This window comes from Klebsiella sp. GW_Kp181 (assembly GCF_040062315.1).
GTDB classification, from domain to species: domain Bacteria; phylum Pseudomonadota; class Gammaproteobacteria; order Enterobacterales; family Enterobacteriaceae; genus Klebsiella; species Klebsiella oxytoca.
Genome location: NZ_JBEAFR010000076.1, coordinates 1 through 56,467, shown reverse-complemented (window position 1 = coordinate 56,467; position 56,467 = coordinate 1). Strand labels below are relative to the sequence as shown.

The following is a 56,467-nucleotide window of genomic DNA, read 5'->3' as shown; positions in this document are numbered from 1 at the left end:
TCGAGGCGCGGAAGATCGTCATCTCCGGTGAGGTGGCTGGACTTCAAATCCAGTTGGGGCCGCCAGCGGTCCCGGGCAGGTTCAACTCCTGTGATCTTCCGCCAAAATTCCTCCGCAGCTATCCGAGAATATATAAAAATCCATTATTTTCAATATACATATCAAGTCACTCAATCCGTAACCGGCCGACAAGCTCCCCCTGAACCCGTGAAAAATATGTATAGTGATGTGTATAGACCTCTTATACACATTTTTGACTTATACACATGCCACTCACAGACATTCAAATTAAACGAGCAAAGCCCCAAGACAAGCCCTACACATTGAACGACGGGCAAGGCCTGTCATTACTCATCAATCCAGACGGCTCAAAGGGCTGGCGCTTCCGCTTTCGTTTTGCCGGTAAAGCGCGGCTAATGTCATTTGGCAGCTACGACCTTGTGAGCCTCGCAGAAGCACGTGAGAAACGCGATACGGCCCGTAAGCAGGTAGCAAACGGTATTGACCCAGTAGAGGAACGTAAAGCTCAAAAGCTGGCACAGCAACTCTCAACAGAAAACTCATTTGAAGCCATATGTCGAGAATGGCACGCCAGCAAAGCTGACCGCTGGACTGTGGCCTATCGTGAAGAAATCATCAAGACATTTGAGCAGGATGTGTTCCCGTTCATTGGTAAACGCCCTATCAGTGAAATCAAGCCGTTAGAACTGCTTGAAGTATTGCGACGAATAGAGAAGCGTGGGGCACTGGAGAAAACGCGTAAAGTACGCCAAAGATGCGGTGAAGTTTATCGCTACGCAATCATAACTGGCCGCGCTGAATACAATCCTGCTCCTGATTTAGCCATCGCTCTGGCTGTTCCTAAGCAAAAACATCATCCATTTCTATCTCCGAAGAATTGCCTCATTTTATTCGGGATCTAGAAGCGTATACCGGTAGCATCACCACCAAAAATGCTACGAAGATAGTCATGCTGACTGGTGTAAGAACGCAGGAGATGCACTTTGCTACATGGGATGAAGTTGATCTTGAGAAAGGGGTATGGGAGATCCTGCAGAAAGGATGAAAATGCGCAGACCGCATGTCGTACCTTTATCTACGCACGTTATTGAACTCTTTAAGCAACTCAAACCTATCACCGGCCATTATCCCTATATTTTTATCGGACGGAACAACCGTAGCAAACCAATCTCGAAGGAAAGTGTGTTACAAGTGATTGAGTTACTTGGCTACAAAGGGTGTGCTACAGGTCACGGATTTCGTCATACAATGTCGACAATCCTTCATGAACAAGGATTTGATAGTACATGGATTGAGATGCAGCTAGCGCACATAGATAAGAATAGAATCCGCGGCACTTATAATCATGCGTTATATCTCAAAGACAGAAGAATGATGTTAGAATGGTATGCAAATAAAATTTTAACGATAGTGGAAGAGAATTGATATATGGATTACATCATTGAAAATATGCAGTGGATTTTTTCTGGGATCGGTGTATTTGTGTTCACTATTATTTTTTATTTTTTATTTCAGAGAGAACGTAAAAAAAGCGGCAAATCTATTAAAATTAAAAACAAGGGTTCTAAAAACAATTTCAATATAGAGCAGAAATAATGCCTGGCAATAAGGGGGAGTTAATAAATATTAGGAATAAAGGCGATGGGAATACATTTAATATAATCCAAATTAATGGAGGAAATGCTCCTGACATATCTAAGCAATTGGGTTTTTTAGGTTTAGATATAATTGACAACACTAAAAAGTCTCTTGTTAGCGAGTTTTCTAGTGGGAATAACAATGTTTTACTTTGCTACCCCAATAAAGAAGATAAAATACTCGAGCCAATCATAGAAAAAATAAAAGCCGGGCTTTCGAATATCGGTGCAAATATCTTTGAGGGAAGTGGTAAAACACAACTTCCAGATGTACAAGGTTATCCACACATTGCTGAAATAGATTTTATTAAAAATTTGAAATGTGACAGTATAATAATATTTGTTTTAGATGAACTAACGCTTTCTCAATTAACCCTATTAAGCTATTACAAAATTGAATCAAACATTCAGCATGTTGATATAATTGCCATCCCTAGTGATAGCATTTTTAATTACGATAAGTTTTTATCGAATGGATTAATACAATACTGTGATGATAACAATTGCAAAGTAATTAAGTTATCCACTCTTGATGATGCAGAAGTTGAACGAGTAATAGCAAGAGTAAAAAACAGAAAAATGATACAGGCAAGGAGGGCATAATGCTTACTAAAGCTGATGCTTATGATTTTAATCACAAATTATTTATTTGGGCGCTTTCGGTTATTCAGCCAGCCTCACCCTATGAAGTCATTTCATATCTTTCCATTATTCTAAATGATAATGGAGTACTCCCTGCGAAAGATAAAATCAATGAGTACTTTAAGGCTCTAGCCAGTTCAGAATACATTAATCAGGTTTCGAAGAAAAACAATCTATATTCAATAAGCCTGAACGGGAATGAACAGTTAAGTCCAGAACTGAAGAAGTTGAGAGATAAATTAAGAATATATCTTCTTGACAAAACCAGAGTTGTTAGTAAAGTAAAAGTGCTGGCCTCAACTGAGTCAAAGAAAATGGGCGGTGCTTCGCCGTCTTCACAGTTAAGGTTTGTTTTAAAAGATGCTCCGCACCCAAGTGTTCCTTGGGCGCTCGGGGCCCTACCCAATCACCCAAGGAACACTTGGGTGCGGATCGCTGAGCAAATTAATTTTGGTTCGATGCTTAGTGAGGCCAGCAACACTGAAACTCATGTAAACCAAACACAACATACTATTTTCCCTCTCAATTATGGTTCATATAACTCTATAGATTATAATTTAATTGGCAATACTGGTCCGACAATCCTAGCGTCACTTATTGGAGTCAGTCCACACTTGATAGCAATCATGTCGATGAATCCAGACAAATACTATAGGTCATTTAAACTTAATAAAAAATCAGGTGGGCACAGAGAGATTCTTGCACCTAGAAAATTCATGAAAGTAATTCAATATTGGATTACTGATTACTTTCTTTTTCGCCTTAAAATACATGCTTCCTGCTATTCGTACAGAAAGGGAGTCAGCATAAAGGATAATGCAATAAATCATTTAAACAATGAATTCATTGCTAATATAGATGTCATCGACTTTTTTGGCACCATAAACAAAGATATGGTACAAAAATGTCTTATCAAAAATAAAATAGACATAAAGTTAGCTACGGCCATAACTGAGATAGTTACATTCAAGGGTTTTTTACCACAAGGCGCACCCAGCAGCCCTCAAATCTCCAATGCTATTCTATTTGATTTTGACAATAAAATATCCGAAGCGTGCTACGTAATCGGATGTGTTTACACGCGTTATGCTGATGATATAACCATTAGCGGCTCAAACAGAAATAATGTAATAAAGATGGTAAAGTCGGCCATGCAATGGTTAAACGAATCTGGATTTTCTGTCAATGATAAGAAGACAAGAATATCTTCGAAAAATAGCAGACAAATAGTGACAGGGATATTAGTCAATGACGTCATTAGACCGACCAGAAAGTACAGAAAAAGAGTTAGAGCTGCATTTGATCACGCACTTAAAGACAACGATCATAGCAAAGAGACTATTTATAAACTCAGTGGCCACCTTAATTATCTAAAGTCGTTTCAACAATACGGATATGAAGTAAACACCATTCAATATGAATTAATTTTAAAATATCTAAAGCGAAAGAACATATTAATTAAAATCTAACATATATGTTTTTTAGCACCTTAATGCTGGTTGTAGATTTTATGGGGCTGCTAATCTAGCGGTCCCTTTTCGTAGCCTAGCAATATCCACCCACAGATATGCCTTATAAAATTATTATTATAAATTGAGCGCGCAATGCTCTCCCCGCCACGCTGTATGTATCCCGCATAATCGTGCCATTCATATTTAGAGATCATCCGGCATAATCACTCTGCTGACGAAGGAGATCGCTATGCGTAAAGCCCGTTTTACTGAGCATCAGATCATCGCTGTGATTAAGTCGGTTGAAGCCGGATGAACCGTTAAAGACGTCTGCCGGGAGGCCGGTATCTCTGAAGCCACTTACTACAACTGGAAGTCCAGATACGGCGGTATGGAAGCTTCTGATATAAAAAAATCAAGGATCTTGAGGACGAGAACCGCCGTCTCAAACAGATGTTTGCCGACCTTAGCCAGGAGAACCGGGCGCTTAAAGACGTTATCGAAAAAAGCTTTAAAACCAGCCTTTAAGCGTGAGCGGGTCACTCATCTGATACGACATTTGGACTCAGTATTCGTCAGGCCTGTCGGAGTCTGAACCTGAGCAGAACGGTTTACCATTACCGTCCGGATACCACGCGTGACGAACCCGTTATTGTCGCGTTGCTGGCAGTGGCCGAGCGATACCCACGATACGGTTTTCCGAAACTTTTTCAGGTTTTGAGGCGGGAGGGACACCCGTGGAATCACAAAAGGATCCACCGTGTTTACTGTCTGCTGAAACTGAATTTTCGCCGTAAGGGCAAACAGCGGTTGCCGGTGCGTAATCCCTCTCCACTGGCCACGCCGGAAGCGCTAAACCAGAGCTGGTCTGTCGACTTTATGCATGATGCCCTGGTCTGTGGCCGTCGTTTTCGCACGTTCAATGTCGTTGATGACTTTAACCGTGAGGCGTTGTCGATTGAAATCGATCTGAATCTGCCAGCTCTGCGCGTGGTCCGTGTCCTCGACAGGATCGCGGCAAATCGCGGCTATCCGGTCATGTTACGCATGGATAATGGCCCGAAATTTATCTCACTGGCACTGGCTGAATGGGCAGAGAAACATGCAGTAAAACTGGAGTTTATCCAGCCGGGTAAGCCGACACAGAACGCTTTTATTGAGCGCTTGAACCGAACATACCGTACAGAAATACTCGATTTTTATCTGTTCAGAACGCTGAACGAAGTCCGGGAAATCACGGAGAAATGGTTATCAGAATATAACTGTGAACGCCCGCATGAGTCACTGAACAATATGACACCGGAGGAATACCGACAGCACCATTATTTGGCCGGGATCTCAAAAAATGCATGGAACTAAAATGGGTCTATTTACAACAAGAACACCCTCAGCCTGACCATGTTCGGCAAAGGGCTGTCATCGATGCTGAAAGAGTACGGACTCAATTACGCCAGGCGGCGAACAAATCAGGGGATGCAGACGAACCTTGCGCTCAAGGAAGAAAGCAACGCCGACTGGCTGCCCCGGTGCGATGAAACCACCGCGACATAACCTACCCGGAACGGCATCAGCCGGTCTTTTTTTATCTGAAATTCCGGAAAGTGAACAGTAAAGTGTTCACTGTTCACGGACTGTTTACCGTATATCACATTGAAATTAAAGATAAATAATGGTGAGTGAACAGTGTGAATAGTTTTCCGTAAAAAAAGTTTTTTTCGTAGTTTGAGCTTGTGCGAAAGATGAGTACATCCGCTCATGTGTATAGGGGTGTGTATATTATTGATGTGTTATATATTTTTAAAGCAATAAAAACATGCTGTTACGCATGTTTTTTGACTCCTGTGATCGCCAATTATCCTCCTATAGCCATTCGATACATCAAAAAATTCCGTTTAGTTCACTACCCCAGGAAAGTACCAAAATCATCCTAATTACATTAAAACAAAGCAATCCTATAAGGAATACTAACTTTTTTCACTAGAGTGTTTCTATCTCCATGATAGTCTATATGATTTAATTATAGACTTTCCCAGAGTGAATCACCCAACTCAATCAAAAAAGTAGTATATTGCGGCATGTTAGTATACCGGAAATAAAATTATCATATAATAGTCATTTTCAATTATTTTTAATACTGTGGTAATTTCCCATTATAGATATCATTAACAATGTTATTAATCTCTTTATATTTTATACCATACAATCCCGCATAATATTTACTTCCTTCTCCAGCAGGTTTAAAACTATAATCTTTAGTTTTAGCTGAAATATTCCTACTAATCACATGCATTGTTTCAACATATCCAAACCATTGTACTAATAAAACCTGTAATTGAAAAATAACTTTAACAAAGTTACTATCATGAATATATTCATTTAACCTCAAATAATGATGAGCAAGGACATTGTTAATCGATATATAGTCTGAGATTATTCTTTTTTCTTCTGAGTTAAATAATCTTTCAGATTTTATAAAGTCGTTATTAAATACAGTTATATTATCTATACCCTGAAGCCCCGGACTTTTTACTCCTTTACTCAAACCACCATTCTTAAGTATCTCAACCCAAAAATAAAACTCACTCTGTATACTATTTAAAATCAACTCACTTTTCTCAAACTGCGTTGATAAGTGGCGAATAACATTTAATTTATGTTTTTTCTCAGCTCTACAATTACTCCACCATGAGTATATAATTCCCAATAAAAAACCTGATAGAGTAAATATTGTGTTTATCAAAATATCCATAACTTCAATTACCTATAAAAACAGAAAGTAGGTTTATTAATTACTTTTACGTTCTAACCTCATCTTACAAGCCTCTTTCACCCACTTACTAAAATTCCCCTTTCCAGCAGTTTTCTCAATCTGTTCCAAAAGTTCATCTTCAAAACGGATGTTCTTTGTGGTGCTTTTGCTTCGATCGAAATTAGGTTTCTTTTTCTCTTGCATGGTAGGTACCACTCTGATTAAATGTGCATCCATATGGTACCTACCACATGAAACTTTAAAGTAAGCGACGCCCATAAGTGCGGCAACACTGATGAGCGTCTAACCACACCAACTATCAAGGAGTTGATTATGGCTGATTCGCATTCTACCCCAGACTTTGCCGTTTCCGGAACAGAGCGTCACCTGATTGTGGGATATCGCCCGCAAGGTCGGGACACCAGTACACCAAGTCCACCCTTTCCGGCAAGTGGTTACGTGCTGCGGGGTTCGATACCGGAAAGCGCTTCACGGTTAAGGTAATGGATGGCTGTATTGTCCTGCTGCCGCAGAGCGATAAGGAAGAAATGCTGAAAGCGGAGCTACTACAAATTCAGCAATCCTTTAAAAGCGTCAACAACACGCTTCATCTCGTCTGACGCCCAGAAATCTTCGCCTTCTTGATAGCCGCTCCCAAATGACGCCGGGTTAATCGACCGTCTAATGAAATTTAAGCTCTTCTGACATACTATGCGAACCAAAGCAGGTTAACCCGGAGGCTATATGGCAAATGAACACTTAACGTCGTCCCCGGCAGGTGAATTTGTTATGTTTGCCAGCGGTGATGGGAGAGTACGCGTTGAATGCCGCTTCGAGTCGGACACAATCTGGTTATCTCAAGCATCAATGGCTGATCTGTACGCTAAAGATGTGCGGACCATTAATGAGCATTTAATCAACATTTTTTCTGAGGGTGAGCTTGCTCAAAACTCAACCATCCGGAAATTCCGGATGGTTCGCCAGGAAGGAAAACGCCAAGTTTCCAGGGAGATAGAACACTATAACCTCGAAGCAATACTTGCCGTTGGCTATCGCGTTCGCTCCCCTCGCGGCACTCAGTTCCGCCAGTGGGCAACCCAGACGCTCCAGGAATATCTGATCAAAGGTTTTGTGATGGACGATGAGCGGCTGAAAAATCCGTCCGTTGGTTCATCGGCTGTACCCGATTACTTTGATGAGATGCTGGAGCGCATCCAAAATATTCGCGCCAGCGAACGCCGGGTTTATTTGCGGGTACGAGAGATATTTGCATTAGCCGCCGACTATCAACCATCGCTAAAAGAAACCGCGCAGTTTTTTCAAACCATCCAGAACAAGTTGCATTTTGCCTGTACCGGACATACCGCTGCTGAACTCATTCATCAGCGTGCTGACGCTAGCCAACCGCATATGGGACTGACCAGCTATAAAGGTGAAGAGGTGCATAAGGGGGACGTGACGGTGGCAAAAAATTATCTCTCTCAGGATGAGGTCAGCGAACTTAATCGCGTGGTTAACATGTGGCTGGATTTTGCCGAGGATCAGGCCCGTCGTCGTCGTCAGGTCTTTTTACGCGACTGGCAGGATAAGCTGGATCAGTTTCTGCAATTTAACGACCGCGAGGTTCTGCAAGGTGCAGGTAAAGTGAGTAAGCAAATGGCAGATGAAAAAGCACAGGCGGAATATAGTCAGTTTGCCGAGCAACAGCGGCGTTTAAAGGAAGCCGAGGGTGAGAAGGATATTGCTGCTTTGCTACAGTGGAAAACAGAGCCTAAAAAGTAGCACTGAGGATTCCAATTCTCACGAATAAAATCATTTGGCTAAACCTGTTTTATCTGCTGTGCTCACCTTTCTGCCGGGCGGCGCCTTGCCCGGCCTTACACGATGCGAGATTATCTTTGGGCCTGTGTAATTCCCACAGAGCTGCGCTGCATGGCGTTTAGTTATACAATCCCAACTTCTGTGATAGTTCACTCAGCTCACGCATCGCCTCCAGGCTTTTTTGTTTCCGCTGTTCCGCAGCCACCTTCTCCCGCACCAGCTCCGCCACCCTCTCCGGCTCCTCAGACGAAATCACCCGGCAATCGCATAATGCACAATATTCCCTAAAGCGCTGGCGGAACTTTATCTCTTCTTTTTCTTCGACCAGACCAAAGCCGCGCATCAGCTGGCGCGCGACCACTATGCGCGTAGCGATATCAATATCCTCTGAAGGCAATAGCAGGATGGAATACCCGGTCTGCCGCACAAGCTGTCGATTCCCGGCGACAATCTCCGGACAGACATCGGTGGCAAGAAATCCCGAGGAGAGCACCACCACTCGTTTTTCATGCGGATTCTCCGCCAGCAGGCGAGAGCATAGCGCGGCGTTATCACGCACATAACGTTCGTATCCATTACACTGAATATATTGTCGAATATTTAAAATCCGTTCGCAAAATTCGCTATCGAGATCGATAAGCTGGTAGCTCATCGCCTGCGCCAGCAGCGCTCCAACCGTGCTTTTTCCCACCCCGCCGGGGCCAATCAGAAATAGCGTATTCATCTTTATTCCTCGCGTCCGTGTGAAAGCATTATGTCAACAGAATACGCCAAATAATGCCGCGATCGCGGCCGTTTTTTGTTCACTTTCATCTCCCCAGCCAATCATTTCCATCCAATGTTTGCGTTATTCCCTTCACCTTTAAATCCTTACACTAACGGGATAACGTGGCTTAAAAAGGAGACCAATGATGACACCCGAACTCAAACACAGCTTCTCTATCACCATTCAGGTCGACAAACCGGTCATCGTTTCCCGCAGCCCGCAGAGCGGGAAACGTCAGCTGATCCCTATCCTCAGCGGAATCGTACGCGGTGAGCTCAACGGACACGTCTTACCCGGCGGCGTCGACAGCCAGATCATCGAGCCTGACGGCACCTGCCGCCTCTCCGCGCGCTATGCCTTACACGTGGAAGGAGGCACGGTATATATTGAAAACAACGGCATTCGCCGCCTACCCGAAGAGTATAAAGAACGTCTTTTTGGCGACGATATGCGCTTTTTTAGCGATATACCGCCGGAAGCGATCTATTTTCGTACCGTACCGACTTTCGAAGTGGATGCGCCGGCGCTGCGCTGGCTCACCACCTCGCTGTTTATCTGTTCCGGCGGCCGCTCCCAGGACGGCGTAACGCTCGATTTTTATCGCGTCCGCTGATTTTCACTTTTTCAATATAACTGTTATCGCCGCCGGGCCATTTTTCCCCCACGTGCCGCGGTCTATCCTCAATACATTCAAACGATGAACCTCATTCAAAACCGGAGAGTGTATGAAAGCGATCGCCATTACTCGCGCAGCGACCGAAGGCAGCAACATTCCTTTTTTAACCGACATCGAGCTGCCGCAGCCGGTTGCCGAGGGGCATGATCTGCTGGTTGAAGTGAAGGCCATTTCCGTCAACCCGGTGGATACCAAAGTCCGCGCCGGCTTTAACGCCGATACCCCGCGCGTGCTGGGCTGGGACGCGGTTGGCGTAGTTAAAGCCGTCGGCAGCGCGGTAACCCTGTTCGCCGCGGGCGATGAAGTGTGGTACGCCGGCGCGCTGGGCCGTCCGGGCAGCAACAGCGAGTTTCAGTTAGTGGACGAACGCATCGTCGCCCGCAAACCGCGTTCGTTGGATAACGCCGCCGCCGCCGCGCTGCCGCTCACCGCCATCACCGCATGGGAGCTGCTGTTCCACCGCCTTGGCGTAGAGGAAGGCGGCAACGCGGGCGACACGCTGCTGATCGTCGGCGCGGCGGGCGGCGTCGGTTCGATACTGACCCAGCTCGCCAGCAAGCTCACCGGTATGACGGTTATCGGCACCGCCTCGCGTCCGGAAAGCCAGAAATGGGTACGGGAAGCGGGCGCGCATCATGTTATCGATCACAGCAAACCGCTTGCTGAAGAGCTGGCGCGGATTGGCGTCAAAGCGGTAACCCACGTCGCCAGCCTGACCAATACCGACCAGCACTATCCGCAGCTGATCGCCGCTCTCGCACCGCAGGGCAAGCTGGCGCTAATCGACGATCCGCAAACCCTCGACGTGGTGCCGCTGAAGGCGAAAAGCATCTCCCTGCACTGGGAATTTATGTTTACCCGCTCAATGTTCGAAACGCCGGACATGATCGCCCAGTATCAGCTGCTGACCCGCGTGGCGGCGCTGATTGACGACAACACCATTAAGACCACCCTCGGCGAGCACTACGGCGCCATCACCGCCGCCAACCTGCAAAAAGCGCACGCGCAGCTGGAAACCGGGCGTTCGGTGGGCAAAATCGTGCTGGAGGGCTTTTAAGATGAGCGGCGAGGCGATTTCACTTCTCGCGGTGCTGACGGCGAAACCGGGCTACAACGACGCGCTGCGCCAGGCCCTGCGGGCGCTCCTGTTGCCCACGCGTCAGGAGCCGGGCAATCTTGATTACGCCCTGTTTCAGCTGCGCGATGCGCCGGATACGTTCTATATGCGCGAATCCTGGCGCAATCAGGAGGCTCTGGACGCGCATATCGCCCTGCCGCACTTCCAGGCTTTTATTGCGCAGATGGATAGCCTGCTTGCCGGGCCGCTGCGGCTGGATTATCTGACGCCCGTCGCGCCCTGATATTTTCTGCACTCCGTTTGCGGGGGTGAGCCCATCTTTAACCCTTTGAGCTCTCCCCCTCCCATCGCGCCTCAACCAGGCTACGCTTGATCCTGCCGCTCAAAAAACGCTCTCCCCCTCCGTTTTATTCAACGCCATTATGTAGAAGAGGTTTTGCTATGCAAATCAACGCTATTGGAACGAATTCGGCCAGCCAGCCGTTGGGGTCTATGGCCATCACCCGCCGCGAGCCGGGGCCGGATGATGTGCAGATCGCCATTGATTATTGCGGCGTCTGCCACTCGGATGTGCACCAGGCGCGCTCCGAGTGGGCAGGGACGCTCTATCCCTGCGTACCGGGTCATGAAATCGTCGGCCGGGTGACCGCCGTGGGCAGCCGCGTCTCCGGTCACGCCGTTGGCGATTTGGTGGGCGTCGGCTGTATGGTCGATAGCTGTAAAGAGTGCGAGGAGTGCCGGGACGGGCTGGAAAACTACTGTGATCATATGGTGCTCACCTATAACGGCCCGACGCAGGATGCGCCCGGCCACACGCTCGGCGGTTACTCCCAGCAGATCGTTGTTCATCAGCGCTACGTGCTGCGCATATCCCATCCCAAAGAACAGCTGGCCGCCGTCGCGCCGCTGCTGTGCGCGGGTATCACGACCTACTCGCCGCTTCGCCACTGGAACGTTGGGCCGGGCAAAAAAGTCGGCATCGTGGGCATCGGCGGGCTGGGGCATATGGGCATCAAGCTGGCCCACGCCATGGAGGCCCACGTGGTGGCCTTTACTACCTCGGAATCCAAGCGTGACGCGGCGCGAGAGCTGGGCGCGGACGAAGTGGTGGTCTCGCGCAACGAAAACGAAATGGCCGCCCATCTGAAAAGCTTCGACTTTATACTTAACACCGTGGCGGCGCCGCATAACCTCGATGCCTTCACCACCCTGCTCAAACGCGACGGCACCATGACGCTGGTGGGCGCGCCCGCTACGCCGCATCCCTCGCCGGAAGTGTTTAATCTGATCTTCCGCCGCCGGTCAATTGCCGGATCGATGATCGGCGGCATCCCGGAAACTCAGGAGATGCTCGATTTCTGCGCCGAGCACGGCATCGTCGCCGATATTGAGCTGATTCGCGGCGACCAGATTAACGAGGCCTGGGAGCGGATGATTAAAGGCGACGTGAAATACCGTTTCGTCATCGACAGCGCCACGCTCGGCGGCTAAGCCCGGCGACGAAAGGTGCGCCGCCACTCCACCGGGCTGACGCCAAAGCGCGCTTTAAACTGCTGACGCCAGGTTACGGCGGAGCGATAGCCCACTTCCTCCGCCACCTGCCCGACGGGTAAATCCCCGGCCTCCAGCAGGATCTGGCTGCGCCGCAGGCGCTCGGCGGCCAGCCAGTCGGCAATGCCCATACCGGTCGCTTTGGCGAAATGGCGGGTCAGGGTACGGCGGCTCATCGCCGCCACCTGCGCCAGCGAATCGAGATTATGCGATTCGCGGATATGCTGCTGAAGATACTCAAGCAGACCGTTTATCCGCGCGTCGCGGGTGTTTTTCGGTACCGGCTGAGCGATAAACTGCGCCTGTCCTCCCTCCCGGTGCGGCGGGACGATCATCCGCCGGGCGATCTGATTGGCGGCAAGGCTGCCGAAGCGCTGGCGAATGAGATACAGGCAGCAGTCGAGCGCCGCCGCGGTGCCCGCCGAGGTGATGATCCCCTCATCGTCAACGTACAGCGCGTTGATATCCAGCCGCACCTGCGGAAACAGGTGCTGAAAATCCTGCTCAAACTCCCAGTGGGTCGCCGCACGCCTGCCATCCAGCAGCCCGGCGTAGCCGAGCACAAACGCCCCGAGACACAGGCCGACGATCTGCGCACCGTTGTTACGCGCGCGAACCAGGCCGTCAAGCAGCGGCTGCGGTGGACGCTGATTCACCGCCCCCTAGTAAGGCACCACCACAATATCCGCCTGCTCCAGAGTGGAAAAATCGCCGCTGGCGTTCAGCGCAAAGCCGTCGCGAGCGTTCAGCAGCCCGGGGTGTTCGGCGCAAATATGCAGGTTAAAGCGTTTGGTTTCCGAGACCGTATCGCCAAACAGCATACAGGGCACCGAGTAGTGAAACGGACTAAACCCGTCCACCGCCACAATCGCCACTTCCGTCAGTTTCATCGCCCGCTCCGCTTCTAAAAGACCATACTTTCCCCATCCTGCGGGATGCTGACCGCCCCGGCAATCTGATTGTCAGCCACGTACTGGCGCAGCTCATCGCGGCTCAGCAGACAGTGGTTCACCGCTTCCATATGGCTGGCGACGATTTTGGCTTCCGGTAGGGTGAAGTGCGCCTTCAGCACATCCTCTTTGCCCATGATGATCGGCCCAAAACCGATGACGTGCGCATACCCGGCATTCAGCACCACCACCTCAGGGCGCAGCCTGAGCATGTCGGCTTCCACTTCATCGCGCCAGATAGAGTCCCCCACCAGCCACAGGGTTTTCTCCTGCGGATGGCGCAGCACCACGCCGCAGGCTTCGCCCAGGCGCTCGGCCATTGCCGGCACCGCATAGGTGCGGTCGCTGCCGTGCTGGCCCGAGGTGGTTTTTACCAGCGCAACGTCAGCAAACGCGCTGTCCTCAGAGAGCAGACGAATATCGCGAAAGCCCTGCCCGCGCAGTAGCTGTCCGTCGGCCTCATGCTGGACGTAAACCGGCAGGGTTTTGGGGATCGCGGCGATCGCCGCTTCGTCCCAGTGATCCTGATGGGTGTGGGTAACAATCACGGCATCCACGTCAACGATCGCTTCGATGGAAAAAGGCAGATCCACCAGCGGGTTACGCAATTCGCTGCGCGCGGTACCGGCAAAGCCCGCCCAGGCGCCTTTGGCAGAAAGCATCGGGTCAATGAGAAACTTTTTACCCGCATAATCAATAAGCTGGGTGGCATTACGCACATGGGTGATTTTCATGATGTTCATTCCTCTTCGCGGTCATCTGCTGAACATCGTACGTCCCACAAGCCTGGCGCAATATGGGCGTTTGGGCAATGAACGATGAAATCGGGCCAATCTGCGACGGTTGCCATCGCCGCCCGGCTATGGTGTGCTGAAGGCTCATTTTTCAGAAACAGTGGCGACGATGAAGAAGAAACTCACCTCCGACGACCTGCATGATGCCGAAGTTCTGGCGCATTGTCCGTGGTTCAGTATGCGCAAGGTTGGGATTGATATGGCGCCCGGCGATCGGCGGGATTTTTACTCTATTCACTACCCGCACCCGGCGGTAGGGATTGTGGCGATGCAGGATGACAAAGTGCTGCTGATTCGCCACTACCGTTACCTGATCGATCGGGTGGTATGGGCAATTCCTTCCGGCGGCGTCGATGAAGGCGAAGACCCGCGCGAGGCGGCCCTGCGGGAGCTGCGAGAAGAGACCGGCTGGCAGGCGCAGCACGCTGAAGAAATTATCCGCTATAACCCCTCCTACGGCAGCAGCGATCAGCTGTTTATTACCTGGCTGGCCCGCGATTTGGCCTGGGTGGGAATGGATGAAGACCAGGACGAAGTGATGGAAACGGGCTGGTTTACCCTCGAAGAGATAGGCCAGATGATCGCCCGCGGCGATATGCCGGACGGGCTATCGCTGGTGCCGCTGCTGCATCTGATGGCGCAGCGGCGTACCGGTTTAGCGTAGCGGCTTCAGCATTCGCCAGCGGAACCATAGCTGAGCGACGAGGATCAGCAGGCCGCCGATAATTTTCTGCAGCGGTAGCTGTTCGCCGTACCACAGCGCCGCGGCAATCACCGTCAGCAGCGGCTCCAGCACCATAATAATCGCCGCGCTGGCGACCGCCGCGTACTTCTGCCCCTTCATTTGCAGGCCGAAGCGCAGGCTGGTGGCGATAACGATACTGGCGAGCAGCCAGCCGAAGGTCGGCAGCGTAAACGGCTGATCCCAGCTTTCGACGGCGGCGGAGACCCCCAGTCCAACAATCCCGGTAATGCCGAGCTGCACGGTGGTCAGCGGGATTAGCGGCACCTCGCGGGCGCTTTTGCTGGTGTAGCAAAACCAGATCGACTGCACCAGCGCGGTCAGCAGAAACCAACCCTGGCTGGGGTGAAACGCAATCGGCATATGCAGGCTGAGCAAGCCGAGACCGACAACCGCTATCGGCAGGCACTCCCAGTAGGCCCGCGCCGGCCTCGCCTTCATCATCACCCAGGCGGTAAGCGGCACGAACAGCATCGACAGGCTCATGATAAACGCCCCTTCGCCCAGCGACGGGGTCGTCGATACCGAGTAGATCCACAGGCACAGGTTTAAGGCAAACCACAGACCGCTGATTATAATGCGCGGCCAGTGCTCCCTGCCGACGCGAAAGCCGCGGCAGAAAGGCAGCAGCAGCAGCGCGGCGAAGAAAAAGCGCAGACCGAGGAAAGCGAAAACCGGCATACCGGCAATCGCTTCCCGGGAAAAAATCCATCCGCAGGCGGCGATAACCGTCGCGGCTATGAGCAGCAAATCAGCCTGGCGTTGCCGGGTCATCGCCACGTCTCCTTGTGTGAGTGATTACCAGCCGGGCACCGCGCCGCCGTTAAAGATCGTCTCCGCCGCTTTCGCCACTTCCGGCGACTGGTAGGAGTGGATAAACGCTTTGACGTTTTCCGCGTCTTTGTTGTCTTCGCGGGTCACGATGATGTTCACATAGGGCGAGTTTTTATCTTCAATAAAGATACCGTCGCGCACCGGGGAAAGGCCCGTTTGCTGCAGGTAGGTGGTGCTGATGATCGCTACGTCGACCTTCGGGTCGTCGATAACGCGCGGCAGTTGCGCCCCTTCCAGCTCCATTATTTTCAGGTTATGCGGGTTGTCGGTGATATCGACCGCCGTCGGCAGCAGGCCGGTGCCCGCTTTGAGGGTAATCAGCTTTTCCTGCTGGAGCAGAAGCAGCGCGCGGCCCAGGTTGGTCGGGTCGTTCGGTATGGCAATCGTCGCGCCGTCTTTCAGCTCGGTGACGGATTTAATTTTGCGCGAGTAGCCTGCCATCGGGAAGACGAAGGTGTTGCCTACCGCTACCAGGTGATAGTTGTGGGCTTTATTATCCTGTTCGAGGAACGGGCGATGCTGGAAGACGTTGGCGTCCAGATCGCCGGCGTTGGTGGACTCATTGGGCAGCAGCGAGCCGCTAAAACCCACCAGCTCAACGTCGAGGCCATATTTCTCTTTGGCCACTTTCTTCGCCACTTCCGCCACATCCTGTTCCGCGCCGTTAATCACGCCGACTTTAATGTGTTTCGCATCGCTGCCCTTCTGGTCGCAGCCCGCCAGCAGCAGGCCCGCCAGCACCACGGCGGCGGCTGTCCGTAAACGCAATTTCATTGTTATCACCCCGTCAGTCCATAGAAGATCGTTATTATTTTTTCGTCTGAAACTATAACGACTTTGTGGGGAGGTTTTAAACGCAAAAACCGCAACCGGAAATAAAATCATCTTCCCCCTTTCTCCCGGGGGCGGCGCGATGCGCCTGCCCGGGCTACGGATTCACCGCCGGCTGCGATCGAGTAGCCCGGACAGGTGCGCAGCGCCGCCTCCGGGGATCTCTTCAACGGTGAGGCTCGTTCCGCAGAACAGCGCCTTACAGCCCCAGCTCACTCAGCCCCGGGTGATCGTCCGGACGACGGCCCTGGGGCCAGTGAAACAGACGCTCGCTTTCGGTTATCGGCAGATCGTTGATGCAGGCGTAGCGCGTCTGCATCAGGCCGTGCCGATCAAACTCCCAGTTTTCGTTGCCGTATGAACGAAACCAGTTGCCGCTGTCGTCGTGCCACTCATAGGCAAAGCGTACCGCAATACGATTATCGCTCCACGCCCACAGTTCCTTAATCAGCCGGTACTCCAGCTCTTTACGCCATTTGCGCTGCAGGAAGTCGATAATCTGCGTTCTGCCGTGAACAAATTCGCTGCGGTTACGCCATTCGCTATCGACGGTATAGGCCAGCGCGACCTTAGCGGCATCGCGGCTGTTCCAGCCATCTTCAGCGGCACGGACTTTTTGCGCAGCACTCTCGCGGGTGAACGGCGGCAGAGGCGGACGTTGTTCGGTCATCATGAATCTCCTGTATGAATACGCTGCTGCAGACGCTGATTTTCCCGCTCCAGCTCGTCAATGCGCTGTTGCAGCGTCTGGCTATACTCCGCCACCTGTCGGGCGGTGTAGCGCGGAGTAATATGCTGCGGGCAGTTCCAGTCAAAAGCCTGTAAGCGGAAACGATAAATGCGCTCAATCCGGGCCCGATAGTTCTCCGGCGCCACCCGCGCCAGCAGCTGCGGGTCGGCCTCCCCCGCCACTACCTCTACGGTGGCGTAGATTTTCAGCCTGGCACGCCGCGGGTAATCCATCAAAAACAGACAGGCTCGATTGCTGCCGCGCAGGTTGCCGGTGGTGATGTACTGGCGATTACCGGAAAAATCCGCCATCGCCAGGGTGGTTTCATCCAGCAGATGCAGAAAGCCCACCGGACCGCCGCGATGCTGAACATAGGGCCAGCCGGTTTGCGAAAGGGTGGCCAGATAGAAGCTGTCGCGGGTGACAATCATCGCCTCCTCGCTGGCGCCGAAGCGCTCACCCCGGCGCTGGCGATGCGGCGCCTGCCACAGCTCATCGCTGCCCATTTCATGCTGGACATCCATCACGTCCGGCGTCATGGCGATATCAAGAAATTCTGCTGGCATAGATCCTCCCGATGCGTTGCGGCGTAACTCATCATGGACTGTGCTGGCAGAAAAGATAATAGTGGGAATATGACAATCATCTTTCCGTAAAACGGGATAATTATGGACCGACTTAGCGCGATGGCGCTGCTGGTAAAAGTGACCGAACTCGGCAGCATGTCGGGGGCTGCGCGGGCGCTAAATATGCCCCTGACTACCGTCAGTCGCCAGATTGGCGAACTGGAAAATACCCTCGGCGTACGCCTGATGATCCGCACTACGCGCAAGCTGACGCTGACCGATGCCGGCGTCGATTATGTCGCCGCCGTGCGGCGCATTCTGGAAGAGGTAGAGCGCGCCGAGCGCCAGGCGGCGGGTGAATATCAGGAGCCAAAAGGCGAACTGGTTCTCTCAGCCCCAACCATGTTTGGACGCCTGCATGTTTTACCGATAGTCGCCCATTTTCTCGCTCGTTACCCGCAGATTCGCGTCCGTTTGCTGCTCAGCGACCGCAATGCCGACCTGGTGGGCGACCATATTGACTTAGCGGTACGTATCGGCCCGCTACCGGACAGCGGGATGGTGGCCACCCGGCTGGGCGAGATGCGCATCGTGACCTGCGCCCACCCGGCATTGTTGGAAAAATACGGCATACCACAACGCCCGCGCGAGCTGGCCGCGCTACCGATCATTGGTATTGAATCACCGATGCCTTACCGCGGCTGGCGCTTTCACGCCGAAGAGGCGGAGGACCGGCTGGTGGTGCTGCAGCCGGTGCTGTCACTGACCACGCCGGAGAGCGCCGCCGAGGCTGCCCGCCAGGGAGTCGGCGTGGCCCGACTGCTGCATTACCAGGCGATCGATGGCCTGGCCCGCGGCGAATTACGGATGATCCTGCAAGCGATGGAGCCGGAACCTGTGCCGGTGCACCTGCTGTACACCTCCCGGGATCTGGCTCCGCTCAAGCTGCGTAAATTTATCGATTTTGCCACACCGGCACTGCGCCAGGCGCTGTTACGTATTGCCGCCGCCGTCTAGCCTGCGGTGGTTTTTAACGGCGCTTCTTTCAGGAACCAGGAGAGCGCGAACGCTACCGCCATAATGCAGGCGGCCATCAGAAACGCCGCATGAATAGCGGACCCAAAGGCATCCAGGTAATCGAGGCGAATCTCCGCCGGAAGATTCTGCACCGCCGCCGGGTTCAGCGCCCTCGGCAGCTGCGCGCCTTCCGGCAGCAGGCGCTGGAGATTGCTTTGCAGCACATGCGTAAACACCGCTCCAAATAGCGCCACGCCGATGGAACCGCCAATCGATCGAAACAGCGTGACCCCGGAGGTCGCCACGCCGTACATCTGCGCGGGCATCGCGTTCTGCACCGCCAGCACCAGCACCTGCATCACCAGCCCCAGGCCCGCCCCCAGCACCCCGGTAAACAGGTACAACTGCCACATCGCGGAGTGAATAGTGATGCGCGTCAGCAGCACCATGCCGATGACCCCCAGCAGAGTGCCGATAATCGGAAAAAGGCGATACTTGCCGGTGCGGCTGATAATGCGCCCGCTGATGATTGACGTCAGCAGCAGGCCACCCATCAGCGGAATTAACTGCAGGCCCGCCTCGGTCGGCGTCGCCTCTTTGACCACCTGTAAATAGAGCGGCAGAAAGGTCACCGAGCCAAACAGCGCCATGCCGATAACAAAGCCAATCAGGCTGCACAGCAAAAAGCTGCGGTTGCGGAACAAGGAGAGCGGAATAATCGGCTCGCTGGCCAGCCGCTCTTCATGAATAAAGCCAACGATCCCGACCAGACCAAACGCCAGGATGCACCACAGCTGCGGGTCGCTCCACGCGCGGACGCTGCCGCCCTCGGAGGTAAACAGGATGATGCACAGCAGCGCCATGCTGAGATAGATCGCTCCCAGCCAGTCGATCTGATGCTGGCTGCGTTTGTTGCTGCTGTGAAAAACCGCACCGATCACCAGCAGCGCAAACAGCCCCAGCGGCAGGTTGATATAAAAAATCCACCGCCAGGAGGCGTGCTGCACCAGGAAGCCGCCAATTAACGGCCCGATGACCGTCGCCAGGCCAAAGACGCCGCCAAACAGTCCCTGATAGCGGCCGCGTCTGGCGGGAGGGATAACGTCAGCCACCGCCGCCATACTGATCACCATCAGGCCGCCGCCGCCCAGCCCCTGCAGGCTGCGCATCAGCACCAGTTGGGTCATATTTTGCGCCAGCCCGCAAAGAACGGAACCGGCAAGAAACAGTACAATCGCCACCTGCAGGACAATTTTGCGCCCGAACAGATCGCCAAATTTGCCATACAGCGGCACCGCGATGGTCGAACTCAGGATATAGGCGGTGACCACCCAGGAAAGCTTATCCAGCCCGCCAAGTTCACCGACGATGGTCGGCAGCGCGGTGGAGACGATGGTCTGATCCAGCGCCGAGAGCAGCATCACCAGCAGCAGGGCGCTGAAGAGCAGGCGGATCGAGGGTACCGCCGGTTGGGTGGCGACTTCAGATGTCATAGCATCACTCGCTTGAAATTAATTAAATGCATAATTAATATTTAGGGAAATGATGAATCTGGTCAAGGGATCGCCACAAGATGTCAGCACAAAAAGACAACGAAGCGCCGCGTCGTCCCGGTCGTCCGCGCGGGCAAAAATCCGGCTCCGCCAACCGCGAACAGCTGATGGATATTGCCCTGGCGCTGTTTGCACGCCACGGGATCGCCCGAATTTCGCTGAACGCCATTGCTAAAGAGGCGGGGGTGACGCCCGCGATGCTGCACTACTACTTCAGCTCGCGCGAAGCGCTGGTGGAAAAGCTGGTTGAAGAGCGCTTTATGCCGCTACGCAGCGAGATCGGACAGATTTTTGTCGCGCACGGCGACGATCCGGTCACCGCCTTTACGTTGCTCATTAAAACCCTGGCGACCATGGCGGAGAAAAACGCGTGGTTCGCGCCGCTGTGGATGCAAGAGATCATCGGCGAGATGCCGGTGCTGCGCCAGCATATGCACGCGCGTTTTGGCGATGAGAAGTATCATAAGATGCTGGAGACGGTGCGCCGCTGGCAGCGGGAGGGCAAGCTTAATCCGGCGCTCTCCCCGGAGCTGCTGTTTACCACTCTGATAAGCCTGGTGCTGGTGCCGTTCTCCCGCACCCACACCGATCCGCGGTTAAAATCGGTAGACCGGGAGATGATTGTCAGCCATGCCCTGGCGTTGACAGACAATGGCATCGGCGGCTAATTCCCCCCGGCTCGCGCTGCGCTTAGCCGGGCTACAGGTTTATAACCGTCTGCGGTTGAGTAGCGCGGATAAGCGCAGCCGCCATCCGGGGGATTTAACCCGGTTCACAGCCGTCTGCAATTGGGTAGCCCGGACAGGCGCACAGCGCCGCCTCCGGGATGGTCTCCTGAAGCCAGATTTACAAGACTTTCGATAAATAATGGCGCTGCATACCCGCGTGCGGAAAATCCGGCAGCGACATCTGCAGCTGATAGCCCAGCTTCTGATAAAACGGCAGCGCCTGAAAGCTGAACGTATCCACCAGCATATGGCTGCAGCCACGCGACCGCGCCTGAGATTCCGCTTCATACATCAGCTCGCTGCCCAGGCCGCTGCCGCGCGAAGCTTCGCTGACCCACAAATACTCAATGCACAGCCAGCTGCCTTTGCGTTTGGCAATCAACCCGCCGCGCATCGCGCCAGCTTCATCGCGTGAATAAACGCCCAGCTCGCCGAACTGAGCCGGGTCGAGAAAGCGCAAATTGTATTCCCGCAGGCCCGCCAGCAGCTCTTCTTGATCGGTAGGATTAATGTTCTCTGTTATTATTAATGCCATTGATTATCTCCATTTTTTATTTTTCACAGACCATTCACCACCCTACTTTCACAAAATATCCTTTTTTTCTCCATTATTTCCTGACTAAATTCCCTGCACTAAATTTTGTGTAAAAAATCTTCCCATCATTCGGTTCAGACGTATAATGGAAAAAATGAGAACGATCATTCTCATCATCTTAAACCATGGAGAAACCCGTGATAAATAGCCTGTAGCAGGCATGACTACTCGGTTCAGAGCCTGTAACCGCCGTCTGATGCCGTATTCGCCGCACAGGAAAATCTCGGAAAAACCGCGCAATCAATAGCGGTATTCACCGAGTTATTTACTGCAAACAGGAATATTTATTTCCCACTTTGTTATTTGTGCTTGCCCGGAGATGCATCATCGCCCGGCCCATCACCCCGCCAGTGAATTTGCGGGGCGGACGTCGTTCATCCTGAGAAAATATAATGAAATACACTATAGCCCCCATCGCAGCAGCATTATTTCTCCTTAGCGGGTGCGATAATGCGCAAACCTCCTCCCCGCAGCAGATGACGCCGGAAGTCGGCGTCGTCACTCTGCAGGGGCAACCTGTCCCGGTGGTAAGCAGCCTGACCGGACGCACCACCGCCTCGCTTAGCGCTGAAGTTCGCCCGCAGGTGGGCGGGATCGTGCAAAAACGCCTGTTTACCGAAGGCGATATGGTCAAAGCCGGACAGGCGCTGTACCAAATCGACCCGTCAAGCTATCGAGCAACGTTTAACGAAGCCGCCGCATCGCTGAAACAGGCCCAGGCGCTGGTGACCGCCGACTGTCAAAAAGCCCAGCGCTATGCGGTGCTGGTCAAAGATAACGGCGTCTCCCGTCAGGACGCCGATGACGCAATAGCGACCTGTAATCAGGATAAAGCCAGCGTCGAGTCGAAAAAAGCGGCGCTGGAAAGCGCGCGTATCAACCTGAACTGGACCACCGTGACCGCGCCGATTGCCGGGCGCATCGGGATCTCATCCGTCACGCCGGGGGCGCTGGTATCCGCCGATCAGGACACCGCGCTGGCGACGATCCGCGGCCTGGATACGATGTACGTCGATCTCACCCGATCCAGCGTCGATCTGCTGCGCCTGCGTAAGCAAAGCCTGGCGAGCAACAGCGATACGCTCAACGTGACCCTGACCCTTGAAGATGGCAGCACCTACAGCGAAAAAGGCCGCCTGGCGCTGACCGAAGTGGCGGTAGATGAATCGACCGGATCGGTCACGCTGCGCGCGGTCTTCCCCAATCCGCAGCATGTGCTACTGCCCGGTATGTTCGTTCGCGCCCGCATAGACGAAGGCATTATGAACGATGCGATCCTCGCCCCGCAGCAGGGCATCACCCGCGATGCCAAAGGCGATGCCACCGCGCTGGTGGTTGACGCTAATAACAAGGTTGAACAGCGCAGCGTGGAAACCGGCGAAACCTACGGCGACAAATGGCTCATCGTCAACGGCCTGAAGAGCGGCGACAGGTTGATTGTCGAAGGAACCGGCAAAGTGGCGCCGGGCCAGCAGGTCAAAGCCGCCGAAGTCAAAAATGACGGAGGCAACGCCTGATGTTCTCCCGTTTCTTCGTGCGACGCCCGGTCTTCGCCTGGGTTATCGCCATTCTGATTATGCTCGCCGGGATTCTGGCTATCCGCACCCTGCCGGTCGCCCAGTATCCTGACGTCGCGCCGCCGGCGATAAAAATCTCCGCCACCTACACCGGGGCCTCTGCGGAAACCCTGGAAAACAGCGTCACCCAGGTGATTGAGCAGCAGCTCACCGGACTGGATAACCTGCTCTACTTTACATCCACCAGCAGCTCCGACGGCTCGGTCAGCATTACCGTCACGTTCGAGCAGGGTACCGATCCGGATACCGCCCAGGTTCAAGTGCAGAACAAAGTGCAGCAGGCGGAATCCCGTCTGCCGAGCGAAGTTCAGCAGTCTGGCGTAACGGTGGAGAAATCGCAGAGCAGCTTCCTGCTGATCCTCGCGGTGTATGACAAAAACAACAAAGCCACCAGCTCCGATATCTCCGACTGGCTGGTCAGCAACATGCAGGATCCGATGGCGCGTATAGAAGGCGTCGGCAGTCTGCAGGTGTTCGGCGCCGAATACGCCATGCGCATCTGGATGGACCCGACCAAACTGGCCTCCTATTCGCTGATGCCATCCGATGTGCAATCGGCTATAGAGGCGCAGAACGTACAGGTGTCCGCCGGTAAAATCGGCGCGCTACCCGCCTCCAACGCGCAGCAGCTCACCGCCACGGTACGCGCTCAGTCGCGGCTGCAAACCGTCGCCCAGTTCAAAGAGATTATCGTCAAGAGCAAGAGCGACGGTTCGGTGGTGCGCCTGAGCGACGTCGCCCGCGTTGAAATGGGCAGCGAAGATTACACCGCTTCCGCCAATCTTAACGGCCATCCGGCTGCGGGGATCGCGGTAATGATGGCGCCGGGCGCTAACGCCCTGAATACCGCGACGCTGGTAAAAAACAAGATTGCCGAGTTCCAGCGCCAGATGCCGCAGGGCTACGATATCGCTTACCCGAAAGACAGCACCGAGTTCATCAAAATCTCGGTGGAGGATGTGATTCAGACGCTATTCGAGGCGATAATCCTCGTGGTCTGCGTGATGTATCTGTTCCTGCAAAACTTCCGCGCCACGCTGATCCCGGCGGTGGCGGTTCCGGTCGTACTGCTGGGCACCTTCGGCGTGCTGGCGCTGTTCGGCTACTCGATCAACACCCTGACGCTATTTGCGATGGTGCTGGCGATAGGCTTGCTGGTGGATGACGCCATCGTGGTGGTGGAAAACGTCGAGCGTATCATGCGCGACGAGGGGCTGCCCGCCCGCGAAGCCACCGAAAAATCGATGGGTGAAATCTCCGGCGCGCTGATCGCCATTGCCCTGGTGCTCTCGGCGGTATTTCTGCCGATGGCCTTCTTCGGCGGCTCAACCGGGGTGATTTATCGCCAGTTTTCAGTGACCATTATCTCGGCGATGATGCTCTCGGTAGTGGTCGCCTTAACCTTAACCCCGGCGCTGTGCGGCGCGCTGCTGAGCCATTCGAAACCGCATACCAAAGGTTTCTTCGGCGCCTTTAACCGCCTGTGGGGACGCACCGAGCAGGGCTATCAGCATCGTGTTGTCGGCGGCCTGCGTCGCTCGGCGATGATGATGGGCGCTTTTGCCCTGATTTGCGGCGGCATGGCGCTGGCGATGTGGAAATTGCCGGGCAGCTTCCTGCCGACGGAGGATCAGGGCGAAATCATGGTCCAGTACACGCTGCCCGCCGGAGCAACGGCGGTACGCACCGCCGAGGTTCGCCGCCAGGTCACCGACTGGTTCCTGACAAAAGAGAAAGCCAATACCGACGTGATCTTTACCGTTGACGGCTTTAGCTTTAGCGGCAGCGGACAAAACGCCGGGATGGCCTTCGTGTCGCTGAAAAACTGGTCCGAACGTAAAGGCGAAGAAAATACCGCTCAGGCCATCGCCCTGCGCGCCACCAAAGAGCTCGGCAGCATTCGCGACGCCACCCTGTTCGCCATGACCCCGCCGTCGGTAGATGGACTGGGGCAGAGTAACGGTTTCACCTTCGAACTGATGGCCAGCGGCGGCACCGATCGCGACAGTCTGATGAAAATGCGCAGCCAGCTGTTGGCCGCGGCGAATCAAAGTTCCGAGCTGCAGTCGGTACGCGCCAACGATTTGCCGCAAATGCCGCAGCTGCAGGTGGATATCGATAATAACAAAGCCGTGTCGCTCGGGCTGTCGTTAAGCGATGTCACCGATACTCTTTCCAGCGCCTGGGGGGGGACCTACGTTAACGACTTTATCGATCGCGGTCGCGTGAAGAAGGTCTATATCCAGGGCGAAAGCGACGCCCGCGCCGTGCCGTCCGACCTCGGTAAATGGTTCGTACGCGGCAGCGATGACAGCATGACGCCGTTCTCCGCCTTCGCCACCACCCGCTGGCAATACGGCCCGGAGAGCCTGGTGCGCTACAACGGCTCCGCCGCCTTTGAAATCCAGGGCGAAAACGCCAGCGGCTTCAGCTCCGGCGCGGCAATGGACAAGATGGAAGCCCTGGCCAATGACCTGCCGGCCGGTACCACCTGGGCATGGAGCGGCATGTCGCTGCAGGAAAAACTCGCCAGCGGCCAGGCGATGAGCCTCTACGCCATCTCGATTCTGGTGGTCTTCCTGTGCCTCGCGGCGCTGTATGAGAGCTGGTCGGTACCGTTCTCGGTGATCATGGTGATCCCGCTTGGGCTGCTCGGCGCGGCGCTGGCGGCATGGATGCGCGGTCTGAACAATGACGTTTACTTCCAGGTGGCGCTGTTAACCACTATCGGCCTGTCGTCGAAGAACGCCATCCTGATCGTCGAATTCGCCGAATCGGCGGTGGAAGAGGGCTATTCCCTGTCGCGTGCCGCCATGCGCGCCGCGCAGACCCGCCTACGACCTATTGTGATGACCTCGCTGGCGTTTATTGCCGGGGTGCTGCCGCTGGCGATCGCCACCGGAGCCGGGGCCAACAGCCGCGTGGCGATCGGTACCGGGATTATCGGCGGAACCCTGACCGCGACGCTGCTGGCGGTGTTCTTCGTGCCGCTGTTCTTTGTGCTGGTGAAACGCTTCTTCACCCGCCATCGTTCTTCTCAGGAGTAAGTTATGTTTCGTTTTACCTTAGTCTTTGTTGCGCTCCTGACGGCGGGCTGCGTCTCTCTCGATCCGAACTATGAGCGCCCGGCCGCGCCTGTGCCGGCGACTCTGCCGGGCAGCCACGGCGAGGCAACCGCGGTGGTCAGCGACTGGCAGCAGGTAGTGAATGACGCCCGCCTCAAAAAAGTGGTGAACATCGCGTTAACCAGCAACCGCGACGTGCAAAAAGCGCTGGCCGACATCGAAGCCGCGCGCGCCCAGTTTGGCGAAACCCGCGCCTCGCTGTTTCCGACCCTCGACGCCGAGCTGAGCCATACCCGCAGTAAAACGGTGGCCAGCGGTCTCACCTCGTCAGCGGAAGCCGACGGCGCGGTTTCCAGCTTCGAGCTGGATCTGTTTGGTAAGAACCAAAGCCTGACGCGCGCGGCGCGGGAAACCTGGCTTGCCAGCGAATTCACCGCTCAGAATACGCGTCTGACGATGATTGCCGATCTGACCACCGCGTGGATAACCCTCGCCGCGGACAACAGCAATCTGGCGCTGGCGCAGGAAACCATGGCCAGCGCGGAGAACTCGCGCAACATCGTCACCCGCCAGATGGAAGTCGGCACCGCCTCAGCTGGCGACCTGAGCGATGCGGAAAGCGTTTATCAGCAGGCGCGCGCCAGCGTCGCCAGCTACCGCACGCTGGTGGCGCAGGATAAAAACGCGCTCAACCTGCTGGCCGGAGAAACCGTGCCGGATAGCCTGCTGCCCGGCACCCTTGAAAGCCTTGGCGATCGTAGTATCACCCTGGTGCCGGCGGGCGTCTCTTCATCGGTACTGCTGCGCCGCCCGGATATCCAGGAAGCGGAGCATAATCTGAAGAGCGCTAACGCCGATATCGGCGCGGCGCGGGCCAACTTCTTCCCGTCCATCTCGTTGACCGCCAGCGCCGGGGTCGGCAGCGACTCGCTCTCGTCGCTGTTCAGCCACGGCATGCAGGTGTGGTCATTCGCGCCGTCCATCAGCCTGCCGCTGTTTACCGGCGGCAGCAACCTGGCGCAGCTGCGCTACGCTGAAGCGGAGAAAAAGGGTCTGATCGCCACCTATGAGAAGACCATTCAGAGCGCCTTTAAGGATGTCGCCGACGCGCTGGCGCGCCGGGAAACGCTCAGCGAACAGCTGGACGCGCAGAATAAATACGTCGCGGCGGAGCAGAAATCGCTGAATATTGCGATGAAGAGCTATCAGGCCGGGGTCGGAGATTATCTGTCGGTGCTGACCGCCCAGCGAACGCTGTGGTCGGCGCAGGCCACGCTGATCTCCCTCCAGCAGACCGATCTGGAAAACCGCATTACCCTCTGGCAGTCGCTGGGAGGCGGCGCCAGCTAACACTTTTGCCGGGCGGCAACGCCCGGTTTGATGACAAGGAGCCCGTTGATATGTCCCGAATTTCTCTCTCCTGGGTCGTGGTTCTCGGTTTGCTTAGCGCCATTGGGCCGCTGTGTACCGACTTCTATCTGCCCGCGCTGCCGGAAATCACCCAGCAGCTCAGCGCCACCGGCACGCAGACCCAGCTGTCGCTCACAGCGGCGCTGATTGGTCTCGGCCTTGGGCAGCTGTTTTTCGGCCCGCTGAGCGATCGCATTGGCCGTAAAAAGCCGCTGGCGCTCTCCCTGCTGCTGTTTATCTTCTCCTCGGCGATGTGCGCGATAACCTACGATATCCATATGCTGATCGCCTGGCGCTTTCTGCAGGGCTTCGCCGGCGCGGGCGGCTCGGTGCTGTCGCGCTCCATCGCCCGCGACAAGTATCAGGGCACTCTGCTGACCCAGTTTTTCGCCCTGCTGATGACCGTTAACGGCATTGCGCCGGTGCTTTCACCGGTACTCGGCGGCTGGATCATCACCGCCTTCGACTGGCGTATTCTGTTCTGGGCGATGGCGGCGATCGGCATTATTTTGCTGCTGCTCAGCCTGACGGTGCTGCACGAAACGCTGCCGGTTAAAAGCGCCGCCTCGGTTACGCAGCAGCAGGATGAGGCGCCGGTACTGAAAAACCGCCGCTTTATGCGCTACTGCCTGATTCAGGCCTTTATGATGGCCGGGCTATTTTCGTATATCGGCTCATCTTCGTTCGTTATCCAGAGCGAATATGCCATGAGCGCGATGCAGTTCAGCCTGCTGTTCGGCCTTAACGGCATCGGGCTGATTATCGCGGCGCTGATCTTTTCCCGCCTGGCACGTCGCTTCAGCGCCGAAGCCCTGCTGCGCGGCGGCCAGCTGCTGGCAGTGACATTTGCTGCCATCACCCTGCTCTTCGCCTGGCTACCGCTGCCGACGCTGGCGCTGGTCGGCCTGTTTTTTACCGTTTCTATGATGAGCGGTATCAGCACCGTCGCCGGTGCGGAAGCGATGAATGCCATTAATGCCCGTCAGTCCGGCACCGCGTCAGCCCTGATGGGCACGCTGATGTTTGTGTTCGGCGGTATTGCCGCGCCGCTGGCCGGACTCGGCGGCGAAACGATGCTCAAAATGAGTTTCGCGATGAGCCTTTGCTATCTGGCCGCGCTGCTGATTGGCCTGAAAAATCCGCGGCCCACGGTATAATCGTCTCCAGCGGTAATAAAAAATTCCAATTTTATTACCGCCATCTTTCCCGCCAGTGCTGAAATCACCTATTATTCCTTCAACCCCAATCGTGATAATCTTCACAGGAAAGGAATAATTAATTCCTTATACTGCCCGCCACTGTGAATAAAGAGGTTCCTATGAGTATCGACCTGAGCAAACTGCTAACCGAGCGCCGCAACGCCAATAGCGTCAACATTGATACCCTTTCCACCGAAGAGATGCTGTCGGTGATTAACCAGGAAGATCGGAAGGTGGCCCACGCCATTACCCCCTATCTGCCGCAAATTGCCCAGGTCGTGGATAACGTCGCGGCGGCGCTGCAGGCGGGAGGGCGCCTGATTTACATTGGCGCGGGTACTTCCGGTCGCCTGGGGATCCTTGATGCCAGCGAGTGCCCGCCGACCTTCGGTACCCGACCGGAGCAGGTGGTGGGCATTATCGCGGGGGGTCATAAAGCGATCCTGAGCGCCGTGGAAAACGTCGAAGACAACAAAGCCCAAGGGGCGATGGATTTGCAGAACCTGAACTTTAGCAGCCGCGACGTACTGGTCGGCCTGGCCGCCAGCGGACGCACGCCGTACGTCATCGGCGCGATGGAGTATGCCCATAGCCAGAGCGCTTTTGTCGCCATCATCAGCTGTAACCCGCACGGCGAAATGGCCCAACTGGCGGACGTTGCCATTACGCCGGTCGTGGGTCCGGAAGTGGTGACCGGCTCAACGCGCCTGAAGGCGGGCACCGCGCAGAAGCTGGTGCTGAATATGATTTCAACCGGGGCGATGATTCGCATCGGCAAGGTTTACAGCAATCTGATGGTGGACGTTGAAGCGACCAACGCCAAGCTTATCGAGCGCCAGGTGTCCATCGTCATGGAAGCGACCGAATGCGATCGCGCTACCGCCCAGAGCGCGCTGGAAGCCTGCGATCGCCACTGCAAAACGGCGATTGTGATGGTGCTGGCTGATTTAAGCGCCGCGGAGGCTCAGGCGCTGCTGGCAAAAAATAACGGCTATATCCGCAAGGCGCTGAGCCACTCCTGACCGCTGACTCACGGGGAATCTGCAATGGCGAAAATAAATAAAGAGATGATAGCGCGGATCCTGCAGCACGTGGGCGGAGCCGGGAACGTCGCGCAGGCGGGCAACTGTATGACCCGGCTGCGCCTGACCCTACGCGATGAATCACGGGCCGACAGCGCCGCCATCCGTCAGATTGACGGCGTGATGGGAGTGATCGTTAGCGATGAACAGTTCCAGGTCGTCCTTGGGCCCGGCAAGGCGCAAAGCGCGGCGGAAATGATGAACGCGTTACTGGAAGACGCGCCGGCGGAGGCGCCATCGCTGGCCGACGTCGCCGCCGAAAAGAAACAGGCGCTGAAGAGCAAGCAAACCAGCGGCATTCAAAAATTCCTCGCGAAATTCGCTACTATTTTCACCCCGCTCATTCCCGGTTTTATCGCCGTCGGCCTGCTGCTGGGGTTCGCCACTTTGGCGGAGCAGATATTCGTCCTTGAAAACGCGCATCCGAATGCGACGCTGCTGGCGCTGATCGGCTACATGAAGGTATTCAGCAAGGGGATGTTTACCTTCCTGAGCATCCTGATCGGCTATAACGCCCAGAAAGCCTTCGGCGGCTCCGGAGTCAACGGAGCGATCATCGCTGCGCTGTTTGTCCTCGGCTATAACCCGGAAGCCACCAGCGGCTTCTATTCCGGAATTTCGACCTTCTTCGGCCACGGTATTGACCCGCGCGGCAATATTATCGGCGTACTGATCGCCTCGATTATCGGCGCGTGGGTGGAGAAGCAGGTGCGACGCATCATGCCTGCCAACCTCGATATGATCCTCACCTCGGCGGTGACGCTGCTGATCATGGGCGCGATAACGTTTACCGTTATTATGCCGATCGGCGGCTGGCTGTTTACCGGGATGTCATGGCTGTTTTTGCACCTTAACGGTAACCCGTTCGGATCTGCGGTTTTGGCCGGCCTGTTCCTGCTGGCGGTGATGTTCGGCGTCCATCAGGGCTTCGTGCCGGTCTATTTCGCGCTGGTGGATGCGCAGGGGTTTAACTCGCTGTTTCCGATACTGGCCATGGCCGGGGCCGGACAGGTTGGCGCGGCGCTGGCGCTTTTCTGGCGGGCGAAGCACGGTTCTCTGCTGCGCACGCAGATTAAAGGGGCAATTATCCCCGGCTTCCTGGGCATCGGCGAACCGCTGATTTACGGCGTCACGCTGCCGCGTATGAAGCCGTTTATCACCGCCTGTCTCGGCGGCGCCTGCGGCGGTTTCTTTCTCGGGCTCATCGCCTGGATGGGGCTGCCGGTTGGCCTGAATACGGTGTTTGGCCCGTCGGGGCTGGTGGCGCTGCCGCTGATGACCTCCGGCAGCGGGATCTACGCCGGAATGGCGGTGTATGCCGCCGGGCTGGCGGTCTCTTATCTCTGCGGATTTGCCCTCACCTGGCTATTCGGCAGTAAAAACGTTGATTTAAGCTAAGAGGCGCGTCTGGCGCACGGCGGTGAACGTGAGTTTATCCGCCGCGTGGCGGGAGGCACTGACGCCCCATGTTGAATATTTTTTGCACGTGGCGTCGCGTTTCTGTCGGCCCGGTCAGGCGCCAGCCGCCGGGCGACGTCGGCCGGGGTACGCTTTGCTGGCCATCTGATAAAGGATCCGGCTACCATTTCCTGCCCCGCTTCCCGCGCGTGCTCATGCTATGATACTGCTTTCGCACTATTTTCACCTGAGGGAAAGATGGGCTCCAGCAAAAAAGGGATGCTGAACGTACTGATCGCCGCCGTGCTGTGGGGCAGTTCCGGCGTCTGCGCGCAATATATTATGCAGCAAAGTCAGATGTCATCGCCGTTTCTGACCATGACGCGCCTGCTGTTCGCCGGTCTGATTCTTCTGATGCTCTCGTTCGTTCACGGCGATAAAATTTTCCGCGTCCTGCAAAATCGCCAGGACGCTATCAGTTTGCTGATTTTTTCGCTGTTCGGGGCGCTCACCGTGCAGTACACCTTTCTGATGACCATCGAGAAATCAAACGCCGCCACCGCGACGGTGCTGCAGTTCCTGTCGCCGACGATTATCGTTGCGTGGTTTGCCATCGCCCGCAAAACGCGCCCCAGTCCGCTGGTGCTGGCGGCCATCGGTACCTCGCTGGCGGGCACATTTCTGCTGGTGACCCACGGCAATCCGACAACGCTGTCGATTTCTCCCGCCGCGCTGTTCTGGGGGATTGCTTCGGCATTTGCCGCCGCTTTCTATACTACTTATCCATCGACGCTGATTGCCCGCTACGGTACCCTGCCGATCGTCGGCTGGAGCATGCTGCTCGGCGGCGCGATGCTGCTGCCGTTCTACGCCGGACAGGGCAACCATTTTGTGGTGACCGGCGGCCTGCTGCTGGCCTTTTTCTACCTGGTGGTTATCGGCACCTCGCTGACGTTCAGCCTCTACCTGAACGGCGCGCAGAAGATTGGCGGCGCGAAGGCGGGGATCCTCAGCTGCGCGGAGCCGCTGAGTAGCGCCCTGCTCTCGCTGCTGCTGCTCGGCATTACCTTTAGCCTGCCGGACTGGCTGGGCACGCTGCTGATTCTCTCGTCGGTGGTGCTGATCGCCATGGATTCGCGGCGGCGGGTGAAAACAGGCTGACAATTATCTGGCCGGAGATGCTGCAACCTGAGTTTGCAGCATCTTCAGATCGTCATCCGACAGCTCACAAACCACCTGCACCAGCTCGCGCTCAAATCCCTGTTCCAGACATGAACGAGCAATACGCAACGCCTCTTCTCGTTTACCTTCCTGAAATCCTTCATAAAACTCCAGGTATAATTCCAACAGATATCCCAGTAAATACTCAGGTTGTAACTCCTGAGGTATCTCTTCCAGCGGTAGCCTCTCTACAATCTTCATTAATTTTCCCCCACCTTGAGGGATGCATCCTGGAATGCATTCAGATCGTCATCAGAGAGCCCTATAGTCATCCGTACCAGCTCGCGCTCAAACCCCTGCTCCAGAAGTGAACGGGCAATACGCAACGCTTCTTCTTGTCTACCCTCTTGTTTACCTTCTAACTTGCCTTCTTGTCTCCCTTCCTGCCGTAGCCTTTCCGCAATCGTCATGAGTACCTCCTTATGTTGAGGAACGCGCCGCTCGACCTCGTGAAGAAATTCACCAAAATGAGGCGCATCACCACACTGCAGCATGTAATTAAACAGCGCTTTCAACTGGCTGTCATTAGCGCAACCTTTAACCAACAGCTCTGCTAATCGCTCCACCAGGCCAAGTAAATCGCGCTGGCGAATATGCTTTTGAATCAGCTCCAGCAACGCTACACGCCGGTGCTGCATAATGTCGTCATCCGGCACCACCGTAATATCCACCAGTGGGAAAGCGGCGGCATAAAGTCGTCGCGCTGTCTGCGTATCGGTAAACTCATCCAGCCAGCAAAGCGAGAAGGGATAAGGGCTTTTCGCGCCGTGATAAAACAGCATCGGCACCACCAGCGGCAGCGTTTTATGCCCGGCATCCAGATGACGCTGCATCGCCGCCAGCGCGTAGCGCATCAGCCTGAATGCCATATGCGCATCCGGCGTGCTCTGGTGTTCAATCACCACGTAGATATAGCCATCACCGTCGCTGGTTTTTAGCGACCACAGCACGTCGGAGTAGCTGGCGCGTAAATTCGCTTCAATAAAGCTGCCTGACTCCAGCCTGAGCGTTTGCAGATCGCATAGCTGGCGCAGCGACGCGGGAAGATGAATGTCGATAAAATCCCTGGCGCACTCGGGATGCGATAAAAACTGCTTAAAAACCGCGTCGTGCGGCGTCGAGGAGGTTCCTTTTTTCATCATGCTCCGCCATCCCTGAAACGCAATGGCAGAAATATATCCATCAAAAGAAAGGGGGGCATCTGCGCATCAACGGCTTTGCTTGCCGGTACGGAAGATAAATTTCAGCGGCTGAAACGGATGCATTTTTGCGGAAACCGGCACGCAAAATGGTTATTTCGGGAATGTGTCTATAGTTAGAAAAACCCTTTAATAAAAATAAGGATATCCATGATGAAGAGAATGAGTATTGCGCTTTCGCTGGCAGCCAGCCTGATGCTACCCCATCTGGCCACAGCCGCGCCGCTCTCCGGCCTGAAGTTTGAACAGCAGAAGCAGCAGATCGTGAAGGATGTGAGGAAAAACTGCCCTGCCAGCAGCGCGCTGGATGATACGCAGTTTGCTAACCGCGTGCTGGAATCAGCGGAAAATAAGACCGCCGTACAAAGCGCGACGCGGGCGCTGGATAAAAACAACAGCGCCGCTTATCAGAAGGCCATTAGCGGCATTCAGTGCCCAACGCCCTGATTCCGGCGGCGGGTTGGACGCCATCAGCGGTTCGGGATGATCAAATCCCCGCGCAGCGGGCTACTGCCGAGCATTTGCGTCTTCTCGGTCAGCCAGTTGACTATCCGGCTGGCCATCGCGTCCATTGAATATTCAATCGCCGGGATAGTCGGAATACCGGGCAGCTGTAACGAGCCCGCCAGGCTGAATACCATGACTTTTTCCGGCACCGCGCGGTTAAATGCCTGGAGCTGCGGCACCACAAACTGCGCCTGCTGCTCGTTGGCAACCAATAACGCATTGAAGTTCAAGGTTGTTGCGTTATTCACCAGCTCCTGCACCGCTACGGATGGCGAATGACTGTCGAGAAAAACCAGGTTGCGATTAAACGGCAGAAAATTCTTTTCCAGCGCGTGCTTATAGCCCAGCAGGACCTGGTCTGCAAAGCCGCTGCCCTGCGGGTGGATAAGCGCAATCTGCCTGCGCCCCTGGCTTATCAGATAGTTACAGGCCGTTTCCGCCGCGAATGCGTGGTCAAAATGAATACTGTTCGCCCCTTCGCTTTCCAGACAGTCGATCAGCACCACGTCAGGACGGTCGATATTGAGCGGAAACCGGGCGCCGATAATCAGCACGTTGTCGCATAAACCGCAGGTTAACTCTTCCAGAGAGTGCAGCACCCTACCGCGGCTGTTGGCAAAACGCAGCAGCAGATGCTTCTGGTGCTGGCTGAGCTGCTTTTCCAGCGCATAGAGATAGCTGGTGGTTTGATTGATGTTGTCCTGGGCGCAGATCACGCCGATGCAGCCGGTGGTCTGACTCAGCAAAGATTGCGCTATCATGTTCGGCCGGTAGTTGAGTTCTTCCGCCGCCTGTAATACCGCCTGCCGGCTGGCTTCCTTTACGCCGCGCGAACCGCTCAACACCCGAGAGACTGTGGCTTTAGATACCCCAGCTAATCGTGATACATCGTTGATAGTAGACATTATTTTCCCCTGACAGGGCTAATCCGATCCCTGTAAATCCATAAACCTGAATCGCTTCAATAATAACCAGCGGCAGTATATCCGTTTCCTTTTTTATTTGGAAACCGATTTTCCGTTTCGCGGAAAATCGTAGCAAAAATCACGAAAATCTGTGAGCCAAATCTAATTAACACACCCTTTGACTGACGGATCTTGACGGTTATCACAGTTCTGTTTTTTATAAATGGAAACCGGTTTCCGTCTGATATCAAATCATCCACGCAATAACTTTTTACATTTTGAGGATGATCGCCGATGTACAAGATTATGCTGTGCTGCTCTGCCGGGATGTCCACCAGTCTGTTGGTCAGAAAGATGGTCGATGCCGCGAAGGAACGCGCCCTCCCGGTGCAGATCGATGCCTATGGAGTTTCCGAATTTGATATGCAGTTTCCGCAGTACCAGGTGGTGCTTCTTGGGCCCCAGGTGAAGTACATGCTGAAAACCTTATCTGAGAAAGCCGCGCCCCTGAATATTCCGGTCCAGCCAATTAACACCATGGATTACGGGATGCAGCGGGGAGACAACGTTCTGGATTATGCCCTGTCGCTGATCGAAGCGCATTAAGAGGTGTACAAATGAGTTCTCTGTATCAGTCCATGATTGCCGTGATCGAGCAATCAATTACCCCGCTGGCAGGACGCCTTGGGCAGCAGAAATACGTTATCGCGATTCGCGATGGTTTCACTGCCGCATTGCCGTTTATGATCATCGGCTCATTCATGCTGGTATTTATCTTTCCGCCCTTTTCGCCGGATACCACTAACGGTTTCGCCCGCGGCTGGCTGGACTTCTCCCAGCAGTATCGCGAACAGCTGATGCTGCCGTTTAACCTCAGCATGGGCGTGATGACGTTCTTTATTTCGGTGGGAATCGGCGCCAGCCTGGGACGCCAGTTCCAGCTCGATCCGGTGATGTCCGGTCTGCTGGCGTTTATGGCTTTCTTACTGGTTGCCGCGCCGTATGCCGACGGCAAAATCTCCACCCAGTATCTCTCTGGTCAGGGTATTTTCACCGCTTTGATCACCGCTATCTACTCTACCCGCGTTTACGCCTGGCTGAAGCAGAACAACATTACGATTCGTCTGCCGAAAGAGGTGCCGACCGGCGTCGCGCGCTCGTTCGAAATCCTTATCCCGGTACTGGTGGTGATCGCGACACTACATCCGCTGAATCTGTTTATCGAAGCGCAGACCGGTATGATTCTGCCGCAGGCGATTATGCACCTGCTGGAGCCGCTGGTTTCCGCCTCTGACTCTCTGCCAGCGATACTGCTGTCGGTGCTGATGTGTCAGATTTTCTGGTTCGCCGGGATCCACGGCTCGCTGATCGTGACCGGCATTATGAACCCCTTCTGGATGGCCAACCTGTCGGCGAACCAGGCTGCGCTGGCGGCCGGCGCGGCTCTGCCCCATGTCTATCTGCAGGGTTTCTGGGACCACTATCTGCTGATTGGCGGCGTCGGCTCCACGCTTCCGCTGGCCTTCCTGCTGCTGCGTAGCCGCGTAGCTCACCTGCGCACCATTGGCAAAATGGGTATCGTTCCGAGCTTCTTTAATATCAATGAACCGATTCTGTTCGGTGCGCCGATAATCATGAACCCGATGATGTTTATCCCGTTCGTCTTTGTCCCGATGATTAACGCCGTTCTGGCCTACGGTGCGACGCGCCTCGGCTGGCTCAGCCAGGTCGTTTCGCTGACCCCGTGGACGACCCCGGCCCCTATCGGTGCATCCTGGGCTGCAAACTGGACGCTAAGCCCGGTGGTGATGTGCTTAATTTGCATGGTGATGTCAGCGGTAATTTATCTGCCATTCCTCCGCGCCTATGAACGCTCATTAATGAAAACTGAAGTCGAAAAAGCCAAAGCTGCGGTGCCGGTTGCCGAAACGGTCAGCCAATAATTAACTCATATATTTAATAGCATATTTATCATGACGGCATAAATAATGTGGAAAAGGGATTTTCACTGCATTATTTAAATAATAAGGTTAATGACCTCAGGAACTATTATGATTGAACTAGAAGATGCGGTAATGGAAATTATCGTTAATGCGGGACAGTCACGCTCATTATGTTTTGAAGCGCTGCATTGTGCCCGTAGCGGTAATATAGATGAAGCGCGCTTGCTGCTGAATGAAGCCGATGGCTACGCCCGTCGGGCGCACCAGATGCAGACCCAGCTTATCGAGCAGGATGCGGGCCAAGCGCGCCAGCCGATGACCCTCATTATGGTGCATGCTCAGGACCATCTGATGAATTCGCTGCTCGCGCGTGAATTTTCAGAAGAGCTTATTCATTTATACCAGCGTTAATTTATATCAATATTTAGCAACTGTACCCGGAATAAATAAACCAGCTTATCCTGGCGGGATAGCTATTATCTAAATATATAAATTACTAAAAGCGAGATAATGATGAAAACTGTAAAAATACTGCCATTAACCATGGCGGTCGTCGCCGCGCTGTGCCCAGTTTCCGTATTTGCACAAGAATTTACTCAGGAACAGATCGACGCCATTGTCGCCAAAGCCGTCGATAAAGCCCTGGCCGAACGCCAGGCGAAAATCGATGCCGCCGCCGATAAAAAAGTGGACGTCATTACCAACCCGCAGACCACCGCAGCCACGCCGGATATGGCGATCCCCTTCGGCCTGAAGTTCAGCGGCTACGCCCGCTACGGCGCGCAGTTCCAGACCGGCGATCAGAAGTTTGTCGGCGTGGATGGTTCCTATAACGGCGCCTCGGCGATCGGTCGTTTAGGCAACGAAGGCAACGGCGGCGAATTTCAGATAACCAAAGCCTTTAAGAGCAGTCAAGGCGCGATCTGGGATATCAACGTCATGTTTGACCACTGGAGCGACGAAGTTAACCTGAAAAAAGCCTACGTCGGCGTTACCAACGTGCTGGAGTCTAACCCCAACGCCTATATCTGGGCCGGCCGCGACTTCCATCAGCGCCCGCAACAGGGGATTAACGACTACTTCTGGATGAACCACGACGGCCAGGGCGCCGGGGTGAAAAACTTTGATATCGGCGGCGTACAGTTTGACGTGGCGGCGGTGTCGCAGGTGGAATCCTGTAGCCCGGAAGTGATGGCCGACGAAGCTAACCCGTCGCGCATCACCTGTACAGGCGGCTCCGGAACCGGCGATGATGGCCACTATGCGCTGACCACTAAAACCCATAATCTTAAAGCCGGGCCGATCGACGTTGAGGTTTACGCCAACTACGGTTTCGATTCGAAAGCGGTAGACAGCGACGAGCGTCTCGAAGCCTGGCAGGGCGGGCTGGTGCTGAGCCACACCAACGACAGCGGCGTCAATAAAGTGATTCTGCGCTACTCCGACAACTCGGATAACAGCGTCTATAACAAGACCGACGATCTCACCGCTATCTATGCCAGCTTTGAAGGGCTGCATAAATTCACCCAGCAGGCGCAGCTCGAATATCTGCTGGCCTTCCACGACTATGACAACGGTAAAGACAATACCGACAATCGTAAAAACTACGGCGCCATTGTCCGTCCAATGTACTTCTGGAACGATGTCCACTCCACCTGGCTGGAAGCGGGCTATCAGCGCGTCGATTACGACCAGGGCGGCGATAACCACGGCTGGAAGCTGACGCTGTCGCAGAATATCGCCATCGGTATGGGGCCGGAGTTCCGCCCGATGCTGCGCTTCTACGTAACCGGCGGTCAGGTAGATAACAAGCGCACCGCAAAGGTCAACGGCACCAAAGACGAACAGCTGGATTCGCTGAACGTTGGCGGCATGTTTGAAGCGTGGTTCTAAGCTTGTGAAGCCGTCCGGATGGCGGCTGTCGCCTTATCCGGGCTACCGAACCGCAGACAACGGTGAACCTGTAGCCCGGCTAAGCGCAGCGCGAGCCGGGAAGAAGCCGCATCGATATATTTATCCCGGCGTATTCCCCGGGTGGCGGCGTAACGCCTTACCCGGGCTTCCCTACCGAGCCACGGTGAATCCGTCGCCCGATGTGATGATTACCTCTGGCTCATCCGGCGGGCAATGCGCTCAAGCTTAATCATCAGCAGCAGCGTGATGCCCACCAGCACGATGGTCAGCGCCGAACCATCGGCAATATTGCCGCGATCGGTGAGGCTGAAAATCGTCACCGGCAGCGTCGTCCAGCCCGGCGGATAGATCATCACCGTCGCGCCCAGCTCCCCCATCGACAGCGACAGGCTCAGCGCCAGCGCGGAGATCATCCACGGAGCCATGAGCGGCAGCGTGACATGGCGCAGGCGATACCACGGCGATGCCCCGAGGCTGGAGGCGACGCTTTCAATATCGGCGGAAATCCGCGTCAGACCGGTGGAGACGTTGCTGAAGGTAAACGCAGAAATCAGCACGAAGTGCGCCGCCAGCACGATCCAGAAAGTACCGTTCATTTGTAGCGGCCCCTGGCTGAAAGCCACCAGAATGCCTAAACCCACCGATACCGAAGGAATGGCGCTCGGTAAATAGAACGCCAGCCCAAGATATTTTTGCAGCTTCGCGCCGTGCTGGCGCAGAGCCAGCGCAGCCCACGTGCCGCACAGCAGAGCGAACAGGCTGGCGCAAAATCCAACCATCAGGCTGGAAAAGAGCGCATCCCACGCAGCCCCGCGAAAGGCGTTCACAAAGTGCCCAAGGGTAAAACCGGACGGCAGCAGGCCGTTCCACTGCTGGCTCAGGCTGGACATCAAAATCACCGCCAGCGGCAGGAAGAAGAATCCGGCAAACAGCGTTGCCGCCAGCGCGCCCGCCGCCACGCGGCCTTTACGCGACCAAATCAACATCGTTAGCTCCTCACGCCGGTACGCGCGGCGGCCACGCGATAGATTATAAACAGTCCCAGCGACAGCAGAATATTTATCAGGGCAATCATGCAGGCCTGGCTGTAATCCGATTCGAGAATAGCCTTGCTGTACACCATCATCGGCAGCGTATTCACGCCTTTGGCGCCGATAAACAGTACGATACCGAACTCGTTAGTCGTCAGCAGCAGGCACAGGCTACCGCCCGCCATCAGCGCTGGCAGCGCCGCCGGGAAAATCACCTGGCCGATAACCCGCAGCGGATGCGCGCCGAGAATACTCGCCGCCTCTAGCTGGCTTTTATCAATCTGCCGCAATCCGGCCATCAGCGGACGCATCACCAGAGGCGTGAAAACGGTGATTTCCGCCAGAATCACGCCCTGAATGGAATAAAGAAAATCGATCGGCGGCAGTTCGAAAGACAATAGCGACATTAGCGCGCCGTTCAGCAAACCCGCGGAGCCGTAGATAAAAGTAAACGCCAGGGTAATGAGAAAGGTCGGCAGGGCAATAAAGGTATCAATCACCCGGCTGATCAACTGGCTGCCGGGAAAGGGAATAAACACCAGAATCAGCGCCAGGACGCTGCCGAGCAGCAGGCAGCCCAGGGTGGCGAAGACCGCGATTTGCATCGTATTGAGCAACGCGTTGATAAAGCGCCGGGATCCCACGACCTGCCAGAAGGTTTCAAGGCTCAGGTGACCGCTGGCATCACGTAGCGCCTGTTCGCCGATCAGCAGCAGCGGATAGAAAAACAGGGTCGCCAGCACCAGCAGCGGCGGCAGAAGCCACAGTAAGGGCCGCAGCTGAACAGAGCGACGCGGGAGCGTTAGGATCTGCGACATTATGACACCTCAATCAGGACCGCATCGTTGGGTTCAAAATAGAGCGCCAGCCTGTCGCCGGCCCGCGGCAGCGGATCCACGTGGGTCATCACAATGCGCACCGCCTCCCCGGCCACGTCGCATAGCAGGTGGGTCAAATCGCCCTGCCAGTGCACCGACTGCAGGGTAGCGTTAAGTCGGTTGCTGGTGGCCGTTCGCGGCGCGAGGCTCATATGCTGCGGACGAATACACAGCAGCTTATTATTGCCGTGCTGACCGCCGCGGCTGAAAGCGGTAATCAATCCACCGCCGCAGCTGACGCTGACCAGGCCAGGCCCTGCGGTATCTTTCAGCGCCGTCGCCTGCAGGATATTGGCGCGTCCGAGAAACTCGGCGGTGAAACGATTAGGCGGATAGTGGTAAAGCTGATGGGTTTCGCCATGGGCAATGAGCGAGCCGTCTTTCATGATGCCAATCTTGTCCGCCAGGGTCAGGGCTTCGGTCTGATCGTGGGTAACGTAGAGAATTGTGAGTTCCGGCAGTTCGCGGTGCAGGCGGGCAATTTCCTCTACCATGTTGTGACGGATTTGCGCATCCAGCGCCGAGAGCGGCTCATCAAGCAGCAAGACCCGCGGACGTACGGCGATGGCGCGGGCAATCGCGACGCGCTGTTGCTGGCCGCCGGATAGCTGGTGCGGATAGCGGCTGGCGTAATCCGCCATGCCGACGATTTTCAGGGCGTCTTTGACGCGTGCAGCTATCTCCGTTTTCGGCTGCTTCTGCGCCCGCAGGCCGAAGGCGACGTTATCTTCTACCTTCATATGCGGAAACAGGGCGTAGTTTTGCACCACCATGCCAAGGCCGCGTTGATACGGCGGCAGGTGGGTGACATCCGTATCGCCCAGCAAAATCCGCCCGCCCGCCGGCTGTACAAATCCGGCTATCGCCCGCAGCACCGTGGTTTTTCCGGATCCGGATGGACCGATCAGCGCCAGCACTTCACCCGGTTCAATAGTTAAGGTCAGCGGCTTCAGCACCACGTTGCCGTGATAAGAAACGCGCAGCGAGTCGAGAGTGATCCCGGACGTTCCCGTCGACGACGGGGGATGAGCGACGGTTGTTTTCATTAACATCACGCTTACTCGCTGTCGGTGACTTGATGCCAGCGGGCAATATCCGCCGACAGTGAAGCCGCAACCTCGTCCCAGTTGGGTTCCCAGCTTTTCACGCCGTTAAGCGCCGCTTTCGCCGCTTTAAAGTTAGCGTCTTCCGGCGTCACGTCGCTGCGCGCCGGCAGCCCCCAGGAGAGCGCGCTAACGCTGGCCTGAGCGGGCTTATCGAGCAGGAAGTTAATCAGCTTTTTACCGTTTTCACCGTTCGGGCCGTTTTGCACCAGACCGATGGTATAGGGCAGCGCCAGCGCGCTGCGTTCGCCTTTAGCGTCTGCGGGCCAGAAGATTTGCACATGCGGATTACGCGCCATCTGCGACAGGTTCATTTGCAGATCGCCGTTAGCGACGTACAGCTCACCTTTATTGACCAGCGCGGTCAGCTTACCGGTAGAAGCCGATGGTCCGACGTTGTTGGTCTGGAGTTTACCCAGATAATCGAACCCCGCATCTTTGCTGCCCAGGCTGTGGAACGCCTGCAGCATGACCGCCGTACCGTCGCCCGCCTGTCCCGGCGTCGAGTACTGCAGCTTGTTCCTGAAACGGCTATCGAGCAGATCCTGCCAGCTGGCCGGCGCGGTTTTCAGCAGCCTGCTGTTATAGATAAAGGTCAGATAGTTGTTCACCAGCGGCGAGTAGCGGTCGTGTACGCCGGGGATCTGGTCGCTGCCCTGCGGCTTAAATTCGGCCAGTAATTGTTCTTTGGCGGCGCGCTGGATAAACGGCGGCACCGTCACCAGCACGTCCGCCTGCGGATTGGTGCGCTCTTTTGCCAGCCGTTCGACAATCGCTCCGGAACCGCCTTCCACGTACTGCACCTTGATGCCCGTTGCCTTCGTAAAAGCGGCAAACTGGTTCTGATACCAGCTGTTGTCGCCGTCGTGCAGGCCGTCGGCGGAATAAACGGTGACAACGTCAGCGGACCACACCGGGGCGCTGGCGAGTACGGTAACGGTTAACAGAGCAAGTCGGGAGAGTTTCATCGTATCAGCCTCTTCGGATGGTGATCTTTATGGTCTATACCAGATTGATGTTCACGCTACCGGGGCTTTATGACAAAACGATGAATGAAGTGTGGCGAAAGGGTTAAACGGAGGGAGATATACCGCTCCCGGAGGCGGCGCTTGACGCGCCTGTCCGGGCTACCCGTCCGCAGACGGCGGTGAATCCGTAGCCCGGGTAAGGCGCCAGCCGCAACCCGGGGAAAATGCTCGGACAGGACCCATAAAATCAATGGGTATCGACTTCGATGCGCAGGCTGTCGTGACGCCAGTACTCGATATCGTAATCGAGAATTCGCCCGTGTTGATCGTAGTTGAGCCGGCGCAGCAGCAGCGCCGGACGCCCTTCCATCACCCCCAGGGCTTCCGCGGCCTGGGGCGGCATCGAGGTGGGCCAGAACGACAGATGCATACTGGTATATATCAGGTCATAGCGGGTCTGATAAATCTCGGTCAGGCTGCCGTTTAAATCGTGGCGCAGCAGCTCGGGAACCCTGGCGGGCAGACAGTGGTTTTCACAGTAGCAAATCGCCCGCCCGTCGGCATAACGCAGACGGGTGAGCAGGTAAACCTGATCGAATGGCTGCAGCGCCAGCGGCGCCATAACGTCCAGCGGAACGGCGGTTAAACGCCCGTCCAGCAGCACCGTTTTCGGCTCCCGCCCCTGTTCCAGGCACAGCTTATGGAAGTTGGTATTTTGCGTCGGATCCAGCCAAAGCCGCTCCGGCGTGACAAACCAGCCGCGGCGGTCGGCGCGATAAATCACGCCGCTGGCCTCAAGCTGCGCCAGGCTCTCGCGCACCGTAATACGCGTGGTATTGAACAGCGCGCATAGCTCGCGCTCGGAAGGCAGTTTATCGCCGCTCTTCAACGCGCCGTTTTGAATACGCGCCTGTAGCTGCGCCTTGATCAGCAGATACTGTGGCGTCTCGCCAGAGGGTGATTTCATGTTCGCTCGCGGCCAAATTTGATGCGCTCATTATACATAACCAGATGAATTTTTTGTTGCAGCGCCACTTTCCCTTTGACCTTTTCCGCAGACGATCGCCATTATAAAAAGTATCTGGTATAGACCAAATGGTGAAATAGATGACTCCACGCAATTATCTGCTGCTGACCCCCGGCCCACTGACCACTTCCCGTACGGTAAAAGAGGCGATGCTGTTCGACAGCTGTACCTGGGACGATGACTACAATCTCGGCGTGGTTCAGGCCATCCGCCAACGGCTGGTGGAACTGGCGACGCCCGCCGACGGCTACACTTCAGTACTGCTGCAAGGCAGCGGTAGCTACGCGGTTGAGGCAGTGCTCGGCAGCGCGATCGGCGTGCAGGACAAGATTTTGATTATCAGCAATGGCGCCTACGGCGCGCGCATGATCGAGATGGCGAAACTGTTGAACATTGCGCACCACCCTTACGACTGCGGTGAAGTCGCGCGACCGGACGCTGCAGCGATCGAACGGATCCTGCAAACCGACCCGGCGATCACCCATATCGCTATGGTCCATTGCGAAACGACAACCGGTATGCTCAACCCGATCGAAGCGGTGGCGGCGCTGGCAAAACGGTACGACAAACGCTACATCGTCGATGCCATGAGCAGCTTCGGCGGCATTCCCATGGACGTCGCCGCGCTGAACATTGACTATCTGATCAGCTCCGCCAACAAATGCATTCAGGGTGTGCCCGGCTTCGCCTTCGTCATTGCCCGGGAGGCGGAACTGGCAAACTGTCAGGGCCGCTCGCGCTCGCTGTCGCTGGATCTCTACGCCCAGTGGCGCTGCATGGAGGATAACCACGGCAAGTGGCGCTTTACTTCACCGACTCATACCGTGCTGGCCTTTGCCCAGGCGTTAAAAGAACTGGCGGAGGAAGGCGGCGTGAGCGCGCGTCACCAGCGATACTGCGCTAACCAGCAGCGTCTGGTGGCCGGAATGCGCGCATTAGGCTTTCAGCCGCTGCTCAACGATAGCCTGCACTCGCCGATCATCACCGCGTTTTACTCCCCGGATGCGCCGCAGTATCGCTTTAAGGATTTCTATCAGCGGCTTAAAGAGCAGGGTTTCGTGATCTACCCGGGCAAGGTGTCGCAAAGCGACTGCTTCCGTATCGGCAACATTGGCGAAGTGTACGACGCCGACATCACCGCCCTGCTGGCGGCCATTAAAAACGCCATGTACTGGCAACGCTAAGGAACCATCATGAACCGTATTAACGCCGTTATTCTTGATTGGGCAGGCACCACCGTCGACTTTGGCTCCTTCGCGCCGACGCAGATTTTCGTTGAGGCCTTCCGTCAGGCTTTTGCTGTGGAGATTACACTCGAAGAAGCCAGGGTGCCGATGGGTCTCGGCAAATGGCAGCATATTGCAGCGCTGGGGAAACTCCCCTCCGTGGACGCCCGCTGGCAGGCGAAGTTTGGCCGCGCGATGAACGCTGCCGATATCGATGCGATCTATGCCGCGTTTATGCCGCTGCAGATTGCTAAAGTCGTCGATTTTTCTGCGCCAATCGCCGGGGTTGTCGACACCATTGCCGCGCTGCGCGCCGAAGGTATAAAAATTGGCTCCTGTTCCGGCTATCCGCGTCCGGTGATGGAAAAGCTGGCGCCGGCCGCCGCCGCGCAGGGCTATGCGCCTGACCACTGGGTAGCGACGGACGACCTCGCCGTCGGGGGACGGCCGGGACCATGGATGGCTTTGCAGAACGTCATTGTCCTCGGCATCGACTCGGTAGCCCACTGCGTCAAGGTTGATGATTCCGCTCCCGGCATTACCGAAGGATTAACCGCCGGGATGTGGAGCGTGGGTCTGGCGGTTTCCGGTAACGAATTCGGCGCCAGCTGGGAGGAATATCAGCAGATGAGCGCCGAAGAGATCGCCGCCCGCCGCGAGCACGCCGCCGGGAAGCTGTCCGCCGCCGGGGCGCATTACGTCGTGGATACGCTGGCGGATTTACCGGGCGTCATTGCCGACATCAACCGTCGCCTGGCGCAGGGCGAACGCCCGTAGATTTATTGACGGTTCGCCTGACTGCGGCCGATTACACCCGTACTTTCGTCGCCACCAGTACACCGGTGAGCAGCATTAATGTACCGGAGAGGACCAGCGGCGAGAGCAGACCAAGGTGGTCCAGCGCCACGCCGCCCACCGCTGCGCCGCAGGTATTGGCCAGCTGGATCACCGCCACCTGAATCGAACCGGCTTTTTCCGCCTGATCGGACAGGGAGCGGGTGATCCACGTTGACCAGCCAACCGGCACCAGCGCGAAGGCAAAACCCCAGATAACGGCCACCGCCGACGCCACGATTTTACTCTCCCCCCACAGCACCAGCACCGCCGCGCTGATGGCCAGCACCACCGGGGCAACCGCCAGCGCCGCTTTCACCGATCGTTTGAGCAGCATCGAAGAGAGCGAGGTGCCGACGAAGCTGGCGATACCGAAGCTCAACAGCACCAGCGTCAGGCCGTCAACGTCAAAGCCCGCCAGCGTCATATACACCGGGCGAATATAGGTAAAGAAGGCGAACTGGCCGGCGAAGGCCATAAAGATGGCGCACATCCCGGCCATTACGCCGGGGCGCTTTAACAGGCCAAACATATTTTGCTGCGCCGAGGTCGACTCGCCAGGCAAAGAGGGCAGCGCCTTCAACACCCAAATCGTACAGACCACGCCCATCACCGCGGCGGCGTTAAAGACGTTACGCCAGCCGATAATCCCGCCGAGGAAGCTGCCGAGCGGCGCGGCGATCACCAGCGCTATCGATACCGCGCCGAAAATGACCGACAGCGCTTTGGGCACCACGCGCATCGGCACCAGTCGCATGGTGAGCGACGCCGACATCGCCCAAAAACCGCCCAGCGCCAGCCCAAGGCAGGCGCGCCCCACCAGAAGCAAGGAGAAACTGTTGGCAAAGGAGACCAGCAGACAAGAGACGGTCAGCAGGACGGAAAACAGAATCACCACGTAGCGACGATCGGTACTGCGGATGATCGAGGTGATAAACAGGCTGGCAAACATCGCCACAAACGCGGTGGTGGTGACCGACTGCCCGGCAACGCCTTCTGAGATGCCCAAATCCTGCGCCATCGGCGTAAGCAGGCTTACCGGCAGGAACTCAACGGTAATCAGGCAGGCAACGCAGAAGGCCACCGCAAAAACCGCCGACCAGTTGGGTCGCGCCGCCTGATTAGCCTGCGGCGCAGAGGCATTCGAAGGAGTCATAAGTTACCTGCATGGTTGAATACGGAGGAGCCGCGCAGTGTAACATTTAAAATGTGACGAATTTAACGTTTTGACAACTTTTCAGGCTTTGCAAAGTACCTGCGTAGCTGCTCGCATAACCGGAAAATCACGTTTTTAGGTATTCCGTAACAGTAAGAGGAAGAAATAACATAGCACTTGGTGCTATATTTATGGTTACAGGATGTCAGCCAATGCGTATTTTTAAAACAAAATGGTTTACCAGGGAAGCCCGGGCTCATGCGATTGATGACGACGAACTTTGCAAAGCGATTGAAGCCACTCTCCAGGGAAAAGTAGATAACCTTGGTGGCGGCGTTTACAAAAAACGCCTTAATAAAAATCGCGATCGCGCAATCATCCTGGCAAAGGGTGCTGAGCATTGGTTTTACACATTTTTATACGCCAAACAGGATATCGCCAATATCGATAACCGAGAACTCGCGGCGTTCCGTGAGTTAGCCAGGCATTATTCCCTTCTCAGCGAGGAGAAAATGGCGGCATTGGTTAAGAGAAAAGAATTGGTGGAGATTTGTCATGACTGCAAAAACTAAATTCAAAAGCCCCGCCTTTGAAGCTATCCATAGCGCTGCCGCAGGTTTATACAGTGTTGATGCGATCGCGCAGGAGACGATGCGCAGCTTTGATGAAACATGCATCAGCCGCGTAAGCGATTTCCAACCTGGTGAAATTAAGGCTCTACGTGACCAACTCAACGTCAGTCAGCCGGTTTTTGCCCGCTATCTGAACACCAGCGTGTCCACGGTCCAAAAATGGGAAAGCGGGGCAAAACGCCCCGGTGGGCTGGCATTGAAATTACTCAATATCGTGCAAAAACATGGGTTAGAAGTGCTGGCATGATGCCACTTTGAGGTGATGACTTTTGCATAGTTGGTCTCGTCAGGATGAGTTTTAACGAAGCCAACAGTGCACAGGGAAGCGCTATCAGTGTAGCCAGTGGACCCCATCTTCGGGTAAAAACAGCGTGTTATAGCGCTCCTGTAAAGCGTGCAGCTCGCTCACTTCCGGCTCCAGCTCGCGAAGGAAACCTTGTGCGAGGCGAATTTGCGCTTCGGTAATTGGCGCCGCGAGGCGGGCCTTTTTCATCAACCGATACCAGTAATGCAGGTTCTGCTCGCTGCCGTCGACGATAGCAGTCTGCCAAATCAGCAGCACCTGAGCGGCATTTTGCAAATGCGCTTCATTCGGCCGTTCCAGGTAGCGCAGATACTCGTTACCGGCCGTTTTTCCCAGCTGATCGATCATCGATTCCAGCGGTACCGGCGTAATGCCTAACCGTTCGCTCAGACGGCGAATCGCACGGCGTGAATCAGAGGTAAGCACCCGAAATCCCACAACAAATACCACTATCAGCGTGGCCAGTCCTAACCAGATCATGCATCCTCTCATTCAATCGCAGCACCACTATCATAATGGGAAATTGCCCGCTGTCGACTGTCGGTGGTACCAGAATGTGACTTATCGCGACCTCGTCTCGCTATCATCAAACCGCCCGGCAAGAGGTATAAAAAAGCCCGGCGCAAAGGCCGGGCAAAGTGACTCACACCCAATGACTCAGGCAGTCTGCAAAGTTTGTGTCTTTTTCTGACGGCGGATTTTACGTTCTTCAAACACCGCAACGATGGCCATCAGGCAGATGCAGCCAATTGCCGCCGCATCCAGCGCCGCAAAGGTCCCCGCCCAGCCGGTGAGGCCAAAAATCGGCGTTCCGTCGGCGATCATCCCGAGGCCGAGCTTGGCGAAGCTATCGCCGATCAGATAGGCAAAGGTGCCCTTGATCCCGTCGGCTGCGCCAATCGCTTTTTTCGGCACAAAGCCTACTGCGGCAACGCCGATCAGCAGCTGCGGGCCAAAAACCAGGAAACCCAGCGCAAACAGCGATGCGAGATAAACGTACTGGTTACTGGCGTGCTGATAAACCCCAAGGGTGGCGATAATCAGCGCCAGCGCAATGCAGGCTACCAGCGCCCGACGACCGTTTGCCAGATCCGACAGCCAGCCCCATAGCAGCGTGCCGACCAGCGCGCCTACTTCAAAAAGGGTAAAGCCCTGAATCGCCACTTCTTTGGAGAGCTTCAGCTCCTGGAAAGCGTAAACGGTGGACCACTGGTCAATGCCGATGCGCACCACGTACAGAAAGATGTTGGAGAAACACAGCAGCCAGATGACTTTATTCTTCAGCACGTACTCGACAAAGATCTGCCATTTGGTCATGGCGTTCTCTTCCGTCTCTTTATCCTCTTCGCTGATCTCTTCGCCAAACAGCTCTTCGGCGTTACCGAGACCGTAAGATTCCGGGGAGTCGCTGCCGAAGCGCAGGCCGATAAAACCGACGATTAGCGCAATAATCGACGGGAAGATAAACATCCCGATGACGTGGCCGTCGAACAGGTAGTTCGCGCCAAACAGCGCCACGCCCGCCGCGCCGGCGCCGCCGAGGTTGTGAGAGATATTCCAGAAGCCGAGGAAGGTGCCGCGTTTACGGCGGGGCGTCCACTTGGTAATAGTCGAATAGCTGCACGACCCGCCAGTGCTCTGGAAAAAGCCGCTCAGGGCGTAGAAGGCGATCATCAGGAACAGGCTGGTCGACCCCGCGCCCATGCTGGCGCTGAAGCCGAGCATACAAATGGCCGAGAGGATCAGCATAAACGGCAGGAACTGCTTGGTGTTTTTACCGTCTGCGTAGTAAGAAACCAGCGTTTTACCCACGCCATAGGTGATAGAGAACCCGAGGCCGATCATCCCCAGCTGCGTCATGCTCAACCCGTAGGTGGAGATCATGTCGTTCTGCGCGATATTAAAGTTTTTGCGGATCAGGTACATGGTCAGATAGCCGATGAAAACCACCAGATACGACTGCATGAACGGTTTGAACCACATTTTGCGCCGCGCTTCGAGCGGCAGGTCCAGGGTAGGCTTGCGCACCTGGTTTAAGAAGGCCAGCATGATTGAGTGACTCCTGAGCTGATTTACTACCTGCGAATAGCAGGCATTGTAAAAATCAGCCGGAAGACCCGCCTGAGACAGCGTCCAGGCGAAACCGGGAAAATTTCTTAGTTTTACGCCATTCGGCGGAGAAAGGTGAGGCAGATCACGCTTCTCGCGGCGCCTGGGCATTTAGAAACGGCAGCAGCAGCAGAGCGGAGATGCCGGCAGCGATGGCGATGACCACGAAAAAACCGCTCCAGTGCCAGATCTCCATGACCTGCGCCAGCGGCCAGCCGGAGAGAGACGCGCCAAGATAGGCAAACAGCCCGACAAAGCCGGTTGCCGCCCCCGCCGCCTCTTTGTGCGAGCACTCCGCCGCCGCCATGCCAATCAGCATCTGCGGGCCAAAAACGAAAAAGCCGGCGGTAAAGAAACAGGCCGCCTGCATCACGTAGCTGGCGAACGGCATCAGCCACAGGCCGCCGACCGACAGCAAAATCCCGGCGGCGAAAATCAGGTTCATCGGCCCGCGATTGCCGTTAAACAGCTTATCCGAGCCCCAGCCCGCCACCAGCGCGCCGATAAAACCGCCTACCTCGAACATGGTGACCGCAGAATTCGCCGTGACCAGATCGACGCCGAGCGTTTCCGACATATAGAGATTGCCCCAGTCGTTAATCGCTGCGCGCACTACATATACCAGCACGTAGCACAGCGAGAGCAGCCAGATATAGGGATTCAACAGCACGTATTTGGTGAGGATCTCTTTGCGGGTCAGCCCTACCCCTTCCTGCTGCTGGGCAATCTCCAGTTCATCGTGACGCCAGTCGCCTACTGCGGGCAGCCCTACCGCCTGCGGCCGGTCGCGCAGCCGCCAGCAGAGAAACAGCCCGGCGAGGATCGCCAGCATGCCGGCAATCATCATTCCCGTTCGCCAGCCGTAGTGCAGCGCCGCCGCGCCAACCACCATCGGGATCAGCGCCCCGCCGACGTTATGCGCCGTGTTCCACAACGCCCACCAGCCGCCGCGTTCGGTACGCGAATACCAGGCCGTCAGCAGACGCGCGCACACCGGCGACCCCCAGCCCTGGAAGAAGGCGTTCAGGGCCCACAGCAGCGCGAAGGCCCACAGCGAAGTGGAAAAGCCAAACAGGATATTCACTACGCCGGTGGCGACCAGACCAATCCCCATAAAATAGCGAGCATCAGAGCGGTCGCTGACGATACCGGAGAAAAACTTCGATAGCCCGTAGGTGATGTAGAACAGCGTTGCCAGCAGGCCGATATCGCTACGCGTCAGTACGTTGCTGGCGAGGATTTCCGGCACGGCGGCATTAAAGCTTTTACGCGTAAAATAAAACAGCGCATAGCCCAGCCAGATGGTCAGCAGAATATGTCGACGCCAGTAGCGGTAGCGCTCGTCCAGCGCCTGTTTATCGGTAATCGGCGGAGCATCGGGCGGAGATTTCAAAAATGCAAACATCGTCGTTCCTCAGGCGTAGCGCAGCGGCAGGCTGACGCAAACGCGGGTGCCGTGGGTGCAGGAGATGGTTAAGGTGCCGCCCAGCGCGCTGACGCGTTCGCGCATGCCGGTGAGGCCAAAGCCCTGCTGACCGGAGCCCGGCGGCAGGCCGCAGCCGTCGTCCTCCAGCACCAGCATCAGCCGCTGCTCCTGCTGCCAGCCCTGCAGCGTGACGGCGCTGGCGCTGGCGTGTTTGACAATATTATTCAGCCCCTCCTGACAAACGCGGAACAGGGTGACTCGCTGGTTTTCACTCAGCAGCGACTCATCAATACGCCACTCCAGATGGCTGACCATACCGCGATCCTCCAGCTCCATTTCGCGCATCAGCGAGCGAACCGCCTGCTCAAGCGTCAGATCGTCCAGTTGGCGCGGGCGCAGGCGGCCCAGCAGGCGGCGCACCGAATCATAGACGCCGAGCGAAAGCTGTTCAATCAGCTGCCCGCTCTGCCTGACGCTGGCGCTGTTCGGCGCCAGACGCTGGACGATCCCCGCCTGGGTGCGGATGGCGGTAATGGTCTGGCCGATATCATCGTGCAGCTCGCGGGCGACCTCGCGACGTACGCTCTCTTCGGTTTCCAGCAGGCGTTCCGCCAGCCGCTGGTTACGCACCAGCTCGTTTTGCAGCGACTGGTTCAGCTCGCGCAGCCGCTGAATGCCGGCGCCCAGCAACAGGCCCGTCAGGCTTTGCGCCAGCAGCGAAAGCAATAAATCCACCGGGTGTTCGTGCCAGGTCTGGCTGGCGATCAGCGCGATAGCGTTCATCAGGGTCGCGATCAGCGCGCCCTGCCAGCCGTAATGCCAGGCCAGAGCGATAATCGGCAGCGCCAGGCAGAAGGGCGTAAATCGTGAGAGCTCGGCGGGTAGCCCCAGCTGAAGCCAGAGGCTGACGCTGAACAGCAGCAGGTACCAGATAAGATGCCGCCCGCGCCAGTTCACCGGCTGCGAGACCAGCGATGGCCCCAGCGGCCGCCAGACGGTGCTGGTGAGATAGTGCCAAATCACCAGGCAAGTGGGGGCCAGCGTCAGGCCGCCGGTCAGGGTCAGCAGCAGCGCGTTCAGCCCCTCTTTACCCTCCAGCAGCCACGGCAGCGACTGAAGCAGCGCAGCGGCGATCAGCGCGCCCCCCTGGCGCAGCAGGGTGAGCCAGTCGCGCTGCTGACGATAGCGCGAGATCAGCGCCACCGGCAGCAGGGTTAACAGGCTTCCGGTCATCAATATTATCGGGTGCGCCAGCGCAACTTCCTGCGCCAACCAGAGGATCAGCAGCCACTCCGCGCCCAGCAGAACCGGCCAGTAGCCGCGCGGGCACTGCAGCATCAGGCCAAGACGCAGCCCGAAGGGAAACAGCAGCACCGCAAGATCGGCACGCTCTACCAGGTGCAGGCTGATGCTCCACAGGCAAAACCACGCGGCGGAAAAGATAAAGCAACAGCCGATAACCGAGAGCAGCCGGGAGAGAAAGGCGTTCATTGCCAGCTATCGAACATGCGGCGCGCCAGCTCAACGTCGTTGCTGACGCCCAGCTTTTCCAGCAGATTGGCACGATGAACGTGCACGGTTTTTGGCGACAGGCCCAGCTCGGCGGCAATCTCCTTTACCGCCATCCCCTGCGCCAGCTTTTCCGCCACTTCGCGTTCGCGTTTGGTCAGCGGGTCCCGTCGTCCGGCCGCCAGCTTCATGGCGATATCCGGCGTCAGATAGCAGCCGCCGGCCGCCACGGTGCGGACAGCAGCGATCAGCTCATCCGGGCTGCAGCGCTTGGAGAGAAAACCGCGCGCGCCGGCGTTCAGCGCCTGCTCCACCAGCGCCGGACTGTCGTGCACCGACAGCATTACGATCGCCATTCCTTTCGGTAGCTGGCTTAACAGCTCAAGCCCGGAGATATCCGGCATCGAGATATCGCAGATGCAGACCTGCACGCCGCGGCCGGGCAGCCCCGCCAGCGCTTCGCGCCCGGAACCGAATTCTGCGACGACCTGAAAATCGGCTTCCAGACCCAGCAGTTGGGCAAAGCCGGAGCGGACGATAAGATGATCGTCAATAAGGGCGATTGTGGTCATGGCGATTCCTGGGAGGATAAAAAACGCGCTTACCTTAACGGTATAAACGTCATCCTTCAAGCTGCCTCTGTCCCCCAGTCGCTTACCTGAGTAAGCGCCCGGGGATGCTCATACTTGCCGCCCTGATGCGGCTTGAGTGATTTTGTCTATCGCGCGCCGCGGTTCAAGCCGCGAGCGATTATTCGAAGAACACCGCAATTTTGCTGAACATGGAGGGATCGGACTGATTGCGTACCACTTTCTCAACGTCTTCCAGCTTTTCAATCTGACTAATCATCTGCCCGAGGCGCTGATCGTCGTTGACCAGTAACCAGATGCGGCTCTGGTTGCTGTCCTGAATCGGCAGACAAAGAATGCCTTCCACGTTAAATGCGCGGCGGGCAAACAGGCCGCAAACGTGGGTCATCACGCCGGGATGGTTGCGCACGGTGAGCTGTAGAATAACGTTTTCATGAGTCGCTTGTTGCATGGCTTATTCCCCCACCATTTCAGTATTGGCCGCACCCGGCGGTACCATCGGATACACTTTTTCTTCAGCATCGATACGCACGTGGATCAGCGCCGGACCCGGGCGGTCGATAATCGCCTGCAGCGCCGCCTGCGGGTCGGCTTCGTTATTTAAATCACAGGTTTGCAGACCAAAACCGGCGGCAATCTGCATAAAGTTGACCATGCCAGGATAGGTTGCGGCGAATACGCCCTGCTTATAGAACAGGCTCTGCTGCTGATAAACCAGCCCCAGCGCTTCGTTATTCATCAGGATAATTTTCACGTCCAGCTGATTTTCCGCCGCGGTAGCCATTTCCTGAATGTTCATCATCAGGCTGCCGTCTCCGGAGAAGCAGATGACCTTGCGCTGCGGGTTAGCCAGCGCCGCGCCTACCGCGGCAGGCAGACCAAAGCCCATGGTGCCGAGGCCGCCGGAGGTCAGCCACTGGCGCGGACGGTTCAGCGGATACGCCTGCGCGACCCACATCTGGTGCTGGCCGACGTCGGTGGTCACGATTGCCTCATCGTCAACGCAGGCGGCAACGGCGTTAATCAGGCCATAGTGGGTAAGCGGGTCTTGCTCCTGCGGAATGGTGCAGGGGAACTCCCGCTGCAGATCGGCCACCAGCTGCAGCCATTCGCTGCGCGGCTGCGCCTCGACCAGCGGGAGCAGCTGCGCCAGCACTTCGCCAACATCGCCCTGAATCGCCACGTGCGGCTGTTTGATTTTACCCAGCTCAGAGCGGTCGATATCAACGTGAATAATTTTCGCATTCGGGCAGAACTGCTCGGTTTTACCAATCGCCCGGTCATCAAAACGCGCCCCTAAAACAACCAATAAATCAGCCTCTTGCAAAATAAAATTGGTGCTGCGCGCGCCGTGCATCCCCAGCATGCCCAGCGACAGCGGATGCGCTTTCGGGAGCATCCCCAGCGCCATCAGGGTCTGGGTGGTCGGCAGGTTGGCTTTTTCCGCCAGTTGGCGAATGTGCTCAGGCGCGTTGATCACCCCACCGCCCAGATAGAGCACCGGACGCTGCGCGGCGTTAATCATCGCCGCCGCTTCACGCACGCTGGCGCTATCGAACATCGGAGCCGCCGTACGGGCGCCGGGTTCCGGCAGGGCATCGAGCTCAATGGTCGCGGCCTGAACATCCTTAGGAATATCTATCCACACCGGCCCTGGTCGCCCGGACTGCGCGATGCGAAACGCGTCGCTTATCACCTGCGGCAGCTCAGCAATGTTGCGTACCAGATAGTTATGTTTCGTGATGGGGATAGAGATACCGTAGGTGTCAACTTCCTGGAAAGCGTCGGTGCCGATCATTGAGGCCGGAACCTGGCCGGTAATGCACACCAGCGGAATCGAATCCAGACGGGCATCGGCGATAGCGGTGATCAGGTTAGTGGCTCCCGGACCGCTACAGGCCATACACACCGCCGGTTTGCCCTCGGTGCGCGCCATGCCCTGGGCGATAAATCCCGCGCCCTGCTCGTGACGCGCCAGAATATGGCGGATCTGAGTGCTTTGACTTAACGCATCGTAAATCGGAAGGATGGAGCCGCCCGGAATGCCGCTGACCGTAGTGATCCCCTGACGCTCCAGTAAATGAACGACTAACTGTGCGCCAGTGAAGCGCATTTTTTGTGATGTTGTGCCCGAACTTGCCATGCTCCAGTCCTTTTATTCTGGGCCGACTTACCGGGGGGCATGAAACGAAAAACCCCGCTCGGTTTGCGCCGGCGGGGTTTGGAATTCGTGTTGTTCCGGACCCTACGGCGCGTTGCCGACGACGACCACCACAGACACGACGACCACCGCGGCAGGCGCGGTTAGTAGTAGGGTCGAAGTCAGCGTGGTAGCGTTCATTAGGGACCTGTTGTCTCAAAAAAGGGAATGAATTTATACAAACACAGCTTTTGTCATTTCACAATGGATTTATTTTCAACCAGGAAAAACTGCGTGGAAGATCACATTAATTTGCGGCGGGATAAAAGTAAAAGACCACCTTCTGAGAAGGTGGCTTTTGAGAATGCCCCCTGTAAGGGGG

The 56,467-nt window shown here is 55.9% G+C and carries 53 protein-coding genes, 1 tRNA gene and 5 pseudogenes; 31 read left to right on the top strand and 28 right to left on the bottom strand.

All coding sequences use genetic code 11. The annotated features are described in order from the left end of the window. The first annotated feature begins 9 nt into the window (after positions 1-9). The 6 genes and pseudogenes from ABLV11_RS20185 to ABLV11_RS20160 form a co-directional block, all read left to right on the top strand. Positions 10-104 (top strand) — tRNA-Sec (locus tag ABLV11_RS20185). A 162-nt stretch (positions 105-266) separates the two neighbouring features. Further along, positions 267-1,446, top strand: a pseudogene (locus tag ABLV11_RS20180) (integrase arm-type DNA-binding domain-containing protein). Between the two features lie 170 nt (positions 1,447-1,616). After that, positions 1,617-2,261 (top strand): hypothetical protein, encoded by a 645-nt coding sequence (locus tag ABLV11_RS20175; protein ID WP_126487999.1) that lies wholly within the window; start codon positions 1,617-1,619, stop codon positions 2,259-2,261. After that, positions 2,261-3,769, top strand: a complete 1,509-nt coding sequence (locus tag ABLV11_RS20170; RefSeq protein WP_126487996.1) for a retron St85 family RNA-directed DNA polymerase — start codon at positions 2,261-2,263, stop codon at positions 3,767-3,769. Before ABLV11_RS20175 ends, ABLV11_RS20170 begins: the two co-directional genes overlap by 1 nt. Positions 3,770-4,001: 232 nt before the next feature. Then, positions 4,002-5,110: pseudogene (locus ABLV11_RS20165) on the top strand (IS3 family transposase). A gap of 18 nt (positions 5,111-5,128) precedes the next feature. Further along, a pseudogene (locus tag ABLV11_RS20160) lies at positions 5,129-5,302 on the top strand (primase-like DNA-binding domain-containing protein); the annotation flags it as partial. Positions 5,303-5,879: 577 nt separating this feature from the next. Here ABLV11_RS20160 and ABLV11_RS20155 read toward each other — a convergent pair. Then, positions 5,880-6,500 (bottom strand): hypothetical protein, encoded by a 621-nt coding sequence (locus ABLV11_RS20155; RefSeq protein ID WP_126487993.1) that lies wholly within the window; start codon positions 6,498-6,500, stop codon positions 5,880-5,882. Positions 6,501-6,536: 36 nt separating this feature from the next. Continuing rightward, entirely contained in the window at positions 6,537-6,704 is a 168-nt protein-coding gene (locus tag ABLV11_RS20150) for a YlcI/YnfO family protein (RefSeq protein WP_126487991.1), read from the bottom strand. A 129-nt stretch (positions 6,705-6,833) separates the two neighbouring features. Here ABLV11_RS20150 and ABLV11_RS20145 point away from each other — a divergent pair. Continuing rightward, positions 6,834-7,120 (top strand): annotated as a pseudogene (locus ABLV11_RS20145) (SymE family type I addiction module toxin). A gap of 124 nt (positions 7,121-7,244) precedes the next feature. Continuing rightward, positions 7,245-8,282: a RhuM family protein gene (gene rhuM, locus ABLV11_RS20140; RefSeq protein ID WP_126487989.1), complete on the top strand. Its 1,038-nt coding sequence runs from the start codon at positions 7,245-7,247 to the stop codon at positions 8,280-8,282. A 157-nt stretch (positions 8,283-8,439) separates the two neighbouring features. On the opposite strand, the gene ABLV11_RS20135 is transcribed toward rhuM, so the two are convergent. After that, complete coding sequence (locus ABLV11_RS20135; protein WP_126487987.1) at positions 8,440-9,045, bottom strand: shikimate kinase; 606 nt, start codon at positions 9,043-9,045, stop codon at positions 8,440-8,442. Positions 9,046-9,232: 187 nt separating this feature from the next. On the opposite strand from ABLV11_RS20135, the gene ABLV11_RS20130 reads away from it, so the two are divergent. From ABLV11_RS20130 to ABLV11_RS20115, 4 genes are all read left to right on the top strand, one after another. Further along, entirely contained in the window at positions 9,233-9,700 is a 468-nt protein-coding gene (locus ABLV11_RS20130) for a DUF3237 domain-containing protein (RefSeq protein ID WP_004106996.1), read from the top strand. A gap of 112 nt (positions 9,701-9,812) precedes the next feature. Then, a complete protein-coding gene (locus tag ABLV11_RS20125; RefSeq protein ID WP_126487985.1) occupies positions 9,813-10,820 on the top strand; it encodes a zinc-binding alcohol dehydrogenase family protein in 1,008 nt (335 codons plus the stop codon). A 1-nt stretch (position 10,821) separates the two neighbouring features. Further along, on the top strand, positions 10,822-11,124 hold the full coding sequence (locus ABLV11_RS20120) for a putative quinol monooxygenase (protein ID WP_023321791.1): 303 nt from the start codon (positions 10,822-10,824) through the stop codon (positions 11,122-11,124). 158 nt (positions 11,125-11,282) lie between these two features. After that, positions 11,283-12,332, top strand: a complete 1,050-nt coding sequence (locus ABLV11_RS20115; protein ID WP_064372365.1) for an NAD(P)-dependent alcohol dehydrogenase — start codon at positions 11,283-11,285, stop codon at positions 12,330-12,332. On the opposite strand, the pseudogene ABLV11_RS20110 reads toward ABLV11_RS20115, so the two are convergent. Further along, a pseudogene (locus tag ABLV11_RS20110) lies at positions 12,329-13,282 on the bottom strand (helix-turn-helix domain-containing protein). The gene ABLV11_RS20115 and the pseudogene ABLV11_RS20110 sit on opposite strands and share 4 nt — an antisense overlap. Before the next feature lie 14 nt (positions 13,283-13,296). Continuing rightward, entirely contained in the window at positions 13,297-14,076 is a 780-nt protein-coding gene (locus ABLV11_RS20105; RefSeq protein WP_126487981.1) for an MBL fold metallo-hydrolase, read from the bottom strand. 169 nt (positions 14,077-14,245) lie between these two features. Here ABLV11_RS20105 and ABLV11_RS20100 point away from each other — a divergent pair, with 169 nt between their 5' ends. After that, positions 14,246-14,800 (top strand): NUDIX hydrolase, encoded by a 555-nt coding sequence (locus tag ABLV11_RS20100; protein WP_004116525.1) that lies wholly within the window; start codon positions 14,246-14,248, stop codon positions 14,798-14,800. Here ABLV11_RS20100 and ABLV11_RS20095 read toward each other — a convergent pair. From ABLV11_RS20095 to ABLV11_RS20080, 4 genes are all read right to left on the bottom strand, one after another. After that, on the bottom strand, positions 14,792-15,652 hold the full coding sequence (locus tag ABLV11_RS20095; protein WP_004116528.1) for a DMT family transporter: 861 nt from the start codon (positions 15,650-15,652) through the stop codon (positions 14,792-14,794). The two genes, ABLV11_RS20100 and ABLV11_RS20095, sit on opposite strands and share 9 nt — an antisense overlap. A gap of 24 nt (positions 15,653-15,676) precedes the next feature. Continuing rightward, positions 15,677-16,486 carry a lipoprotein NlpA gene (gene nlpA / locus ABLV11_RS20090; RefSeq protein WP_017145214.1) on the bottom strand — a complete coding sequence of 270 codons (810 nt, stop codon included), beginning with the start codon at positions 16,484-16,486 and terminating at the stop codon, positions 15,677-15,679. Between the two features lie 256 nt (positions 16,487-16,742). Then, entirely contained in the window at positions 16,743-17,213 is a 471-nt protein-coding gene (locus ABLV11_RS20085; RefSeq protein WP_126489671.1) for a nuclear transport factor 2 family protein, read from the bottom strand. Further along, a complete protein-coding gene (locus ABLV11_RS20080) occupies positions 17,213-17,839 on the bottom strand; it encodes a pyridoxamine 5'-phosphate oxidase family protein (protein WP_126487978.1) in 627 nt (208 codons plus the stop codon). The genes ABLV11_RS20085 and ABLV11_RS20080 overlap by 1 nt, the downstream gene beginning before the upstream one ends. Before the next feature lie 102 nt (positions 17,840-17,941). Here ABLV11_RS20080 and ABLV11_RS20075 point away from each other — a divergent pair, with 102 nt between their 5' ends. Beyond that, a complete protein-coding gene (locus ABLV11_RS20075) occupies positions 17,942-18,856 on the top strand; it encodes a LysR family transcriptional regulator (protein WP_126487975.1) in 915 nt (304 codons plus the stop codon). On the opposite strand, the gene ABLV11_RS20070 is transcribed toward ABLV11_RS20075, so the two are convergent. Further along, a complete protein-coding gene (locus ABLV11_RS20070; RefSeq protein WP_126487972.1) occupies positions 18,853-20,349 on the bottom strand; it encodes an MDR family MFS transporter in 1,497 nt (498 codons plus the stop codon). The two genes, ABLV11_RS20075 and ABLV11_RS20070, sit on opposite strands and share 4 nt — an antisense overlap. Positions 20,350-20,429: 80 nt before the next feature. Between ABLV11_RS20070 and ABLV11_RS20065 the strand changes: the two genes are divergently transcribed. Beyond that, on the top strand, positions 20,430-21,077 hold the full coding sequence (locus ABLV11_RS20065) for a TetR/AcrR family transcriptional regulator (protein WP_004107023.1): 648 nt from the start codon (positions 20,430-20,432) through the stop codon (positions 21,075-21,077). Between the two features lie 178 nt (positions 21,078-21,255). Here ABLV11_RS20065 and ABLV11_RS20060 read toward each other — a convergent pair whose 3' ends face one another. Beyond that, the gene (locus ABLV11_RS20060) at positions 21,256-21,672 is read right to left on the bottom strand and encodes a GNAT family N-acetyltransferase (RefSeq protein WP_004107025.1); all 417 of its coding nucleotides are present in this window, start codon (positions 21,670-21,672) and stop codon (positions 21,256-21,258) included. 452 nt (positions 21,673-22,124) lie between these two features. Here ABLV11_RS20060 and ABLV11_RS20055 point away from each other — a divergent pair, with 452 nt between their 5' ends. From ABLV11_RS20055 to ABLV11_RS20025, 7 genes are all read left to right on the top strand, one after another. Next, the gene (locus ABLV11_RS20055) at positions 22,125-23,249 is read left to right on the top strand and encodes an efflux RND transporter periplasmic adaptor subunit (RefSeq protein ID WP_004107028.1); all 1,125 of its coding nucleotides are present in this window, start codon (positions 22,125-22,127) and stop codon (positions 23,247-23,249) included. Then, positions 23,249-26,356 (top strand): multidrug efflux RND transporter permease subunit EefB, encoded by a 3,108-nt coding sequence (eefB, locus tag ABLV11_RS20050; protein WP_049121404.1) that lies wholly within the window; start codon positions 23,249-23,251, stop codon positions 26,354-26,356. Before ABLV11_RS20055 ends, eefB begins: the two co-directional genes overlap by 1 nt. A gap of 3 nt (positions 26,357-26,359) precedes the next feature. Continuing rightward, positions 26,360-27,724 (top strand): efflux transporter outer membrane subunit, encoded by a 1,365-nt coding sequence (locus ABLV11_RS20045; RefSeq protein ID WP_004107033.1) that lies wholly within the window; start codon positions 26,360-26,362, stop codon positions 27,722-27,724. Positions 27,725-27,774: 50 nt separating this feature from the next. Then, positions 27,775-28,941 carry a multidrug effflux MFS transporter gene (locus tag ABLV11_RS20040; protein WP_126487965.1) on the top strand — a complete coding sequence of 389 codons (1,167 nt, stop codon included), beginning with the start codon at positions 27,775-27,777 and terminating at the stop codon, positions 28,939-28,941. 161 nt (positions 28,942-29,102) lie between these two features. Then, positions 29,103-30,005 (top strand): N-acetylmuramic acid 6-phosphate etherase, encoded by a 903-nt coding sequence (gene murQ, locus ABLV11_RS20035; RefSeq protein WP_126487962.1) that lies wholly within the window; start codon positions 29,103-29,105, stop codon positions 30,003-30,005. Between the two features lie 24 nt (positions 30,006-30,029). Next, positions 30,030-31,463, top strand: a complete 1,434-nt coding sequence (gene murP, locus ABLV11_RS20030; RefSeq protein ID WP_004107037.1) for a PTS N-acetylmuramic acid transporter subunit IIBC — start codon at positions 30,030-30,032, stop codon at positions 31,461-31,463. Positions 31,464-31,721: 258 nt separating this feature from the next. Beyond that, a complete protein-coding gene (locus ABLV11_RS20025; RefSeq protein WP_004107039.1) occupies positions 31,722-32,624 on the top strand; it encodes a DMT family transporter in 903 nt (300 codons plus the stop codon). 3 nt (positions 32,625-32,627) lie between these two features. Here the strand turns inward: ABLV11_RS20025 and ABLV11_RS20020 are convergent, their stop codons facing one another. Both ABLV11_RS20020 and ABLV11_RS20015 read right to left on the bottom strand, forming a co-directional pair. Next, a complete protein-coding gene (locus ABLV11_RS20020; RefSeq protein WP_105889385.1) occupies positions 32,628-32,885 on the bottom strand; it encodes a hypothetical protein in 258 nt (85 codons plus the stop codon). Then, complete coding sequence (locus ABLV11_RS20015; protein ID WP_126489670.1) at positions 32,885-33,823, bottom strand: Rpn family recombination-promoting nuclease/putative transposase; 939 nt, start codon at positions 33,821-33,823, stop codon at positions 32,885-32,887. The genes ABLV11_RS20020 and ABLV11_RS20015 overlap by 1 nt, the downstream gene beginning before the upstream one ends. Positions 33,824-34,033: 210 nt before the next feature. Between ABLV11_RS20015 and ABLV11_RS20010 the strand changes: the two genes are divergently transcribed. Further along, entirely contained in the window at positions 34,034-34,330 is a 297-nt protein-coding gene (locus ABLV11_RS20010; protein ID WP_224250553.1) for a YicS family protein, read from the top strand. Positions 34,331-34,353: 23 nt separating this feature from the next. On the opposite strand, the gene ABLV11_RS20005 is transcribed toward ABLV11_RS20010, so the two are convergent. Further along, positions 34,354-35,295, bottom strand: coding sequence for a LacI family DNA-binding transcriptional regulator (locus ABLV11_RS20005; RefSeq protein ID WP_126487958.1), 942 nt, complete (start codon positions 35,293-35,295; stop codon positions 34,354-34,356). Between the two features lie 294 nt (positions 35,296-35,589). Between ABLV11_RS20005 and ABLV11_RS20000 the strand changes: the two genes are divergently transcribed. The 4 genes from ABLV11_RS20000 to ABLV11_RS19985 all read left to right on the top strand — a co-directional run bounded on the left by ABLV11_RS20000 (position 35,590) and on the right by ABLV11_RS19985 (position 39,131). Beyond that, positions 35,590-35,901: a PTS sugar transporter subunit IIB gene (locus ABLV11_RS20000; RefSeq protein ID WP_004107048.1), complete on the top strand. Its 312-nt coding sequence runs from the start codon at positions 35,590-35,592 to the stop codon at positions 35,899-35,901. Positions 35,902-35,912: 11 nt separating this feature from the next. Then, positions 35,913-37,238, top strand: coding sequence for a PTS cellobiose transporter subunit IIC (locus ABLV11_RS19995; protein ID WP_004107062.1), 1,326 nt, complete (start codon positions 35,913-35,915; stop codon positions 37,236-37,238). 108 nt (positions 37,239-37,346) lie between these two features. Further along, positions 37,347-37,649 carry a PTS lactose/cellobiose transporter subunit IIA gene (locus ABLV11_RS19990; RefSeq protein WP_024274838.1) on the top strand — a complete coding sequence of 101 codons (303 nt, stop codon included), beginning with the start codon at positions 37,347-37,349 and terminating at the stop codon, positions 37,647-37,649. A 102-nt stretch (positions 37,650-37,751) separates the two neighbouring features. Next, positions 37,752-39,131: a carbohydrate porin gene (locus ABLV11_RS19985; protein WP_163529182.1), complete on the top strand. Its 1,380-nt coding sequence runs from the start codon at positions 37,752-37,754 to the stop codon at positions 39,129-39,131. A gap of 209 nt (positions 39,132-39,340) precedes the next feature. Here the strand turns inward: ABLV11_RS19985 and phnV are convergent, their stop codons facing one another. From phnV to phnR, 5 genes are all read right to left on the bottom strand, one after another. Continuing rightward, positions 39,341-40,138, bottom strand: a complete 798-nt coding sequence (gene phnV, locus ABLV11_RS19980) for a 2-aminoethylphosphonate ABC transport system, membrane component PhnV (RefSeq protein WP_163529136.1) — start codon at positions 40,136-40,138, stop codon at positions 39,341-39,343. Positions 40,139-40,140: 2 nt separating this feature from the next. Beyond that, complete coding sequence (gene phnU / locus ABLV11_RS19975) at positions 40,141-41,001, bottom strand: 2-aminoethylphosphonate ABC transporter permease subunit (RefSeq protein WP_105889387.1); 861 nt, start codon at positions 40,999-41,001, stop codon at positions 40,141-40,143. Beyond that, the gene (gene phnT, locus ABLV11_RS19970) at positions 41,001-42,113 is read right to left on the bottom strand and encodes a 2-aminoethylphosphonate ABC transport system ATP-binding subunit PhnT (RefSeq protein ID WP_004107077.1); all 1,113 of its coding nucleotides are present in this window, start codon (positions 42,111-42,113) and stop codon (positions 41,001-41,003) included. Before phnT ends, phnU begins: the two co-directional genes overlap by 1 nt. Positions 42,114-42,118: 5 nt before the next feature. After that, positions 42,119-43,132 carry a 2-aminoethylphosphonate ABC transporter substrate-binding protein gene (gene phnS, locus ABLV11_RS19965; protein ID WP_004107080.1) on the bottom strand — a complete coding sequence of 338 codons (1,014 nt, stop codon included), beginning with the start codon at positions 43,130-43,132 and terminating at the stop codon, positions 42,119-42,121. 247 nt (positions 43,133-43,379) lie between these two features. Beyond that, on the bottom strand, positions 43,380-44,099 hold the full coding sequence (gene phnR / locus ABLV11_RS19960; protein WP_004107085.1) for a phosphonate utilization transcriptional regulator PhnR: 720 nt from the start codon (positions 44,097-44,099) through the stop codon (positions 43,380-43,382). A 140-nt stretch (positions 44,100-44,239) separates the two neighbouring features. Between phnR and phnW the strand changes: the two genes are divergently transcribed. Together phnW and phnX are read left to right on the top strand one after the other, a co-directional pair. Next, positions 44,240-45,343 carry a 2-aminoethylphosphonate--pyruvate transaminase gene (phnW, locus tag ABLV11_RS19955; protein WP_004116584.1) on the top strand — a complete coding sequence of 368 codons (1,104 nt, stop codon included), beginning with the start codon at positions 44,240-44,242 and terminating at the stop codon, positions 45,341-45,343. A gap of 9 nt (positions 45,344-45,352) precedes the next feature. Beyond that, on the top strand, positions 45,353-46,162 hold the full coding sequence (gene phnX, locus ABLV11_RS19950) for a phosphonoacetaldehyde hydrolase (protein ID WP_032729158.1): 810 nt from the start codon (positions 45,353-45,355) through the stop codon (positions 46,160-46,162). A gap of 31 nt (positions 46,163-46,193) precedes the next feature. Here phnX and nepI read toward each other — a convergent pair whose 3' ends face one another. Beyond that, positions 46,194-47,375, bottom strand: coding sequence for a purine ribonucleoside efflux pump NepI (gene nepI, locus ABLV11_RS19945; RefSeq protein WP_004107090.1), 1,182 nt, complete (start codon positions 47,373-47,375; stop codon positions 46,194-46,196). 212 nt (positions 47,376-47,587) lie between these two features. On the opposite strand from nepI, the gene ABLV11_RS19940 reads away from it, so the two are divergent. Both ABLV11_RS19940 and ABLV11_RS19935 read left to right on the top strand, forming a co-directional pair. Further along, on the top strand, positions 47,588-47,947 hold the full coding sequence (locus ABLV11_RS19940; RefSeq protein WP_004107091.1) for a type II toxin-antitoxin system RelE/ParE family toxin: 360 nt from the start codon (positions 47,588-47,590) through the stop codon (positions 47,945-47,947). Beyond that, a complete protein-coding gene (locus ABLV11_RS19935) occupies positions 47,931-48,254 on the top strand; it encodes a DNA-binding transcriptional regulator (protein ID WP_004116613.1) in 324 nt (107 codons plus the stop codon). Before ABLV11_RS19940 ends, ABLV11_RS19935 begins: the two co-directional genes overlap by 17 nt. 84 nt (positions 48,255-48,338) lie before the next feature. Here the strand turns inward: ABLV11_RS19935 and ABLV11_RS19930 are convergent, their stop codons facing one another. The 8 genes from ABLV11_RS19930 to ivbL form a co-directional block, all read right to left on the bottom strand. Next, on the bottom strand, positions 48,339-48,791 hold the full coding sequence (locus tag ABLV11_RS19930; RefSeq protein WP_004116616.1) for a DUF1198 domain-containing protein: 453 nt from the start codon (positions 48,789-48,791) through the stop codon (positions 48,339-48,341). Positions 48,792-48,968: 177 nt separating this feature from the next. Next, positions 48,969-50,360: a hexose-6-phosphate:phosphate antiporter gene (uhpT, locus tag ABLV11_RS19925; protein WP_004107098.1), complete on the bottom strand. Its 1,392-nt coding sequence runs from the start codon at positions 50,358-50,360 to the stop codon at positions 48,969-48,971. Between the two features lie 145 nt (positions 50,361-50,505). Further along, positions 50,506-51,825 (bottom strand): MFS transporter, encoded by a 1,320-nt coding sequence (locus tag ABLV11_RS19920; RefSeq protein ID WP_004107101.1) that lies wholly within the window; start codon positions 51,823-51,825, stop codon positions 50,506-50,508. A 9-nt stretch (positions 51,826-51,834) separates the two neighbouring features. Continuing rightward, entirely contained in the window at positions 51,835-53,316 is a 1,482-nt protein-coding gene (gene uhpB / locus ABLV11_RS19915) for a signal transduction histidine-protein kinase/phosphatase UhpB (protein WP_162556709.1), read from the bottom strand. 17 nt (positions 53,317-53,333) lie between these two features. Then, positions 53,334-53,927: a transcriptional regulator UhpA gene (gene uhpA, locus ABLV11_RS19910; RefSeq protein WP_004107112.1), complete on the bottom strand. Its 594-nt coding sequence runs from the start codon at positions 53,925-53,927 to the stop codon at positions 53,334-53,336. 178 nt (positions 53,928-54,105) lie between these two features. Beyond that, the gene (gene ilvN / locus ABLV11_RS19905) at positions 54,106-54,396 is read right to left on the bottom strand and encodes an acetolactate synthase small subunit (protein WP_004107116.1); all 291 of its coding nucleotides are present in this window, start codon (positions 54,394-54,396) and stop codon (positions 54,106-54,108) included. Between the two features lie 3 nt (positions 54,397-54,399). Beyond that, positions 54,400-56,088: an acetolactate synthase large subunit gene (ilvB, locus tag ABLV11_RS19900; protein WP_126487949.1), complete on the bottom strand. Its 1,689-nt coding sequence runs from the start codon at positions 56,086-56,088 to the stop codon at positions 54,400-54,402. A gap of 102 nt (positions 56,089-56,190) precedes the next feature. Continuing rightward, the gene (ivbL, locus tag ABLV11_RS19895) at positions 56,191-56,286 is read right to left on the bottom strand and encodes an ilvB operon leader peptide IvbL (RefSeq protein ID WP_004107123.1); all 96 of its coding nucleotides are present in this window, start codon (positions 56,284-56,286) and stop codon (positions 56,191-56,193) included. Between the last annotated feature and the right edge of the window lie 181 nt (positions 56,287-56,467).

Bases quoted from the DNA above. Each gene is read 5' to 3' on its own strand.
- ABLV11_RS20175 (WP_126487999.1), top strand. From the start codon at position 1,617: ATGCCTGGCAATAAGGGGGAGTTAATAAATATTAGGAATAAAGGCGAT.
- ABLV11_RS20170 (WP_126487996.1), top strand. From the start codon at position 2,261: ATGCTTACTAAAGCTGATGCTTATGATTTTAATCACAAATTATTTATT.
- ABLV11_RS20155 (WP_126487993.1), bottom strand. From the start codon at position 6,500: ATGGATATTTTGATAAACACAATATTTACTCTATCAGGTTTTTTATTG.
- ABLV11_RS20150 (WP_126487991.1), bottom strand. From the start codon at position 6,704: ATGCAAGAGAAAAAGAAACCTAATTTCGATCGAAGCAAAAGCACCACA.
- rhuM (WP_126487989.1), top strand. From the start codon at position 7,245: ATGGCAAATGAACACTTAACGTCGTCCCCGGCAGGTGAATTTGTTATG.
- ABLV11_RS20135 (WP_126487987.1), bottom strand. From the start codon at position 9,045: ATGAATACGCTATTTCTGATTGGCCCCGGCGGGGTGGGAAAAAGCACG.
- ABLV11_RS20130 (WP_004106996.1), top strand. From the start codon at position 9,233: ATGACACCCGAACTCAAACACAGCTTCTCTATCACCATTCAGGTCGAC.
- ABLV11_RS20125 (WP_126487985.1), top strand. From the start codon at position 9,813: ATGAAAGCGATCGCCATTACTCGCGCAGCGACCGAAGGCAGCAACATT.
- ABLV11_RS20120 (WP_023321791.1), top strand. From the start codon at position 10,822: ATGAGCGGCGAGGCGATTTCACTTCTCGCGGTGCTGACGGCGAAACCG.
- ABLV11_RS20115 (WP_064372365.1), top strand. From the start codon at position 11,283: ATGCAAATCAACGCTATTGGAACGAATTCGGCCAGCCAGCCGTTGGGG.
- ABLV11_RS20105 (WP_126487981.1), bottom strand. From the start codon at position 14,076: ATGAAAATCACCCATGTGCGTAATGCCACCCAGCTTATTGATTATGCG.
- ABLV11_RS20100 (WP_004116525.1), top strand. From the start codon at position 14,246: ATGAAGAAGAAACTCACCTCCGACGACCTGCATGATGCCGAAGTTCTG.
- ABLV11_RS20095 (WP_004116528.1), bottom strand. From the start codon at position 15,652: ATGACCCGGCAACGCCAGGCTGATTTGCTGCTCATAGCCGCGACGGTT.
- nlpA (WP_017145214.1), bottom strand. From the start codon at position 16,486: ATGAAATTGCGTTTACGGACAGCCGCCGCCGTGGTGCTGGCGGGCCTG.
- ABLV11_RS20085 (WP_126489671.1), bottom strand. From the start codon at position 17,213: ATGACCGAACAACGTCCGCCTCTGCCGCCGTTCACCCGCGAGAGTGCT.
- ABLV11_RS20080 (WP_126487978.1), bottom strand. From the start codon at position 17,839: ATGCCAGCAGAATTTCTTGATATCGCCATGACGCCGGACGTGATGGAT.
- ABLV11_RS20075 (WP_126487975.1), top strand. From the start codon at position 17,942: ATGGACCGACTTAGCGCGATGGCGCTGCTGGTAAAAGTGACCGAACTC.
- ABLV11_RS20070 (WP_126487972.1), bottom strand. From the start codon at position 20,349: ATGACATCTGAAGTCGCCACCCAACCGGCGGTACCCTCGATCCGCCTG.
- ABLV11_RS20065 (WP_004107023.1), top strand. From the start codon at position 20,430: ATGTCAGCACAAAAAGACAACGAAGCGCCGCGTCGTCCCGGTCGTCCG.
- ABLV11_RS20060 (WP_004107025.1), bottom strand. From the start codon at position 21,672: ATGGCATTAATAATAACAGAGAACATTAATCCTACCGATCAAGAAGAG.
- ABLV11_RS20055 (WP_004107028.1), top strand. From the start codon at position 22,125: ATGAAATACACTATAGCCCCCATCGCAGCAGCATTATTTCTCCTTAGC.
- eefB (WP_049121404.1), top strand. From the start codon at position 23,249: ATGTTCTCCCGTTTCTTCGTGCGACGCCCGGTCTTCGCCTGGGTTATC.
- ABLV11_RS20045 (WP_004107033.1), top strand. From the start codon at position 26,360: ATGTTTCGTTTTACCTTAGTCTTTGTTGCGCTCCTGACGGCGGGCTGC.
- ABLV11_RS20040 (WP_126487965.1), top strand. From the start codon at position 27,775: ATGTCCCGAATTTCTCTCTCCTGGGTCGTGGTTCTCGGTTTGCTTAGC.
- murQ (WP_126487962.1), top strand. From the start codon at position 29,103: ATGAGTATCGACCTGAGCAAACTGCTAACCGAGCGCCGCAACGCCAAT.
- murP (WP_004107037.1), top strand. From the start codon at position 30,030: ATGGCGAAAATAAATAAAGAGATGATAGCGCGGATCCTGCAGCACGTG.
- ABLV11_RS20025 (WP_004107039.1), top strand. From the start codon at position 31,722: ATGGGCTCCAGCAAAAAAGGGATGCTGAACGTACTGATCGCCGCCGTG.
- ABLV11_RS20020 (WP_105889385.1), bottom strand. From the start codon at position 32,885: ATGAAGATTGTAGAGAGGCTACCGCTGGAAGAGATACCTCAGGAGTTA.
- ABLV11_RS20015 (WP_126489670.1), bottom strand. From the start codon at position 33,823: ATGAAAAAAGGAACCTCCTCGACGCCGCACGACGCGGTTTTTAAGCAG.
- ABLV11_RS20010 (WP_224250553.1), top strand. From the start codon at position 34,034: ATGATGAAGAGAATGAGTATTGCGCTTTCGCTGGCAGCCAGCCTGATG.
- ABLV11_RS20005 (WP_126487958.1), bottom strand. From the start codon at position 35,295: ATGTCTACTATCAACGATGTATCACGATTAGCTGGGGTATCTAAAGCC.
- ABLV11_RS20000 (WP_004107048.1), top strand. From the start codon at position 35,590: ATGTACAAGATTATGCTGTGCTGCTCTGCCGGGATGTCCACCAGTCTG.
- ABLV11_RS19995 (WP_004107062.1), top strand. From the start codon at position 35,913: ATGAGTTCTCTGTATCAGTCCATGATTGCCGTGATCGAGCAATCAATT.
- ABLV11_RS19990 (WP_024274838.1), top strand. From the start codon at position 37,347: ATGATTGAACTAGAAGATGCGGTAATGGAAATTATCGTTAATGCGGGA.
- ABLV11_RS19985 (WP_163529182.1), top strand. From the start codon at position 37,752: ATGAAAACTGTAAAAATACTGCCATTAACCATGGCGGTCGTCGCCGCG.
- phnV (WP_163529136.1), bottom strand. From the start codon at position 40,138: ATGTTGATTTGGTCGCGTAAAGGCCGCGTGGCGGCGGGCGCGCTGGCG.
- phnU (WP_105889387.1), bottom strand. From the start codon at position 41,001: ATGTCGCAGATCCTAACGCTCCCGCGTCGCTCTGTTCAGCTGCGGCCC.
- phnT (WP_004107077.1), bottom strand. From the start codon at position 42,113: ATGTTAATGAAAACAACCGTCGCTCATCCCCCGTCGTCGACGGGAACG.
- phnS (WP_004107080.1), bottom strand. From the start codon at position 43,132: ATGAAACTCTCCCGACTTGCTCTGTTAACCGTTACCGTACTCGCCAGC.
- phnR (WP_004107085.1), bottom strand. From the start codon at position 44,099: ATGAAATCACCCTCTGGCGAGACGCCACAGTATCTGCTGATCAAGGCG.
- phnW (WP_004116584.1), top strand. From the start codon at position 44,240: ATGACTCCACGCAATTATCTGCTGCTGACCCCCGGCCCACTGACCACT.
- phnX (WP_032729158.1), top strand. From the start codon at position 45,353: ATGAACCGTATTAACGCCGTTATTCTTGATTGGGCAGGCACCACCGTC.
- nepI (WP_004107090.1), bottom strand. From the start codon at position 47,375: ATGACTCCTTCGAATGCCTCTGCGCCGCAGGCTAATCAGGCGGCGCGA.
- ABLV11_RS19940 (WP_004107091.1), top strand. From the start codon at position 47,588: ATGCGTATTTTTAAAACAAAATGGTTTACCAGGGAAGCCCGGGCTCAT.
- ABLV11_RS19935 (WP_004116613.1), top strand. From the start codon at position 47,931: ATGACTGCAAAAACTAAATTCAAAAGCCCCGCCTTTGAAGCTATCCAT.
- ABLV11_RS19930 (WP_004116616.1), bottom strand. From the start codon at position 48,791: ATGATCTGGTTAGGACTGGCCACGCTGATAGTGGTATTTGTTGTGGGA.
- uhpT (WP_004107098.1), bottom strand. From the start codon at position 50,360: ATGCTGGCCTTCTTAAACCAGGTGCGCAAGCCTACCCTGGACCTGCCG.
- ABLV11_RS19920 (WP_004107101.1), bottom strand. From the start codon at position 51,825: ATGTTTGCATTTTTGAAATCTCCGCCCGATGCTCCGCCGATTACCGAT.
- uhpA (WP_004107112.1), bottom strand. From the start codon at position 53,927: ATGACCACAATCGCCCTTATTGACGATCATCTTATCGTCCGCTCCGGC.
- ilvN (WP_004107116.1), bottom strand. From the start codon at position 54,396: ATGCAACAAGCGACTCATGAAAACGTTATTCTACAGCTCACCGTGCGC.
- ilvB (WP_126487949.1), bottom strand. From the start codon at position 56,088: ATGGCAAGTTCGGGCACAACATCACAAAAAATGCGCTTCACTGGCGCA.
- ivbL (WP_004107123.1), bottom strand. From the start codon at position 56,286: ATGAACGCTACCACGCTGACTTCGACCCTACTACTAACCGCGCCTGCC.